This window comes from Cyclobacterium sp. 10D3-21 (genome assembly GCF_055809755.1).
In genome coordinates this window covers 7,015,411-7,073,081 of sequence record NZ_CM147924.1, presented here as the reverse complement: position 1 = coordinate 7,073,081, position 57,671 = coordinate 7,015,411, and the positions used below count along the sequence as shown (strand labels likewise).

Annotated in this window: 49 protein-coding genes and 1 pseudogene; 36 read left to right on the top strand and 14 right to left on the bottom strand. The window is 39.5% G+C overall.

What is annotated here, in order from left to right; all coding sequences use genetic code 11:
• Window positions 1–8: 8 nt before the first annotated feature.
• The 3 genes from AC0L7T_RS27675 to AC0L7T_RS27665 all read left to right on the top strand — a co-directional run bounded on the left by AC0L7T_RS27675 (window position 9) and on the right by AC0L7T_RS27665 (window position 4,111).
• A complete protein-coding gene (locus AC0L7T_RS27675) occupies window positions 9–173 on the top strand; it encodes a hypothetical protein (protein WP_473340043.1) in 165 nt (54 codons plus the stop codon).
• Window positions 174–462: 289 nt separating this feature from the next.
• Window positions 463–1,395 (top strand): sugar phosphate isomerase/epimerase family protein, encoded by a 933-nt coding sequence (locus AC0L7T_RS27670; protein WP_473340041.1) that lies wholly within the window; start codon window positions 463–465, stop codon window positions 1,393–1,395.
• A 49-nt stretch (window positions 1,396–1,444) separates the two neighbouring features.
• Window positions 1,445–4,111 carry a PVC-type heme-binding CxxCH protein gene (locus AC0L7T_RS27665; RefSeq protein ID WP_473340040.1) on the top strand — a complete coding sequence of 889 codons (2,667 nt, stop codon included), beginning with the start codon at window positions 1,445–1,447 and terminating at the stop codon, window positions 4,109–4,111.
• Window positions 4,112–4,227: 116 nt separating this feature from the next.
• Here AC0L7T_RS27665 and AC0L7T_RS27660 read toward each other — a convergent pair whose 3' ends face one another.
• The 10 genes from AC0L7T_RS27660 to AC0L7T_RS27615 form a co-directional block, all read right to left on the bottom strand.
• Window positions 4,228–4,809 carry a hypothetical protein gene (locus AC0L7T_RS27660; protein WP_473340038.1) on the bottom strand — a complete coding sequence of 194 codons (582 nt, stop codon included), beginning with the start codon at window positions 4,807–4,809 and terminating at the stop codon, window positions 4,228–4,230.
• Window positions 4,810–5,038: 229 nt separating this feature from the next.
• Window positions 5,039–5,611, bottom strand: coding sequence for a VapC50 family PIN domain-containing toxin (locus AC0L7T_RS27655; RefSeq protein WP_473340037.1), 573 nt, complete (start codon window positions 5,609–5,611; stop codon window positions 5,039–5,041).
• Window positions 5,608–6,066, bottom strand: a complete 459-nt coding sequence (locus AC0L7T_RS27650; protein ID WP_473340036.1) for a helix-turn-helix domain-containing protein — start codon at window positions 6,064–6,066, stop codon at window positions 5,608–5,610. The genes AC0L7T_RS27655 and AC0L7T_RS27650 overlap by 4 nt, the downstream gene beginning before the upstream one ends.
• A 620-nt stretch (window positions 6,067–6,686) precedes the next feature.
• Complete coding sequence (locus tag AC0L7T_RS27645) at window positions 6,687–6,875, bottom strand: hypothetical protein (protein ID WP_473340035.1); 189 nt, start codon at window positions 6,873–6,875, stop codon at window positions 6,687–6,689.
• Between the two features lie 58 nt (window positions 6,876–6,933).
• Window positions 6,934–8,253, bottom strand: a complete 1,320-nt coding sequence (locus AC0L7T_RS27640; RefSeq protein ID WP_473340033.1) for a Gfo/Idh/MocA family protein — start codon at window positions 8,251–8,253, stop codon at window positions 6,934–6,936.
• Window positions 8,254–8,282: 29 nt separating this feature from the next.
• Window positions 8,283–9,437 (bottom strand): amidohydrolase family protein, encoded by a 1,155-nt coding sequence (locus AC0L7T_RS27635; protein ID WP_473340031.1) that lies wholly within the window; start codon window positions 9,435–9,437, stop codon window positions 8,283–8,285.
• Between the two features lie 807 nt (window positions 9,438–10,244).
• The gene (locus tag AC0L7T_RS27630; protein WP_048641640.1) at window positions 10,245–11,519 is read right to left on the bottom strand and encodes a TRAP transporter large permease; all 1,275 of its coding nucleotides are present in this window, start codon (window positions 11,517–11,519) and stop codon (window positions 10,245–10,247) included.
• Entirely contained in the window at window positions 11,516–11,977 is a 462-nt protein-coding gene (locus AC0L7T_RS27625; protein WP_473340029.1) for a TRAP transporter small permease, read from the bottom strand. The genes AC0L7T_RS27630 and AC0L7T_RS27625 overlap by 4 nt, the downstream gene beginning before the upstream one ends.
• Window positions 11,974–12,963 carry a TRAP transporter substrate-binding protein gene (locus AC0L7T_RS27620; protein WP_053086666.1) on the bottom strand — a complete coding sequence of 330 codons (990 nt, stop codon included), beginning with the start codon at window positions 12,961–12,963 and terminating at the stop codon, window positions 11,974–11,976. The genes AC0L7T_RS27625 and AC0L7T_RS27620 overlap by 4 nt, the downstream gene beginning before the upstream one ends.
• An 86-nt stretch (window positions 12,964–13,049) precedes the next feature.
• Complete coding sequence (locus AC0L7T_RS27615; protein WP_473340027.1) at window positions 13,050–18,281, bottom strand: lamin tail domain-containing protein; 5,232 nt, start codon at window positions 18,279–18,281, stop codon at window positions 13,050–13,052.
• A gap of 131 nt (window positions 18,282–18,412) precedes the next feature.
• On the opposite strand from AC0L7T_RS27615, the gene AC0L7T_RS27610 reads away from it, so the two are divergent.
• The 11 genes from AC0L7T_RS27610 to AC0L7T_RS27560 all read left to right on the top strand — a co-directional run bounded on the left by AC0L7T_RS27610 (window position 18,413) and on the right by AC0L7T_RS27560 (window position 31,711).
• On the top strand, window positions 18,413–19,402 hold the full coding sequence (locus AC0L7T_RS27610; RefSeq protein ID WP_473340026.1) for an aspartate-semialdehyde dehydrogenase: 990 nt from the start codon (window positions 18,413–18,415) through the stop codon (window positions 19,400–19,402).
• The gene (locus AC0L7T_RS27605; RefSeq protein ID WP_473340024.1) at window positions 19,403–20,608 is read left to right on the top strand and encodes a THUMP-like domain-containing protein; all 1,206 of its coding nucleotides are present in this window, start codon (window positions 19,403–19,405) and stop codon (window positions 20,606–20,608) included.
• Between the two features lie 1,206 nt (window positions 20,609–21,814).
• The gene (locus AC0L7T_RS27600; RefSeq protein ID WP_473340023.1) at window positions 21,815–23,701 is read left to right on the top strand and encodes an IS1634 family transposase; all 1,887 of its coding nucleotides are present in this window, start codon (window positions 21,815–21,817) and stop codon (window positions 23,699–23,701) included.
• An 836-nt stretch (window positions 23,702–24,537) separates the two neighbouring features.
• Window positions 24,538–25,155: a TetR/AcrR family transcriptional regulator gene (locus AC0L7T_RS27595; RefSeq protein ID WP_473340022.1), complete on the top strand. Its 618-nt coding sequence runs from the start codon at window positions 24,538–24,540 to the stop codon at window positions 25,153–25,155.
• Entirely contained in the window at window positions 25,152–26,411 is a 1,260-nt protein-coding gene (locus AC0L7T_RS27590) for a TolC family protein (RefSeq protein WP_473340020.1), read from the top strand. The genes AC0L7T_RS27595 and AC0L7T_RS27590 overlap by 4 nt, the downstream gene beginning before the upstream one ends.
• A gap of 13 nt (window positions 26,412–26,424) precedes the next feature.
• Window positions 26,425–27,321, top strand: a complete 897-nt coding sequence (locus tag AC0L7T_RS27585; RefSeq protein WP_473340019.1) for an HlyD family secretion protein — start codon at window positions 26,425–26,427, stop codon at window positions 27,319–27,321.
• A 31-nt stretch (window positions 27,322–27,352) separates the two neighbouring features.
• Complete coding sequence (locus tag AC0L7T_RS27580) at window positions 27,353–27,811, top strand: OsmC family protein (protein WP_473340018.1); 459 nt, start codon at window positions 27,353–27,355, stop codon at window positions 27,809–27,811.
• A gap of 2 nt (window positions 27,812–27,813) precedes the next feature.
• Complete coding sequence (locus AC0L7T_RS27575; RefSeq protein WP_473340016.1) at window positions 27,814–28,719, top strand: ABC transporter ATP-binding protein; 906 nt, start codon at window positions 27,814–27,816, stop codon at window positions 28,717–28,719.
• Window positions 28,716–29,456 carry an ABC transporter ATP-binding protein gene (locus tag AC0L7T_RS27570; RefSeq protein WP_473340015.1) on the top strand — a complete coding sequence of 247 codons (741 nt, stop codon included), beginning with the start codon at window positions 28,716–28,718 and terminating at the stop codon, window positions 29,454–29,456. Before AC0L7T_RS27575 ends, AC0L7T_RS27570 begins: the two co-directional genes overlap by 4 nt.
• 27 nt (window positions 29,457–29,483) lie before the next feature.
• Window positions 29,484–30,590 carry an ABC transporter permease gene (locus tag AC0L7T_RS27565; RefSeq protein ID WP_473340013.1) on the top strand — a complete coding sequence of 369 codons (1,107 nt, stop codon included), beginning with the start codon at window positions 29,484–29,486 and terminating at the stop codon, window positions 30,588–30,590.
• On the top strand, window positions 30,590–31,711 hold the full coding sequence (locus AC0L7T_RS27560; protein WP_473340011.1) for an ABC transporter permease: 1,122 nt from the start codon (window positions 30,590–30,592) through the stop codon (window positions 31,709–31,711). Before AC0L7T_RS27565 ends, AC0L7T_RS27560 begins: the two co-directional genes overlap by 1 nt.
• Before the next feature lie 373 nt (window positions 31,712–32,084).
• Here AC0L7T_RS27560 and AC0L7T_RS27555 read toward each other — a convergent pair whose 3' ends face one another.
• The 4 genes from AC0L7T_RS27555 to AC0L7T_RS27540 all read right to left on the bottom strand — a co-directional run bounded on the left by AC0L7T_RS27555 (window position 32,085) and on the right by AC0L7T_RS27540 (window position 37,146).
• The gene (locus AC0L7T_RS27555) at window positions 32,085–32,276 is read right to left on the bottom strand and encodes a hypothetical protein (RefSeq protein ID WP_473340010.1); all 192 of its coding nucleotides are present in this window, start codon (window positions 32,274–32,276) and stop codon (window positions 32,085–32,087) included.
• A gap of 64 nt (window positions 32,277–32,340) precedes the next feature.
• The gene (infB, locus tag AC0L7T_RS27550) at window positions 32,341–35,355 is read right to left on the bottom strand and encodes a translation initiation factor IF-2 (protein ID WP_473340008.1); all 3,015 of its coding nucleotides are present in this window, start codon (window positions 35,353–35,355) and stop codon (window positions 32,341–32,343) included.
• A gap of 70 nt (window positions 35,356–35,425) precedes the next feature.
• Entirely contained in the window at window positions 35,426–36,670 is a 1,245-nt protein-coding gene (gene nusA / locus AC0L7T_RS27545; protein ID WP_473340006.1) for a transcription termination factor NusA, read from the bottom strand.
• A gap of 5 nt (window positions 36,671–36,675) precedes the next feature.
• Window positions 36,676–37,146, bottom strand: coding sequence for a ribosome maturation factor RimP (locus AC0L7T_RS27540; protein ID WP_473343402.1), 471 nt, complete (start codon window positions 37,144–37,146; stop codon window positions 36,676–36,678).
• A 158-nt stretch (window positions 37,147–37,304) separates the two neighbouring features.
• Here AC0L7T_RS27540 and cysS point away from each other — a divergent pair, with 158 nt between their 5' ends.
• The 22 genes and pseudogenes from cysS (at window position 37,305) to AC0L7T_RS27430 (ending at window position 57,531) form a co-directional block, all read left to right on the top strand.
• The gene (gene cysS, locus AC0L7T_RS27535) at window positions 37,305–38,801 is read left to right on the top strand and encodes a cysteine--tRNA ligase (RefSeq protein WP_473340004.1); all 1,497 of its coding nucleotides are present in this window, start codon (window positions 37,305–37,307) and stop codon (window positions 38,799–38,801) included.
• Entirely contained in the window at window positions 38,791–39,783 is a 993-nt protein-coding gene (locus AC0L7T_RS27530; RefSeq protein WP_473340002.1) for a M28 family peptidase, read from the top strand. The genes cysS and AC0L7T_RS27530 overlap by 11 nt, the downstream gene beginning before the upstream one ends.
• A gap of 27 nt (window positions 39,784–39,810) precedes the next feature.
• Window positions 39,811–40,965: a galactokinase gene (gene galK / locus AC0L7T_RS27525; RefSeq protein WP_473340001.1), complete on the top strand. Its 1,155-nt coding sequence runs from the start codon at window positions 39,811–39,813 to the stop codon at window positions 40,963–40,965.
• 851 nt (window positions 40,966–41,816) lie between these two features.
• Window positions 41,817–42,335, top strand: coding sequence for a hypothetical protein (locus AC0L7T_RS27520; protein WP_473339999.1), 519 nt, complete (start codon window positions 41,817–41,819; stop codon window positions 42,333–42,335).
• Window positions 42,329–42,787 carry a hypothetical protein gene (locus AC0L7T_RS27515; protein ID WP_473339997.1) on the top strand — a complete coding sequence of 153 codons (459 nt, stop codon included), beginning with the start codon at window positions 42,329–42,331 and terminating at the stop codon, window positions 42,785–42,787. The genes AC0L7T_RS27520 and AC0L7T_RS27515 overlap by 7 nt, the downstream gene beginning before the upstream one ends.
• A gap of 110 nt (window positions 42,788–42,897) precedes the next feature.
• Window positions 42,898–43,236, top strand: coding sequence for a hypothetical protein (locus AC0L7T_RS27510; RefSeq protein WP_473339996.1), 339 nt, complete (start codon window positions 42,898–42,900; stop codon window positions 43,234–43,236).
• 88 nt (window positions 43,237–43,324) lie between these two features.
• Window positions 43,325–43,873 (top strand): hypothetical protein, encoded by a 549-nt coding sequence (locus AC0L7T_RS27505; protein WP_473339994.1) that lies wholly within the window; start codon window positions 43,325–43,327, stop codon window positions 43,871–43,873.
• Between the two features lie 149 nt (window positions 43,874–44,022).
• Complete coding sequence (locus AC0L7T_RS27500) at window positions 44,023–44,442, top strand: hypothetical protein (protein ID WP_473339993.1); 420 nt, start codon at window positions 44,023–44,025, stop codon at window positions 44,440–44,442.
• Between the two features lie 79 nt (window positions 44,443–44,521).
• Window positions 44,522–45,940 (top strand): serine hydrolase, encoded by a 1,419-nt coding sequence (locus tag AC0L7T_RS27495; RefSeq protein WP_473339992.1) that lies wholly within the window; start codon window positions 44,522–44,524, stop codon window positions 45,938–45,940.
• 195 nt (window positions 45,941–46,135) lie between these two features.
• Window positions 46,136–46,522 carry a hypothetical protein gene (locus tag AC0L7T_RS27490; protein ID WP_473337341.1) on the top strand — a complete coding sequence of 129 codons (387 nt, stop codon included), beginning with the start codon at window positions 46,136–46,138 and terminating at the stop codon, window positions 46,520–46,522.
• A 1-nt stretch (window position 46,523) separates the two neighbouring features.
• On the top strand, window positions 46,524–46,904 hold the full coding sequence (locus AC0L7T_RS27485) for a hypothetical protein (protein WP_473337338.1): 381 nt from the start codon (window positions 46,524–46,526) through the stop codon (window positions 46,902–46,904).
• A gap of 78 nt (window positions 46,905–46,982) precedes the next feature.
• On the top strand, window positions 46,983–47,534 hold the full coding sequence (locus AC0L7T_RS27480; protein ID WP_473339990.1) for a WapI family immunity protein: 552 nt from the start codon (window positions 46,983–46,985) through the stop codon (window positions 47,532–47,534).
• Window positions 47,535–47,580: 46 nt separating this feature from the next.
• The gene (locus AC0L7T_RS27475; RefSeq protein WP_473339988.1) at window positions 47,581–48,051 is read left to right on the top strand and encodes a hypothetical protein; all 471 of its coding nucleotides are present in this window, start codon (window positions 47,581–47,583) and stop codon (window positions 48,049–48,051) included.
• 646 nt (window positions 48,052–48,697) lie between these two features.
• Window positions 48,698–49,417 (top strand): hypothetical protein, encoded by a 720-nt coding sequence (locus AC0L7T_RS27470; protein WP_473339987.1) that lies wholly within the window; start codon window positions 48,698–48,700, stop codon window positions 49,415–49,417.
• A 506-nt stretch (window positions 49,418–49,923) separates the two neighbouring features.
• A complete protein-coding gene (locus AC0L7T_RS27465; protein ID WP_473339985.1) occupies window positions 49,924–51,177 on the top strand; it encodes a glycosyltransferase in 1,254 nt (417 codons plus the stop codon).
• 208 nt (window positions 51,178–51,385) lie between these two features.
• Window positions 51,386–51,667, top strand: a complete 282-nt coding sequence (locus AC0L7T_RS27460) for a type II toxin-antitoxin system TacA family antitoxin (RefSeq protein ID WP_473339984.1) — start codon at window positions 51,386–51,388, stop codon at window positions 51,665–51,667.
• A gap of 2 nt (window positions 51,668–51,669) precedes the next feature.
• Window positions 51,670–52,161 carry a GNAT family N-acetyltransferase gene (locus AC0L7T_RS27455; protein ID WP_473339982.1) on the top strand — a complete coding sequence of 164 codons (492 nt, stop codon included), beginning with the start codon at window positions 51,670–51,672 and terminating at the stop codon, window positions 52,159–52,161.
• Window positions 52,162–52,783: 622 nt separating this feature from the next.
• Window positions 52,784–53,911, top strand: coding sequence for an ImmA/IrrE family metallo-endopeptidase (locus AC0L7T_RS27450; RefSeq protein ID WP_473339981.1), 1,128 nt, complete (start codon window positions 52,784–52,786; stop codon window positions 53,909–53,911).
• Between the two features lie 17 nt (window positions 53,912–53,928).
• Window positions 53,929–54,416: pseudogene (locus AC0L7T_RS27445) on the top strand (DUF4411 family protein).
• A gap of 931 nt (window positions 54,417–55,347) precedes the next feature.
• Window positions 55,348–55,818, top strand: coding sequence for an N-acetyltransferase (locus AC0L7T_RS27440; protein ID WP_473339979.1), 471 nt, complete (start codon window positions 55,348–55,350; stop codon window positions 55,816–55,818).
• On the top strand, window positions 55,808–56,341 hold the full coding sequence (locus tag AC0L7T_RS27435) for a hypothetical protein (RefSeq protein ID WP_473339978.1): 534 nt from the start codon (window positions 55,808–55,810) through the stop codon (window positions 56,339–56,341). The genes AC0L7T_RS27440 and AC0L7T_RS27435 overlap by 11 nt, the downstream gene beginning before the upstream one ends.
• Window positions 56,342–57,120: 779 nt before the next feature.
• Complete coding sequence (locus AC0L7T_RS27430) at window positions 57,121–57,531, top strand: helix-turn-helix domain-containing protein (protein WP_473339977.1); 411 nt, start codon at window positions 57,121–57,123, stop codon at window positions 57,529–57,531.
• Window positions 57,532–57,671: the final 140 nt, after the last annotated feature.

The window sequence follows — 57,671 nt, the reverse complement described above, 5'->3', positions numbered from 1 at the left end:
TTAGATAAGTGACATTATGGCTGGATGTGTTGGGCAATGGTGACGATATGGCAGGGTTGGGAAAAGAGAGACTAAAATCTGGACTTACTTACAATTTTCCAAGAGATTGGGCTTTTATTAATTTCACAAGCTTTGGGAAAATGCCTGTCGATTTGAGTGATATTAATCCCTAATTTTGGTACAGCTATATTACCTTCTAGCTAGAGTAAAATCGTAGTTTTTCAGACAGTTCCTGGCAATGTTTATTGCTACACCAATGCTCAAACAAAAAGTATCACATTGACATTCTAATCACTTCTGTGGAAAGTATCGTATTGAACAGTTATTAGGAGTAAAAGCCATAAAGGGTTATATTTCAAGGTAAAGCCATTAGGAAAGGCCAATTACAGTGCGTCAGATGGCTTATAAAAAATGTTTTTTAGTAATAGAAAGGGAATTTATTAGGCAAGGATTATGAAAACAATGGACAATACAAACCCAGAAAATGAAGGAATGAATAATGACAGCTCACGAAGGGAGTTTTTAAAAACTGCCGGCTTAGGTATGGCAGGTATGGGCTTGATTCGTCCATCCCTATCTCAAGGGGCTGAATATTCTGAAAACCTCAAAAAGAAAAAGGTGGAAATGGCCATTGCAACCATTACAATGGATGGTTTTGGAGACATGAACTTTGAGAAAGCTTTTCATTACCTTCCACAGCTTCCCTATAAGAATGTGGAGTTCAATTGCTGGTATGGGCGTAACCTTACACCCAATGGCCTTCGCAGTATCAAAGACCGCTGTAAGGAACATAAGCTTCAACCTATCTGTGTGCAAGGCACCTCTTTTGGAGCAGACCGTACCATTATCAAGGATGTAACCCACAAACTCTGGAACATGCAGGCCGCCAAACAGTTGGGCTGCAGAAGGGTCAAATTTACAGGGGGCGGGAGAGGAAAAGTAGGAGGCATAGAGGCCGTTATTAAGGTGCTAAAGGAAATAACTCCTGCGGCTGAAGAAATGGACATGCTGATACTGGTTGAAAATCATACGAATAACAACCTGGAAAACATTGAAGATTATGACAGAATATTTCAGGCCATTGTTTCTCCCAATGTAGGCATGTGCATGGACAATGCGCATTTTGATGGGGCCAATGTAGACTTGATGGAAGTGGTGGACAGATTCCACTCCAAGATTTTGCATATTGATCTTAAGGAAACCGTAGAAATGGGCGTTCACAAGGTGGTTAATTTTGGTGAAGGGGTGACTAAAAATGATGCGGTTATTCAAAAAATGTTAGAACATGGTTATGAAGGCTATTTGGTCATTGAAATGGTGCGGACTGATCATGAAGCAGATTTTGTAAAGGATCTTACCAGGGCTTACAAGCTATTTGAGAAGTATGAAAGGTAATTAGACGAGTACCTGATTTTTAAAATGGCCCATTAAATACATCCATAAAATGCCTCATTTCACTTCACTAAAACAATTAAAAAGTTCATCATTCTTCCTCTTAGTTTTAATCAGTATAGGGGTATTTTTTTCCTGCGCTCAAAATAAAGAACCGGAAATCCCAGTACCTGAAGGTTTCCAGCTCTTTGATGATAGATTGAATTTAACCCTTGTAATGGAAGATCCGGACATCGTCACACCAATTGGCATTGCGGTAGACCCTCAGGACAGGGTTTATGTATTGGAATCGCATACCCATTTGCCACCCAAGAATTATAAGGGGCCGAAAGGTGACTTAATTAAAGTATTGTCTGACAGTAACGGGGACGGAAACCTCTATTCCATGGCAATTTTTGCGGAGGATATTCATGAAGGTTTGAACATTTCTTTTTCGCCGGAAGGACATTTATATGTGGTCACATCCAAAGAGGTATGGGTGTATTTGGACGAAGATGGGGATGGCGTGAGCGAGAACCGTAAAAAGTTATTGGGATTGACTGAACCAGCCAGGGTTTATGCGCATTCAGCTATTCTAAGCATAGCTTTCTCGCCGGATGGTTGGATGTACATAGGCAGGGGAAATACCGGAGGGATGGCCTGGTCTTTTCAAGGCTCGGATGGCGCTACCGTTTCTGGTTTTGGGGATGGGGGAAATGTCATGAGGGCCAGGTTGGATGGCTCTGGCCTGGAAGAATTTGCTACTGGTCTTTGGAACCCTTTTGACCTAAAATTCGACAATTATGGAAGACTGATGGTGGCCGACAATGACCCGGATAGTCGTGGCCCCAACCGTTTGGTTCATGCCGTTCAAGGGGGAGATTATGGCTACAAGTCCATGTTTGGAGGAAGTGGCATTCATCCCTATTCCGCCTGGGACGGTGAGTTGCCGGGTACTTTGCCTTACGCCGTGGCATTAGGGGAGGCGCCTACTGGTTTGTTAAATGCCAGTTTGGCTAAACTTCCAAAGGACTACCAGGACCAGATGCTGTGTTCTATCTGGGAAGAAAGTACTATTGTACGCACCAAGATGAAGGGGGACGGATTGTCCGTATCAGGAACGGCAGAAGTTATTTTATCAGGGGGAGAGGATTTTAGGCCAGTTGCTTTCGCTACGGATAGCAAAGGGACTATTTATTTTACCGATTGGGTATTGCGGAACTATCCTAACCATGGTAGAGGGAAAATATGGAAACTGTCGACCAAAGAAAATATTGAAACCCTAGATGCTAGGGGCATTTATGATGAAAATTTACCTTGGGAGCCACAAGAAAAGGCCAATGCCGATATCAACTCCGATCCAAAGTTTGAAAACCTGATACAAAACCTGAAATCAGAAGATCCTTTTCTGGTCCATGCAACTGTAATGGCTTTAAGTAAGGAAGAATTTAAAGAAGAATTGTTGGGTAAAATTGCTGATGAAGATCCTATTATTCGGTTGGGTACTTTATTGGCGCTCCAAAAATCTGGGGACGAGCAAGTGGAATATGTAACGAAACAGTTTTTGGCGGACCCTGATCCAAAGATAAGGAATAGCGCTCTGATTTGGATTGGTAGCAGTCAAATCGCAGACAGGAGAAATGACCTGGAATTGGCGCTGAATTCAGGGGAAGTGACAAAAGCACTATTTGAAACTTACCTCGAAACGGTTAAACTCCTTCAGCCGGAATTTATAGCCGCTTACAAATCAAGAGAAATAAAGAATTCCAAATCCCTAAAAAGGCCTTTGCCTGATCATTTTCTATCCTCCCTGGTTGCTGACCCAAGCAAATCAGGTAAAATTCGGGTTTTTGCACTTGGATTCATGGATGACAATTCCAATCAGAAGGATCTTTTTCTGAACTTTCTTAAGAAAGAAAATGATCCGGAAATACGGGTAGAGATTGTCCAGATGCTGAAAAATCATCCGGACAAGGAATTGTCAATCCAATTATTGGAGATTGCCCTGGACAATAGCAACCCTGAGTTGCTTAGGGCCGAGGCCATTCTATCCCTTTCGGGCCAGCCTTTGCCGGATTGGGAGCAGCTAATTGGGCTCCTTGAGGATGAAAAGGAAAATGTACAAATTGAAGCCGCCAGGTACCTTCGTTCCAAAATCAATACTGTCTCTGTGAAGAAAGCCTTTGAAGAAAAGCTATCAGCCATGGGAGAGGACAACAATTCCCCATTAAAGCAGCAATTGGAAATGGGCTTGAATCGGGGAGTATTGGCAGGAAGGCCGGATAACACCGATAAAAATGAATGGCAAGCTTTGTTAGCATCCAAAGGAGATGGGGAACGTGGGCGTAGGGTCTTTTATTCCAATACCGCCTTATGTTCCACCTGCCATGCTATAGATGGCAAAGGAGGAGACCTGGGACCGGACCTAAGTAATGTGGGTCAGTCCAAAGACAGAAACCTGCTGATTTCGTCCATTTTGCTACCTTCCCATGAAATCAGTCCTGAATGGCAAGGCTGGTTTATTAAATTGAAAGATGGCACCATGCATCAAGGCAGGCAAATCGATGTGGGAGAAAGCAGCATCGTGATATATACCTTAGTAAAGGGCTTTGTTACGTTTTCTAAGGAGGACATAGCCGATTATGGCTTGATCAAAAATTCATTGATGCCCGAAGGTTTAGAAAGGAACCTTACAGAAAGCGACCTCAAAGATTTGCTGTCTTTTTTACTGGAGCGATAGGAAAGTTTGGTTGCTGACCTGAGGTAGTATTTTGTCAGCTTTGTTGCAAATAATAATGAAAGGGTACCACCAAAATCTGTTTATTTCTATTAAGCTATCAGGTGCCTAATCTATGATTAGTACCTTTTCTCTTCGAATCCATGGGTTAAGAAAGGAAGATAGAGTTCAACCGCAAGAATGCGTTGAAGAACCGGATTGTTAAAATCGTTATCGCTAAAGCTTTGAGATACTCCAGGTGCAAGCAGGGCTGGAGAAATGTCTCCTGTTTCTTGAATTGTTAGCACATATTCACCAATTAGGTTGCTACAGTCTTTTGCCGCTGTTAATGCTGAAATGCAGTCGCTATCAATATGCGTCTGAATGAATCTTCTCTGTTCTCCCCCTTCAATTTTACAGAAGTCATACTTAAAAATCATGGTATCCAGTTGGATTACCTTTTTTCCAAAGTCAAGATCTCTTGGGACATTTTCATAGACTTTATCACTTTCAGTCAACTGAGTTAAGAAGTTTCTGTAATTGTTCGCAAAGGTGTCGTCATCAAAGCCTGTGATGAAATGGCCAAATTTCTGTGTTAAATCGGCCAATAGTTGACTGTGCGCTACTGTTAGTTGGTTTTCAAAAGTTGTTATGCAATCCTCTTGTTTAGGTGAGCAGGAAAATGTAAAAAGTAGTAATAGTATAAAAGTGTAAGAATTCATCTAATAGGGCAGCGGTGAAGTATAAGAATAGTATGGGATTTAAAGTGATTCGCTTTAAACCTAAATTAATTCAATATGCAATCTATTACGTGTTGAAATCGCTTCAAAATTAGCACGGTTTTCAACCATTAGGTAATAAAGAGAAAAACCTACACAAGGAATTGCCAGTATTTGATAAAGTCCTAGTAGTGCTTTCAGATCAGGCTGTACCAACCGTTATATAGCTTTATTATTCTATGCTGGGTTTTAATTTTTCAATTGTTTTTTTAAGGTCAGATTTTGAAAGTGTATGAAGTACCTCAGTGTGAGATTTTGGAGGGTTTTTTAATCTTTCAACCATTTTCCTGAAAGCCTCTTTCACTTTTTCTGGATGTAAATCATAAAGATTAGATAAAAAGACATCAGGGTGCTGTATTTTAATATCGTATTCGGACTCAATTGATTTAGGGAAGTCTTTTAAATTATAAGTTACTATCACCTCTGCCTTTGAATAAATTGCCGCCGCAACAACATGACGGTCATTGGGATCTGGAAGTGTGATGCCTGATACAAATGAACTGTAATTATCAACATTGGAATCTGGAAATGCAAAATTCATGGACTCAATTGTCAATTCTAATTGACTCTTTTTTAAATCAGGTCGATTCAACAATAAGTTTCGAGACCATTCGTCTTGAATTTCTGCTGTCCACTTTGGTTTATAGAGTCCGATGTCAGCTACTGATAAAAGCAAGTCCCTAACTGGAGCGGGATAAAGCACACAAGCGTCGAGAACCACTATGATATTCGACGAATAGATCATTCGTATCCAAGGTTCAAATCTTGAGCTTGCTCGGAAAGGAATTTCAATTTTTCCTCTCTGGTTCTTAGAAGGCTTTTCTCATAGGTGATTAAATCTTTTTGTAAGATTCTTCGATGGCTACCTACTTTCCTGAATGGAATGGTATTGTTTTCCAGTAATTTTATTAAATGAGGGCGAGAAACATTTAGCATTTCTGCTGCTTGTTGAGTACTCACTTCGGAATCTGTTGGAACAATTGTAATTGACTTCCCTTCTGACATATTTGATAAAATCGTAATGAGCAGAGAAAAAGCCTTTGTAGGAATGGTAACTAACTCACCAGTTTCTTTAATCTTTATTTCAACACCAAAAGTATCCTCAGAATGCACTTTAATTGAAACTCCTTTAAGTATGGTCAATGCTTCCTGAGCAATTCTCTGGTCTTCTCCAGTTGTACTTTTCAATATGGTTTCCATTGGTTTCGTGTTTGTTAAGTTAAATGTATGTAAACGAAATAAGCGAAACAAGTGAAATAAACGAAAAATTTGTTTAAACGCCCATATCAGCGTGTACCTATATAGATCATCAAATTTAGATTTTGGTTAAGGAATCAAGTAGAGATGGGACACTTAAATCTAGATTGGAAGAAATTACTAATTAAGGTGGATATTTTGGCGGTATTGTTACTTTTCTTTTGCAACAATACCTCCAGAATCAGGCTATACTCATTATTTTACTAAAGGCAGGCACCTTTGGCTAAATAAGTTCTTTGCCGCGTTTATCTTGTATCACAGGTATTAAAATAACCTTCATTCACTGACCGAATGCCTATTTCAATATTGGAAGAGTTAAACCTTTCTTCTTTTTTGCTGGATTTGAAGTATAAGAATCTGGCTAATGAGGTGTTCTTTATAGCTAGGAGTACACGTTGTAGTGTAAAGAAAAGTGATGTTTTCTTTACATGTTGCTCTCCTCATGTGTAGATTTTGATTGTTTCCTTTACATGATAATTTTGTCATGAGTAAAAAATCAAATAAACTATCTATGATAGCCTTGTCGTGGGTAAGTTCTTCTTTTATATGCCGGTCATGAAAATTTACCAATATTTTGTAAAAGCATAAAAACATCTGTTTTTATAGTAATTGTCTTTCCAAAATTTTTGATTGCTTATAATCCCAATTTTATCTAACTGGTTGAGATACTTCGCCGCTGTCTTGCGACTTACCTTAGTATCATCTATTACGAAGTCAATTTTGGTGTAGGGGCTTCGAAGTAGGTTATTCAATAAATCTTTGGTAATTCAGTTCTCATTCGCTGTTTGTGGGCTTTCATCATCTCCTTAATTAAGAATAAAGCTTTGCTCTGGTTTCCCATTTTCCTCTGGTGAAATCAGGGAAATCTACTGGCCTGCTTTTGTCGGCTACTGAAGCGCCGGTAAGGGGGATAATGGCGGCGCTGGTTACTGAATCGTACACATCCCAGTCTGGCTGTTTGTTTTCTTGAAGGGCAAGGATCAATCGGTGCCAGTTGATAGGGGTTTGGGTTATGCCACCACTGCCATGTCCACGAATGGCACCTCCCTTTCTTTCCGGTGGAGCATAGTTTTTCATGATATCATGCGCATATTTTTCTAAATACGGTGCTGCAGGTTCCCACTGATGTGCTTCGGGGCTTCTTCCTTCAATGTAAATGCGCTGGGCATCTCTTTCTCTCAAATAAATCCCTTTGGTACCCTGAAGTCGGAAACTTTCCCTGGGGTGAGGGGTATGGGTATCATGGTTAAGGGTGATCATTTTTCCTTTTACGGTACGGATAAGTGAAGCGTTATAATCGCCCAGGGCCATCTTTTTAGTGGCATAAGGGTGCTTTTCTCCGTATTGGGCTTTGGCGTATTCATTGAGCATGCCCGATTTGGTACTCATGGAGACCAGGTAATCAAATCGGTCCCCATGGTTGATGTCCAATAAAGGCATCATGTTTCTCATGGGGTGGTCAGGGTAGAGGTTGCCGTTCTTGTCTATGGCGGGTTGCAACCTCCAGGGTTCTTCTTCGGGATTGAATTTTACCATTCTCAGGTCATGGATATAACCACTTTCAGCATGGAGAATGTCTCCTAAAAGTCCTTTTCGCACCATGTTCAGCATGGTCAGGTCTCCAAAACCGCCCAAAACAATGCTGGCCCACTTCCCGGTTTTTTCAAAGGTTTCTACCAGTTCCCATGCTTCTTCTAAGGTCTGGGCTAGCGGTACTTCGCAGGCCGCATGTTTGCCATTATTCATGGCCGCCAGGCAAACAGGCGCATGGGTATCCCAGGGCGTCGCACAGATTACGGCATCCAGTTCTTCTTCTTCACACATCCTGATAAAATCTGTAGGGCCTTTGTCATAAAGCTTGGGGCTCGCTTGACCGGATTCCTCAATCCATCGCTTGGCCCGGTAAAGGTTTTCGGGATCAATGTCACAAATGGCGGGGATTTCTACCCCGGCAATTCCCAGTGCGGTGTCAAGATGGTAAGAGCCTCGACCTCCTATACCGACAAAGCCGAGTCTTAGGTTTTTTTTGAAGCCCCTTGCCAAGGAAGGGTTGGATAGCAAACCTGCTGATAGGCCTCCGAGGGCCAGGGTGGATAGTTTTAGAAAATTTCTGCGGTCCAGATAATTCATAGTATTTTTAATTTTTTAAAGTTTAAAAACTAACGGAGGAGTCCGGGATACCATTTTTCAGCATTGTACCTGTAAATCTTATCTACAACTGCTTTAGGCAGCTTCAGGCCTTTGAAGGTACCATCGACTTTTGGCACATTCATTTCATCGTCTCCAGTGAAAAATTGCCAGTGCCTCAACCAAACCTCGTGGGCATGGGTTGCAATTTCATCGGCTTCGGTCAATCCTTTGGCCTGTATATCGGATGCTCCGGTTCTCAAATCCGTGCCATAAATTAGTCTGTCCTGGTATTTGATAAAGAAGTCATGTACTTCTTGCCAATTGGTGATGGCCTGGTATTGCAGGTGGGAGATTCTCTCGGCCATGTCCACCGCCATATTAGGGAATTGGTCCAGCCTTTTTGCCAGCTCTTTGACATCGTATTCCAAACTTCCCAAATGCGCCCCAACGAATCTCAAGTCAGGGTTATTGGCCAACATCTCATCTCGTGCTCCAACCTGGTCCTCGTAGGAAGGGAAGTCCGGGAAATTGTACATGTGGTACTTTGGATTTTCACTAAAATAATCCTTATCTCCCTGTACGGTCATTTCCTCCAATGGCAACCAAGTGTTTTTGGGTTCACCAAGATGACCCAATAAGGTGATGTCTTTCTCCTTTAAGAGCTTAAAGATGGGCTCAAATTTCTTGTCATTTATGGTCACCAATTCACCACTTTCATTTTCCAATTCCATGCCTATGTTTTTCCAGACTTTTACCGCAATGGACCCATGGGCAATGGATTTTTCTAAATAGGCCAGGGTCTTGCTTTCCCAATCTTTATCATTGAATCCTTCCAGGGAAAAGGTTGTGGCATAGGAGACGATATCAGGATAATCGCGGACCATTTTTAAGGAGAAATTCTCCTGGTCTTCCGGCGTCCTGTTCGGTGAGGTATATACACTTACGGTCAGCATACCGAAGTTATCTTTGGCTGCCTGCTTTATGAAAAGGGTGTCGAATTGGCTGCGAAAGTGTACATGGGTATCAAACTTCTTTACCTTCCCAAAATCTTCCATGGTATAGTAAGTGTCTGGTGTTTGCTCAGCCATTTTTTCTTGGTTTTGTGGAGATCCACAGTAAGTGAAAAGTGCCATCATTGATAAGGAAAAAATAAATGTCTTGGCTCCTAGGGTAATTTTTCTCATGTTTTTGGCTGTGTGGTTTTTGGTATAAAATGAATGTTTTGAAGCAAGGCTAAGAAGCATAAGTTTTGATCATAGATAATTCTAATATCTGTGCATTGGATTCATAGCTTATTTTTCAATGCTTTAATTTAGCCAAAGGAATTATTAATAGTAGAATTTTTTTAATGTTTTTATCTATTGAGGACAAATCAAACAGTAGATTAGATATATCATTTTGAAGAATAAGGGTTTTCAAGCGTGAATTTAATTTACCAGGGACAGCGAGCTTATTTGCCATAAAGATTAATCATGGATAGGAGGAGCTGGGGGATGGGGTTTTAGGTAGCTAGTATTGGTTGTGATTTTGTCAGCATTGTTGCGAAAAAAAAGCAACAATACCGCCAAAATCTGTTGGTGTTCAATTAGCTATCCACGGGTTATCACCCGTGTCTACAAAAATGTCACCCCTGCTGGGGTTCTCCATTATGATAATATTTAGCAGCCAATTATATCGATAAGATGACGTTTATTTGGCCAGGCGTTTCAATCCTACCAAAAAAGCTTCAAATTTATTTTGCCACAAATCCTTCTTGGTAAGGGAGGGAGGGATTATAAGGTGAATTTCAAATTATATCAACCTTATATTTCAGCATGTTTGCGTTAGAAATCCCCCTTTTTCCCCCTTAGAAGGGGGATTTTGCTATTTCTCAAATTGACGAGTGCGTCACTGGCTTTAAATTAAGTCAGCCGGTTTCATTGTCATCAATTCAGCAATAAGTTCTCATTTCCGCAAACCTCCTTGATTGGAAGTAAAAAACTGTTCGAGACTTAATCGTAAAACAAGCCAGGCAACCACAGGCTTATTTCAGGAATATAGGTGATCAAAAGGAGTACAAAAATACTTACCATCAAATACGGCAAACCTGCTACCGCGATTTTTTCAAGGGAAATGCCACCTATACTGGAAGCCACAAACAAACAAACCCCTACCGGAGGTGTGGTCAGTCCTATGACCAGGTTGAAAACCATGATGATGGCAAACTGCACAGGATCTACTCCCACATTTACTGCTACTCCTAATAAAACGGGGAACAGTATAAGCAAGGCGGCAATGGTTTCCATAAAGGCACCTACAAACAGCAAGAGAAGATTGATCAATAAAAGCAACATGATCTTGTTGTTGGTCAACTCCAGCAAGCTATTGGCTATCAACTGGGGCAATTCTTCTACGGTCATGATCCAGGCAAAGAGGTTGGCGAAGCCTACCAGCACCATCAAAGCAGCTGTTGTTTTTGCCGACTGAAGCAATATGGCAGGGATCATTTTAATCTTTAACTCTTTGTAAACCCAAAGACCAATAGCGATGGCATAAATCACCGCCACAATAGATGCTTCAGTTGGCGTAAATACACCGCCGATGATGCCAAAGAGGATAAGCACCGTCATCATAATGGCCCAAAAGGCCTGAAAAAAGCTTTTGAAGATAAAGCCAAGTGATTTCCGTTCTCTTTTGGGGTACTTTCTTTTTACGGAGATAAGGTAAGTGATTAGCATAAAACCTACCCCCAATAGCAAACCAGGGACAATTCCAGCCACAAATAACTTCCCAACGGAAAGCCCGGTAAGCGTGGCAGCGATGATCATGGGCAAACTCGGAGGAATAACCGGACCTATGGTGGAGGAAGAAGCCGTGACGGCACAGGCAAAAGGAACATCATAGCCCTCTTTTTTCATGGCGGGGATCATTACGGAACCTATACTGGCAGTATCGGCAATGGCCGTACCAGATATGCCTCCAAATAACATGGATGCGCCTACATTGGCCAATCCCAGCCCTCCCCGAATATGTCCCAATAGGGCATTGCAAAAATTGATAATCCTGCTGGTAATGCCACTGGCATTCATCAGGTTTCCAGCTAAAATGAACCCAGGAATGGACAGCAATACAAATACATCAATGCCCGCATACATTTTTTGCGGAATCACCATTAGGGGGATATCACTGAACAGCAAATAGGTAAATGCAGAAATGCCCAGGGCAAAGGCGATCGGAAAGCCTATGGCCAAAAGAACCAAAAAGACAATGAATAAAAGTGCAGTCATCTATTTTTTTCAATTAATTTCAAGGTACTGTAAAAGGCTACGGATAGTCCCATAATGGCCATGGCGCCATACATAAAAGCCATGTTAAGGTTCATGGAAGGGGATCTTTGTATACTCACGATTTCCATTAATGGCAGGCTTACTACAAATTGGGTAAACATCAAGCCAATGATGCAGACCAAAATAATGTTTTCCAAAAGGGATTTGTACTTGGGCGAAAGACGGTCCAGTAAAAAATTTACACTTACATATCCGTTGTCTTTTACCGCAAGGGCTGCTCCCATACTGACAAGGTAAATGAAGCAGAAACGGGCCAATTCCTCTGTCCAGTTGGGGGACCAGGGCAAGGCATACCTGGCAATGATCTGCAATAAAACCACTGCAATCATTAATATAAAACTCAGGTTAACCAGAAAACCCAGTACTTTATCAAGGGTAGGGAAGGGAGATTTTGTCATTTCACTTGCAGGATTCTGTTTAAAAGATCTGTTTGCTCTGCATCAAAGGATTGCAAAACGGCCTCCTTTGCAGCAGTTTGAAAAGCTTCATTGTCCACTTCTATGAACTCCATTCCTTTTTCTACAAGGAAATCGTAGTCTTTCTTTTCCTGGACTAAAAACAACTCATGTTCGTATTCCTGCATTATTTCAGCGGATTCATCGATTACTTTTTGCAGGTCTTTTGGAAGACTGTCGTATTTTTTACCACTCATGACCACATAGGCCCAGCTTTTCACATGGGAGGTCAGCATGCAATATTTTTGAACCTCATACAGTCCAGCATCTTTGATCAAGGCAAAAGGGTTTTCCTGCCCGTGGATGGTGGATTGTTGCAAGGCGGTAAAAACTTCTGAAAACGCCATGGGGGTAGGTTTGGCTCCCAGTGCACTCCAGGTATCCACATAAAGGGATACAGGAGGAACCCGCAAAATCATTCCCTGAAGATCGTCTGGATGCCGAATAATTCGGTTGGAGGTAAGGTTTCTGGCACCTCTTTCAAACCAGGCGATGGGTCTGAATCCGGCCCCATCCAAAATATGCTGTTCGATTTCCTTTCCTAATGGGCCACCGGCGACTTTTTTTAAGTGATCAGAATCCCGGATGGCAAAGGGGGTAGCGCAAAGGATGGCCTTTGGCAGACTCCAACTCTGTAAGGATTCCCCGGTAATCATAATGTCCGCACTTCCCACCAAAAGCCCCGTCAAAACGTCCATTTCCTTGCCCAGTTGTTCGTTGGGGTAGACCTTTACTTCTATTCTGCCATTGGAACGCTTTTTTACTTCCTCTGCAAATTTCAAACTGGCCAGGTGCCAGCCGTGTTGGTTGTTGGCCAAATGTCCAAAGCGAAGGACGTATTCGGGTTTCTTTTCATCAGAAGGCGCACAGCTCCAAAAACTGGCTACCAAAAAAAGCAGCAGAAAGGGAATTGATCGATTTGGGTTCATTATAAAACTGTTCTTATTAAATTTTCCATTCAATTCTGGAAAATCAATCCAAAGTACAAAAAATTATAACCGATGGCATTCAATTTTTAAAATTTAGCCCCAACCACCACGGTTTTTTTGATGTGCTGCACATGACCATTGGGATGAAAGAGTTCTGCGGAAATCACATAATAGCCCGCGCCTACCTTTTCTCCCTTTTCGTTTGTACCATCCCAGGTATAAAATCCATTGGCCGCCCAGAGTTCATTTTGACACAAAAGCTTTACCTGAATGCCAGTAGGAGTGAATATCCTAAGTGTTGCCTGATAATTGGGCTGGTCCATTTTGTAGGAAATGGTCGTAAAGGGTTGCTCTCCTGCTGCATCGGGAACAAATATTTTCGGTGAGATCGTCAATCCTACCCCTGCAGCATTGCCATCATACACCTGTGAGTTTTTATAACCAGGAGTTGCAAAATTTTCAGAACCCGCGGCAGAATGCCAATTGTTAGGGTCATTTGCCGATTTGTCCAGCGCATACCTTTCCAGAGAAATACCTTTTGCATCCCTCAGAAATCCATGGTGATGGTCTTCATCATAATCGAACCTTTCTGGCCATTTTTCTTCCGGATCCAATAAAACTACTGTTCCTGAGCGGATGGGATAACTAGGAAGACTCATTTCCAAAACTGGACGATTTACCGCTTTTGGAAAATAGGTGATCAGGCTTTGTTGATCTGTAGTAAGTGCCAGGTAGGCGAAGGGGTCGAGGATAAGGTCTTCGGCGGTTATTATTTTTCTATTGTCTATTGCTCCTCCTGAGACTTTGGCCAATTTCCAATTTTTAAGGTTGATCAGCTTACTTGAATTGTTGTAGATTTCCACAAACTTAGGCGCTCCACTTGGGGGATTGAAAAGAATTTCATTCAACACGATGTCTCCTTCAGCGGGTAAACCCGGTATTTTTATAAAGGCAGTATTGTTTTCCTCGTCCAAAGCATTTCCCGAGCAACCCCTCCAATTTTCAACCGTAATTTCATAAGACTGATTTTCTTTTAAGGAATCCTCAAGACTTAGGATCCACTGAAAAGGATCATTGGGATCTTTAATAGCACTTTTGATTTTGGTCGATGGAACAACTTCAAAATCGGCGACATCGCCAGTATTTTCCGCAGAAGGTTTAGAAAATTGCAATACGATTTGGTATTTGTCCCTGACAAATGCTTTGATCAGTTGGGGAGCAATGCGATCCGGGCTGTTGTCAAAAACGGAATTGGTACTTCCCGGGGTACCTTTGGTCTCACTTCTTGAGGGTGCATAATTGCTTAGCCCTACACAAGTGGCCCATGGATTGACCAATTCCAGACTGTAGCCATTGGTCAGCACATCGCTGGCTAGTGGGATTTCTGGCCCATAGGTCATTCTATCCACAAGCTCCTCTTTGTGATTCGATAACGACAATTCGTCTCCTCCATTAAGTAAGGCAGGCCAGGGGTTTAGGCCAATGACCTGCCCATAGTTTGTGAAAGCTGCCACCGAAGCTATTGGGCATAGGATAACATGCTCTCCTGGTTTTATTTCTTCCCGGGGAAGCAGGCTTTGGTTTCTTGAGTTGGCCAGCTTCATGCCTCCAAGATTAAATGTGTTGTCGGTGGAATTGAATATTTCAATGTATTCAGAAGCAGGCAATGCACTTCCCTCTCTGGGAGCCGGCATGAGCTCATTGATCAGCAAATCCTTATATCCTGGTACAGCTACTTGTTGGTAGACAAAGTCAAAAATAATTGGATCGATTTCATTACCATCCAGGTCTTCGAGTTGACGGATTTCCAGGGAAAGTGCGGTACTATCTAACCATGTATTTTCGAATTCCAAAATCACTTCTTTTCCATTGTCTTCCAAATGCACGGTTTGAGGAGCCTCATTGCTTATGCTATAGAATTGCGGGACTATGGCCAGAATAGGATCCAGTTTTTTGTCAAAATACAAGGCCAGTTGTTTGTCTGGTAGCACCACTACATCCAATAATTTTGGAGGAAGCGGGTTCCAGGAAATCTCCCTTAAACTTCCAGGCAAAATCCGATTGCTGTTTAATATTCGTGGAGGGATTTTCAAGGTCAATTGAAGGCCTGTAGGAAGTGGAGGAGAAATCAGCACCTGAATTTGATTGGCATAGGTCTGACTTAAAAACGGTTCCAATTGGTATCCTTCTTCTATGAATTGAAAAGCATTGAGCCAGGGCTGGTTTTTTTGAAGCCCTGCTTCATGGTTGATTATGAGTAGTTGCTCGTTTTCCAGCCAAATATCCGTCACTCCATCTTCGTAGCGCAATTCCTCTTGGAATAAATTTCCCGACAGATCTGGCTCATCTTGAATGGGAGCTATTTCAAGGGAAATGGTTTTTCCCAATGTTAAGTTTTCGGACAAATGTAGTTTGACCTGATAGGCGTTTTCCTGGCTAAGCTCCTTTGGGAACTCCCCATCGATTTTATATTGTTCCCGGAATAAAACCGTAGCTGGATCATAAAATTTCGTGAATGTAATTAAGATGGATTCCTCATCCCAAATCATGGCCTCTGCTACTGACAATAGACTGTTGTCGATGGAGAATATAAGGTTTTCCGCAGCCTCTCCACTTTTGCTGGTAACGAGAGGAAATTTTATTTCTAATGAGGTTCCAAGCCAGCCCTCCTCATTGTTGACCGTTATTTTTTTTCCAGACTCCTTAAGCTCAAATTGGGTATACAATTGATTGTTGATCAACAATGAATCCGGTGGATCAATGCTTTTGCTCCAAATGATTTCCAAAGCATAAGGGTTGATCACAAAGGCTGTATCAATCACCGGTGGAAGCGTATCCCAGATAAAGGTTCGTTTTATCGGCTGCTTCATTTTTTCTCCATAGCCGTCTTCAAGTCCATTGATGGTCAATTGGTATTCCGCACCGGTAATCCATTTAAAAGGGAACTGCAGTAAAACCTGTAGTTCATTTATCATTTCTACTTCATGGGGATGTTCATTCTTGTCTTCTATCCTGTAAACCTGAGGCAATAAAGCCCATTTTGGGTCTAGTGCTTTGTTGAAAGTCAACAGGAGGCTTTGGTCGGAAGGGATTTCCAGTTGATCCAATGTAATTGGCCTGGTATCCCGTATATAGGCTTTTTTTAAGGTGATTCTGTCTTTACCTTCTCTGTCCTTTATACCGCGTACCAGCAAATGTTGGATTTCATTTTCCGGAATTTCCACATCAAAGACCAGAATAAAGCTGTTTTTTTCTTCCTGATCTAGCAGGACTTTGACAGGATGGGTAAGGGCTGATCCTGCCTGATAATTATCCGGGTTTGTGGCCGTCTCCAGATTTAGGGTTTCTGAGAATATTACCTTCACCGTATTGGGAGAATGAACCATGGCCGTATCTAAAACATCTTCCCAATTAAAGGAAATGGTATCTGAAAGAATCTGGTTTCCTGATTTATCGGCGATATTTGTAAGGCTTAATTGGTAAGTTTTACCCATGGTCAGCGCTTCTGAAAGGTCAAGCTGAACTTCCTTTGGCGCTTCTTCTGTAACACTGGCTTGGAAACTTATTTCTTCACTTTGCACAAGCAGATAGTTAGCTGACTTCAGGGCTTCAACTGGATCAATGGCCTCATCAAAAACCAAAACCAAGGTTTTTTCATCTATCCCCCAAAGATCCATTACTTTCGGTGGGCTTCCATCATAGGTAAAGGTAAGGGTGCTTTCTTCCATTGGCACAGCATTGCAATCCTGTAAATTGTTGATGTTCAATTGGTAGCTGTCTCCGGAGATCAATGGGGCTGGAGTTGAAAGTAGCAGGGTATAAGGAGTGAGTTCGAGCAGTTCCAATTCCTGTCCATTGAGTGAGAAAGTTGTTTCGGGCGACAGTTTTTGGGGCAGTGTTTTAGAAAAAGTGAGCTGAATCCGGTCGGTAGCTACAGGCAGAATTTCCAGCACTTCAAAAAGCCTTTGGTCTGTGGCTTCGCTAAACCTATCGTTTATCTTACCAGGAGTTCCCCCTTCTATGGCCTGAGAAGCTTTCCAATTGTAAGGATCGCTACAGTTGAGAAATGGGTTGACCTGTTCAATGGACCAACCGCCGTTTTCTTTTTCCTTGTCGGCATAAAGTGAACGGTCATATTGCAGACTATCTATCATGTTTCCAAAGCCATCTTTCAAGATGATCTCTCCCCCACTATTTACCAGTGTCTTGAATGCCTCCATGCCAGCAACCTGACCAAAAGGCTCAAACCTTTCCTGATTTGTGCTGGAACAAAGGATCAGGTAAACCTGTGGACCGAGGCTTAGCTGAGGAATTACGGCTTCGTTATAAGTGAAGTTATTTAACCTAATGGGTTTGTCTGTTCGGTTAAAAAGCTCAATGAATTCTGCATTGGGCAAGATGAGGTTGGGAGGTTCCAATCCTTTCGGGTTTGGGTCAGGCATGATCTCATTGATAACAATCGCTGCTGTTGGTGTTGGTTGATCAAGGTCAAAAGTAAAAGTCCAGTCTGTGTATATTTTGTCTGAAACCAAGCCTTTTATTTGTTCAAAAACAAGCTGGTAAGTGTTGTTATAGAGGTAATCGTCAAATTTCAGGAGTACTTGATTGTCTTTTATCTGGGAGACTTCTGTGGGTTGACCGTAAGTATTGTCTAACCTTGCAATTTTTGAAATCAGGGATACAGGTTGGTTGAATTCCAATAAAAGGGAACTGTCTTTTTCCGTGTTCAGTAGCTTTGCCGTTAAGGAGTCAGTTTGTTCTTCTAAATCCGATATGCTAAAGTCATCCAAAAATAACCTGGCCGCACTACCAGTGCCTTCGCCGTAAATTGCCTCCAACCTAAGCATTATTGCTTCCCTGTTTCTGAGTGAATCAGGCAAAGGAAGGCTGTAAAGCTGATAGGCGGTGTCCTCATTTGGAAAGCTATTTTGGGTACCAATTTGCAGGGGATCGCTAAAAGAATTTCCCTGATCTGTAGAAAAAGCGAGGGTCAAAGTAACCGGTCTGTTGCCTGATCCGTTGTTTTTAGTCTTGGCCCAAAAGGAAATTGTAGGGCGTTGTAACCCAACAGTCAATGTTTTTATGTAAATTTGCGCATTGAAACTACCGGTAGTTTGGATACCCAGTGCTTTGGATTGATTTACGCCATCGCCTGCAGCCTGAAAGACTCTGGAATTTCCGGACTGGATCAGGTTTGCTGACCAGCCGGGTAAAAATTCATCAGGGTAGGAGGCAATGGTAAATTCGGCTTCAAAGTCTTGTTTGGCTAAAATTTCGATTGTTTGAGAAATTATAAAACCAAATAAGGGAAATGCCATGAAACTCCAAATTAAAGCGATGGTTTTCATCACATTAATATAACTAAAACTGTACTAATTAAGTACTTACATAAAGAATTTTTTCCCGGGACAGAACCGGGAAAGTTTAATCGGTCAAAATTATAATCAAAATGAAGTTAGCCGTAGTTGGAGCCACCGGACTGGTAGGCTCAGAAATCCTGGAAGTGCTTGGAGAGCACAATTTCCCTTTCGATGAATTATTGTTGGTTGCCTCTGAGCGTTCTGCAGGTAAGAAGATTACTTATAAGGGTAAGGAGTATACGGTAATTGGCCTAAAACAGGCAGTTGCAGAAAAGCCTGATGTGGCGATTTTCTCAGCCGGAGGAGGTACTTCTCAGGAATGGGCACCGCAGTTTGCTGAAGTGGGTACAATAGTGATTGACAATTCTTCTGCATGGAGAATGGATCCTTCAAAAAAATTGGTGGTACCAGAAATTAATGGTAAAAGCCTTAGAATTGATGACCGTATCATCGCTAATCCTAATTGCTCTACCATTCAAATGGTACTGGCATTGGCACCTTTGCATGAAAAATATGGCATCAAAAGAATTGTAGTCTCTACTTATCAGTCTGTAACAGGTACAGGTAAAGATGCTGTGGATCAAATGATGGCAGAGAGAAAAGGTGAAACTGCAAAGATGGTTTATCCTTATAAAATTGATTTGAATGTATTGCCTCATATTGATGTGTTCCAGGAAAATGGATACACTAAAGAGGAGATGAAGATGATCAATGAAACCAAAAAGATTTTTGGTGATGATTCCATCCAAGTTACTGCTACAGCCGTAAGAATTCCTGTAATGGGAGGTCACTCTGAAGCTGTAAATGTGGAATTCAATAATGATTATGATCTTTCTGAGGTTAAGGAACTCTTGGCCAACACTTCAGGGATAATCGTAGAAGATGATCCTGCAAACAATATCTATCCTATGCCTTTGAATGCGCATAAAAAAGATGAGGTATTTGTTGGAAGATTGAGGAGAGATGAGACGCAAGCCAATACATTGAATATGTGGATTGTCGCTGATAACCTTAGAAAAGGGGCAGCAACAAATGCGGTTCAGATTGCCGAGTATTTATTGGAACACAGCATGGTTTAAGTGAACCTTGAAAATATATATCATCAGGAATTGATGCAGTTTGTGCAGGATCATCTTACGGAAGATCCTGCACATTTGCTTTTAAGACATAAATCTGTGGCCGGATTAGACTTAAAAGTAGCTGCCCAACAAATCGCTATGCGACAAAAGGCGGCTAAAAAACTTCCATTTTGGGCCAGCCATCCTTCCCTAATTTTTCCGCCGACCTTGTCAATGGAACAATGTTCCTCTGAGCTAACAGCGGAATACAAAGCCAAGCTGGTGTCAGGCAAAACCTTTATTGACCTTACGGGAGGCTTTGCTGTAGACACTTTTTTTATAGGCAGGAATTTCAAAGAAATTACCTATCTCGAAAGACAGCAAGAACTAGTGGATCTAGCGCAACACAATCTTTCCAAGCTTTTGAAGGACCAGGACATTAAACTAAATGTATTGCATGGGGAATCTGTTCATTTTATTGAGGAGACCCAGGCAAAGTACGATGTACTTTATGCTGATCCTGCCAGAAGGGGGACAGTGAATCAAAAAATGTATCAGCTTAAAGACCTTGAACCGGATGTAACCCAAAACTGGAACTTGTTCCGTCAAAAAGCCAAGGTGATTTTGATAAAAGCTTCGCCCATGCTTGACATTCAAGCGGCGCTCACCGACTTACCAGAAGTGAATGAGGTGCATGTAGTGGCCGTAAAAAATGAGGTTAAAGAATTGTTGTTTCTCTACACTGGCACAAATGAAAAAGCCAAAGTCATTGCCACTGAATTAGGGAACAATGGTGAACAACAGTTTTCCTTTACTTTGGAAGAAGAAATGACTGCTTCAGTTAATTATTCTATGCCACAGAAATTCCTGGTGTTGCCCTATTCTTGCATTTTGAAAGCCGGAGCATTTAAAAGCTTCGCTGTTCGTTTTGGATTAAGCAAACTGCATCCACATACCCATCTATATACGGCAAATGAATTACCCGAGCAGGTCAATGGTAGGGTTTTTGAAGTTTTGGAGGAATTGAAGTTGGATAAAAAAACCCTTAAAGCACGTTTTCCGGATGGGAAGGTGAATGTATTGACACGTAATTTCCCAATAAAGCCGGACCTTATCAAAAAACGGTACAAGCTTAAAGATGGTGGGAATGAATATTTAATTGCCTGTACCTTAAAGGATGGCCAGACATTTGTTTTAAGGTGTAGACTTTCTCAAGTTAGTAGTTAGCGTTCAAATTGGTATATCTTTTTATTCCCCGTTAAAAGCCAAGGAACGCAGAGACTGCCACACCCTTTGCCCCCACTGAATCTCCCCAGAAAGGATTCGCAGTGACGGTTAGTTTGGTTTTTGAGATGATTTTATCTCGAATTAAGGTTGGTAGGCGTACCCCAATCTCCAATTTGTATTTCTACCGGGAAGCTTATGTTTACTAGGTATGGACACCTGCTTCTTGAAAAAGAAATTGGATAGGTTGATGAATCGAAATCCCCCTTTGTTTTAAAGGGGCCAGGGAGATTTTTTTTGTATCTAAACTGTTACATCCATTCCTGTCTAAGTAGTCCCAAAAAAATAAAAAGTGGCGGTTAAATCTGTTTTTATAATTTGATTTTATGATGAGCTCTGTTCAACCCATTTCAGGGTTGTAAGGAGATTGAATAGGCTTAATGACCCTGGGTTGACACCGCAGGGTTATTATTATTGAAGCCCTTCAGGCTTCTTCAGTTGCCGAGTATTTTTTATTTTATATCAGATTATTAAACCTGAAATAGGCAATTGACCTTCTATTACGAAATGGAATCATTCTATGAGAAAAGACAAGACTGGGAACCCATATGCATAATATGGCTTAAAGCTCAGGTTTGAAAATTAATTATAGCATTTTAAATACTCCATTAACCACCTGCCTAAAATAAACTGAACACGAAAAAATACTGATTTTAAAACCTGATAAAATAAACGAGTCCACAGGCCTACAGTATAGGGCCTAAACAAGGGTAACCGGGGGTTTCAAACTTCTACTACAAATTTGGAGGGGTTGAACTTTAACAGAAATGACAAAACTTGGTTAAAGTAAAGAGGAATATAGTATCCATTAGGTGATCTTGAAACATAGAATGACTATTTGAGAAGAAGGCTCATTGGAATCTCCAGCAGACCAAGACAGCCGCACCCTTTCCCTCCACCGTAGCCCCCCAAAAAAAGGGTTCGCAGTGACGGTTAGGTTGGTTTTTTAGATGATTTTATCTCGAATTAACCCACATTGCAGCTTTTGGTCGTTAAATTAGAAATTTCAGTTTATTTTCTGTTTTTAATCTGCAAATTATTCGTACCCCCCTACGATCAAATTTTTTTACGCTCTCCACGGGACCTTCATTTGGTTTGTAGTACACAGAGGGTATTGGATTTGGGATCTAAAGATCAGTACTTTACGGGATGTATTTCAAGTTCTCTTTACGAAAACACCCCCAATCAGGAAAGCTATGCGGTTACTACCGTCTGGTGGAGAGTTACCGTAATGCGGACAACAGGATATGCCACCGTACCATTCTGAATGTAGGATTCATTGAGGACACCACCCCAGAGCAGCTCAATAAGATCCAGAAGCACCTTACCGATAAATATGAGCAAAAGACATCTCTATTTGATCAGGAAGAAGATCCTGAGGTCAAACGATATGTTGAAGATTTTTGGCAGCGTATCCTATTATCAAAAAAGCTGGACATCAAGTCAGCAGAGAAACTGTCGCGCATGGTCAACATGGACACACTTCAGCACAGCAATGCAAGGGAGATCGGAGCGGAGAACATAGCTTATCAGACATGGGAGAAGCTGAACCTAACGCCGTTGCTGCTTTCGGTCGGCTTCAGCCCCGAACAGGCCAAGCTTGCGGCCACACAGGTTGTAAGCCGTGCGGTATACCCGGCCTCAGAGCTGAAAACCGTGCGCTGGATAAAGGAAAACTCTGCGGTGTGCGAACTTACCGGGTACGAGGCAGACAAAGTGACAAAAGACAGGCTTTACAAAAGTGCCCTTGACTTGTACAAGGCCAAGGATTCAATCGAAAAGCACCTGTCCAGACGTACCAACGAGCTGTTTGACCTGGAGGATAAGATCATTCTTTACGACCTGACCAACACCTATTTTGAGGGAGAAAAGCGGAACAGCCAACTCGCAAAATTCGGAAGGAGCAAGGAAAAGAGAAACGACGCAAAGCTCATTGTGCTCGCCCTGGTGGTCAACGTGGAAGGCTTCATAAAATATTCCTCCATTCTGGAAGGAAACATTGCCGACTGCAATACCCTATCGGCAATGATCGAGAAACTCGCGTCCCATACCTGCCGTGGTCCTGCAGTAGTGGTACTTGATGCCGGCATCGCCACAGAGGAAAACCTCAGACTTATCGAAAGTAAAGGGTACCGATATCTCTGTGTAAGCCGTACCCGGCTGAAAGATTACAGCTATGTTCCCGGAAGGCTTACCACCTTGCTGGATACAAAATCAAAGCAGACCATCAGACTCAGATCAGTCAATACAGAAAAAAACACCGATTATTACCTTGAGGTCAAAAGCCCTTCCAAGGAAAAAAAAGAGGAAGGGATGAAGCTCCAGTTTGAAAATAGGTTTGAGCAGGAACTCCAAAAGATACACAACGCACTGCACAGCAAGGGAGGAACCAAGAAAGCTGACAAAGTCCACCAGCGTATAGGCAGGGCCAAAGAAAAATACCCGTCTGTCCAGCGTTATTATGACATTACCGTAAGCAGTGATGCGAAAACAGGTCTGGCCACAGAAATCACATGGAAAAAAGACCCGGACAGGCATCAGGAAAAAAATGAAAGCCTGGGCGTCTATTTTCTCCGGACCAACCTGAATGTACAGGAAGAGTATGTGGTCTGGAATATTTATAATACCATCAGAGAGATAGAAAACGCATTCCGTACCCTGAAAACCGACCTGGACCTAAGGCCTATCTACCACAAAAACGACGACGCCACCATGGCACACCTCCATCTGGGGATATTGGCTTACTGGCTGGTCAATACGGTAAGGCATCAGTTAAAACACAATGGCATAAAAAACTGCTGGGGAGAAATTGTCAGAATAGGCAATACCCAGAAGGTAATCACTACTTCGGGGACCAACACATACAACAAAACCATCACCACCCGAAAATGCACAGCACCCAACAAAAATCTAAAGCAGATCTACGATATCCTCCAAACCAAATACCAGCCATTTACCAAACGAAAATCCGTAGTACACAAAACGGAAATCGAAAAAATTGAAAGACCTGAAAAACAGATACTTCTGAGCGGTTAGCTGCAATGTGGGTTAAGGTTGGTAGGCGTACCCCAATCTCCAATTTGTATTTCTACCGGAAAGCTTATGTTTACTAAGTGTGGACACCCGCCTCTTGAAAAAAAATTGAATAGGTTGATAAATCATAATCCCCCTTTTCTTCAAAGGGGGACAAAGGGGGATTTTTTCGTAAACATTCTAAAATATAAGCTTGAGATAGTATGAAATTCCTGACTCGTCCTAAAATTAGTTTACCGATTATTTTTTAAATACTGGTATAGGGTTACAATCCCGTATAAATGCCCCTAGCCCCCTTGAAGGGGGAATTGCGGCGAAATGACAATTCAAGTTCTTTTGGTATCATTGTTACGGGCTGAGGAAATATAAGGTCAGGTATGCACTCGTAAGTCTTGAAAGCACAAAATCCCCCTTTTCTTCAAAGGGGGACAAAGGGGGATTTTTTCGTAAACATTCTAAAATATAAGCTTGAACCCGGATTATGTAATAGAATTCGTGATGAGTGTTGCAATCGCAAGAAAATCAGGCTGTTTGGAGATTTTAGCATAGCACCGCTATGGTGAAATTGAAAACAGCAACGAAGTGGCTGATTTTAAAGCGATTTCAGCACGTATAGAATGTCTATTGCATATTTCGGGTTGAAATAGTATGACATTAAGCCGAGACTGCCACGCCCTTTTCTGCCACAGAATTCCTCCCCCAAGGCAGTGCGATTAACCTTTTATTAGCCTTCTGACCTTGAGTATTTTAGCTTAATAATAAACTTTCTCGCTAATCAATTTTCTTTTGTTGGAAAAAATTTTACATTTGTTAACCATATGGTTAAACCATACAGTTAAATGACAGAGAAAAAGTTTAATCAAGACACAGAGGCGAAAATTTTGGAGGCAGCCAAGGAGGTTTTCCACCAGAAAGGAATGGATGGAGCCCGAATGCAGGAGATCGCAAATGCAGCGGGCATCAATAAAGCCATGTTGCATTATTATTTCAGAAGCAAACAATTGCTTTTTGAAGCGGTGTTTAAAAATGCATTTTCCTTATTGGCTCCACAACTCAATAAGGTCTTAAATGATGATTCTTCGGTTGAGGAAAAGGTTAAAAGCTTTACCCATAATTATATTTCCTTTATGAAGAAGCACCCTTACCTACCCAATTTTATCATTCAAGAATCTAACCGCAATCCCGGATTTTTTGAAATGATCAAGAACAGTAATGGCTTTCCATCACTTGATAAATTCAAAAAACAAGTAGCACTTGAGGTCGAACAAGGGATTTTGAGACCTACAGATGGTGAGCAATTATTTGTAACCATTGTCTCGATGAATATATTTCCCTTTGTTGCGAAGCCACTTATTAAAGGGTTTTTGAAAATGGGAGAGGGTGACTTTGAGCAGCTAATGGAACAACGTAAAAGGGTTGTTTCAGAATTTATTATCAACTCAATTAAAAAAACATGAAAGGGATTTTAATATTTATCCTGGCGATGGTTCCCCTTCTTGTACCTGCACAGCAGGTACTCACCTTGGAAGAGTGCCTTAACCTTGCTGAAACGAATTATCCGCTTGCACGTCAAAAGGTTTTGTTGGAGCAACAATTTCAATCTGAGGTCAATGTGCTCGAATTGCAGAAGCTTCCAAAGCTAGACCTGAATGCGCAATCTACCTATCAATCTGAAGTAACCAGGATTCCTATAGAATTACCGAATGCTGATATCCAACCGCCTAACAAGGATCAATATAGAGCAACACTAGATGTCAACCAGTTGATTTATAATGGAGGTAGCATTGCGGCCAACGCCAGGTTAAAACAAGCAGAATTAAAAACCCGGCAACAGGAGGTGGAGGTTACCATTTATCAGGTTAAGGAACGTGTTAATGGTACTTTCTTCAATGTTTTACTCCTTCAGGAGCAAGAAAAGCTTCTGAATTCAAAAATGGAATTATTGCAGGAACGCTTTAACGAAGGGTTGTCTGCTGTTAAAAATGGAATGGCGCTACCATCCTCCAATCAGCTCTTACAAGCTGAAATGTTACTATTGGAGCAGCAAAAAGTTCACCTCAAATATGAACGCAAAAAAGCTTTGGAAAGCCTTTCCTCTCTAATTTTTAAGGAAATAAACCCAGAAGATACACTGGTAAAGCCTGAGATTTTATTTTCTTCAAATAACCCTTTAAATCGTCCGGAATTAAAACTATTTGAGTACAAGGAATATCAGTTGGAACTTTCTAAGGATTTAATTGATAAAGAAAAATCCCCCAGTGTAATGGGATTTGCTCAGGCAGGTTATGGAAATCCTGGGTTAAATATGCTGGACAATTCCTTCCAGGAATTTTATATGGTAGGCTTAAAGTTTAACTGGAGGTTATTTGACTGGGGCAAGGCCCAGGAAAAAAAGCACAGCGTAGAAGCATTGAAGCAAGTAGTGGCTACAGAAAGAGAAACTTTTGTGCTCAACAATGAAATCCAATTGCAGGAAGCTTGGGAGGATATTAGCAAGTACAAAGAAATTCTTCAGCATGATGCATCCATAGTAAATTTGAGGGAAGCAGTAATTGCATCAAAAACCTCCCAATTTCAAAACGGAACCATTACTTCTTCTGATTATATCATCGATCTCAATAAGCTCTATGATGCAAAAATCAATCAAAAGTTGACCGAATTACAATGGGTAATGAGTCAAGCCAGGTATCAATTAATTAAGGGTGACTTTTAAAATGCGAATAAAAATGAAAACCTTCAAACTATTTTTATCAAGTATTCTTCTAATGGGTGTTCTATCCTGTAACAATGAAGAGAAAGCGGATGGTTATGGCAATTTTGAGGCAACTGAGATTACCGTTTCAGCCGAATCTGCTGGAAAGCTATTGTTCTTAGCCGTTGAGGAGGGGCAAGTGATCGAAGAGGGGGCAATAGTAGGGTTGGTAGATACCTTGTCTTTGTTTTTGAACAAGCAACAATTGTTGGCCTCAAAGGAAACAGTATTCTCAAAATCAGGAAGTGTTTCTTCGCAGATTAATGTGCTTAAAGAACAATTAAAAAATGCAGTTTTAGAGTTTGATCGTGTCTCAAAAATGATGGCCGATGGAGCCGCAACACAGCAGCAATTGGACCGAGGGAGCAATCAGGTAGAAGTACTTAAAAGACAGATCAAAAACGTTCAAACCCAGCAGTTGCCTATTGAGAAAGAGGCATTGTCCTTTGATGCCCGAATAGCTCAGATCGATCACCAAATTGCTCAAAGTACTCTTAGGAACCCAATTAGTGGAACTGTTTTGGGAAAATTCGCTGAGGCAGGTGAAGTCGTTGCTTTCGGAAAACCGCTCTATAAAATTGCTGACCTGAACGAGATGCTTTTAAGGGTTTACATCAGCGAGACTCAGTTGCCAAATATCACCATTGGGCAAGAGGTAATCGTGAAAATAGATTCAAATGACGGGATGAAAGAATACAGTGGTACGGTTAGCTGGGTTTCATCAACCGCAGAGTTTACCCCTAAGATTATCCAAACAAAAGAAGAAAGAGTAAACCTGGTCTATGCAGTAAAAATTAAAGTGAAAAACGACGGAGCTCTTAAAATAGGCATGCCAGCAGAAATGTGGATAGACAATTTTGAGACAAAATAATTAACAAACCAAAGGTTAAACCTATTTCATTATGGAAAAACATCAGTACAATGTCGATCTCAATTGGCAAGTAGATAGAAAAGGACTAATGTGTTCTCCAGAATTTGAAGAGCGTGATTCTGCCACATCTAACTGTATAGAAGTGGCAACGCCTCCTGAATTTCCTAAGGGGATGCCCAATATCTGGTCACCTGAACATTTATTTACTGCCTCTGTTTGTAGTTGTTTGATGACCACTTTTTTGGCAATTGCGGAGAACAGTAAGCTGGCGTTTTCAGCATTTAGCTGTAGTGCAAAAGGGATATTGGACAAAGAAGACGGCAAATATGCCATGACAGAAATTATTTTAGCCCCTACAGTGACCATTGATGATGAAAAAGACAGAGAACGTGCAGAACGTATTGTCCAGAAGTCGGAGGCTGCCTGTTTAATATCCAATTCAATAAAAACGAAGATTTCCCTGAATATTACCATTAAAATAAAGCCATAACAATGGGTATATCCCTTGACCAAATCAGCAAATCCTATAAGGGATTTAAAGCCATTCAAAATATATCATTTGAGGTAAAACCGGGTGAATTATTTGGAATTATCGGCCCTGATGGAGCTGGGAAAACCACTTTGTTTAGGATTCTAACCACTTTGCTCGTGGCGGATTCAGGAACTGCCAGCGTAGCCGGTATGGATGTAGTAAAGGATTATATTGCTATTCGCAAATCAGTAGGCTATATGCCTGGGAAATTTTCATTGTACCAGGACCTGACTGTGGAAGAAAACCTGCAATTTTTTGCGACAATTTTCGGTACTACGCTGGAAGAAAACTATGATTTAATCAAGGACATTTATGAACAGATAGAACCCTTTAAAACCCGGCGTGCAGGGAAATTATCTGGAGGAATGAAGCAAAAGCTTGCACTTTGTTGTGCATTGATTCATAAACCTAAGGTGCTTTTTCTGGATGAACCCACTACTGGAGTGGATCCGGTTTCAAGAAAGGAATTTTGGGACATGCTGAAGCGTCTTCAGGAAAAAGAAATCACTATTTTGGTTTCCACTCCTTATATGGACGAGGCGGCTTTGTGCGATAGAGTGGCCCTAATGCAAGATGGGCATATCCTGGAAATTGACAGTCCGCAGCATATTGTGCAAAAGTATCCTAAAGCGGTGTATGAAGTTGGGGCAAAGGAAAAGCATAAATTGATACAAGTGCTCCGGGATTTCCCAAACTTCTATAGTGTATATCCTTTTGGGGAGTTCGTCCATTATACAGATAACCGGACCGATTTAGAAATACCTGAATTGGAAAATTACCTGAAATCAAAGGGGCTTTCAGAGATTTATATTGGGCTTACTGAACCTACCATTGAGGATGTATTTATGGAATTGGCAAGAAAATGAGCGAAGAAAATGTTATAAAGGTCGTAGAATTAACGAAAAAGTTTGGTGATTTTCTAGCTGTTGATGCCATAAGTTTCGAGGTAAAAGCTGGTGAAATTTTCGGTTTTTTGGGGGCCAATGGGGCGGGGAAAACCACGGCCATGAAAATGCTTATTGGCATTTCGAAACCAAGTTCAGGGGAAGCAAATGTTGCAGGATTTGACGTCTATACTCAAACAGAGCTTATCAAGAAAAATATTGGCTATATGAGCCAGAAGTTTGCGCTCTATGATGATTTAACGGTAAGGGAAAACATCACCTTTTTTGGTGGGATTTACGGTTTGTCCCGATCCACCATAAAGGAAAAAATAAAGGTATTGGTGGCTGACCTGAAATTAGAAAATATTATTGATCAATTGGTTGGTGCTTTGCCGCTGGGTTGGAAGCAAAAGTTATCCTTTTCAGTTTCCCTATTGCACGACCCAAAAATTGTTTTTCTGGATGAACCTACGGGTGGTGTGGACCCGATTACCAGGCGGCAGTTTTGGGAGATGATCTACAATGCTGCTGATCAGGGAACGACCATATTTGTAACGACGCACTATATGGATGAGGCAGAATATTGTGACAGGGTATCTATAATGGTCAATGGTAAAATTGAAGCGATGGATCGTCCAAAACGTTTAAAAGAGCAATATGAGGCAAGTAACCTTAATGAGGTTTTCTTGAAGTTGGCACGCAACAGTAACTCGGAATAAAATGCAGGGCATTATAATTTTTGAAAAATGAAACGTTTTATTGGGTTTGTAAGGAAAGAATTTTACCATATTTATAGGGATAAAAGGTCGCTGTTTATCCTTTTTGGGATGCCTATTGCCCAAATTTTATTATTTGGTTTTGCCATTACCAATGAAATCAATAAGGTGGAAATTGCTATCCTTGATCATGCTAAGGATGCGACAACCATTGAAATTATTCATAAAATGGCCTCTTCCAAATACTTTTCTATCAATCGATACTTAGATGCTGAATCCCAGGTAGAAGGTGTTTTCAAACAGGGGGAAATTAAGGCGGTAATAAATTTTGAAAAGGACTTTGGTGAGAAACTTATAAAAAATGGACAATCCACCATACAAGTAATCGCAGATGCTACTGATCCAAATACGGCCAATTCCATTACCAATTACATACAATCCATCATTCAGCAATACAATCAGTCCATCATCATCAATCAAGCAGGGAGCTCTCAGGTTTTTATGCAAACCCATATGGCATTCAACCCTGAGATAAAGAGTGTTTTTATGTTTGTACCTGGGGTGATGACGATTATCCTAATGTTGGTTTCTGCCATGATGACTTCCATATCCATCACAAAAGAAAAGGAGCTAGGGACCATGGAAATTTTGTTGGTATCTCCTCTTAAGCCTTTTCAAGTAGTTTTAGGTAAAGTTGTACCTTATATTCTGCTTTCAATCATTAATGCAACAATTATCGTATTACTAAGTATTTTCATTTTCAAAATGCCAGTTCAGGGTAGCTTGATTTTGTTGGGTTTAGAAAGTGTTTTATTCATTATTACCTCATTGTCTTTGGGGATTTTAATATCAACCATAGCTGAGACCCAGCAAACAGCCATGATGATCTCATTGATGGGACTGATGCTCCCTGTAATCCTCTTGTCAGGGTTTATTTTTCCTGTCTCCAGTATGCCACTTCCCTTACAGCTTATTAGCAATATCATTCCGGCCAAATGGTTTATCATTATTATCAAAGGAATCATGTTAAAGGGAGTAGGGATAGCCTTTGTATGGAAAGAGACTGCGATCCTTATTGGGATGACGCTATTTTTTATGGGAGTAAGTATCCACAAATATAAAATCAGACTGGAATAATGAAAACCATCGGATATTTGATTCAAAAAGAGTTCAAGCAGATCTTTAGAAATAAAGGAATGCTTCCTATTATTTTTATTCTACCTATCATCCAACTCCTTATTCTGTCCAATGCTGCTACCTATGAAGTAAAGGACATTCGTTTCGGATACATCGATTCGGATCATAGTACTTCTTCTAGGACATTGATTGAGAAGTTCAGTTCATCGTCTTATTTCGATCTACTGCCACCTTTTTCCTCTTTTGAAGAGGCGAATTCAGCGATGCTTGAAGGAAAAGTAAATGTCATTTTGGAAATCCCTAATGATTTTGAACGGGACCTGATCAATAATAATAAGACTGGATTAGGGCTTACTATTGACGCCATAGATGGTGCGGCTGCAGGAGTGGAGAGTGCTTACGTTAATCAAATTGTGCAGGGCTTTAACCAAAGTATTTCACTACATTCTGCCAATAGGAATAATGTCAATGGACATTCTGGGCTCATCACCATTATCCCATCCTATTGGTACAATATTACCTTGGATTATAAAACCTTTATGGTGCCGGGTATTTTAGTGCTTCTGGTCACCATGATCACATTGTTTCTTTCGGGAATGAATATCGTGCGGGAAAAAGAAGTAGGGACACTGGAACAAATTAATGTTACGCCGATCAAAAAAAGTCAATTTATTATCGGCAAGCTTTTTCCATTTTGGCTGATTGGTTTAGGATTGCTGACCATTGGGCTGGTGCTTGCAAAAATTATTTTTGATATTCCCATACTTGGGAGTTTGGGTATCCTTTATTTTTATACTGCGATCTATTTGTTGGTGATTCTAGGTATTGGTCTTTTTATTTCCAATTTCACAGACACCCAACAACAAGCCATGTTTATTGCCTGGTTTTTTATCGTGATTTTCATTCTTATGAGTGGCTTGTTCACTCCCATAGAGAGCATGCCAAAATGGGCGCAAATGATTACGACCTTTAATCCCATTAGGTATTTTGTAGAGGTGGTGAGAATGGTAATGCTAAAGGGCGCGGGATTTACGGAGATTCTTCCTCAGTTATGGAAGACCCTGGCTTATGCCATCTTGGTGAATGGGTTGGCTGTGTACAGTTATAAAAAAGTAAATTAAGTTCGATTTGAAGAGGTGTAAAAATGTAAGGTAATGAAAACGACTTGATAGATTTTGAGTTTTCAGGGCTTGCGAGTTCCTACCTGATTTTACATTTCTTCAGCCCAATTCAATGATACCAAAAAAGGTTAAAATTGCATTCTGCAGCAAATCCCCCTTGACAAGGGGGCGTAGGGGGATTATTACGGGAAAGTCCTGCTATCTCAAGTTGAATTTTCAGAATGCTTACGTAAAAATCCCCCTTTGTCCCCCTTAGAGAAGGGGGATTTTGAGTTTTCAGGACTTACGAGTGCGTTACTTGCTTTAAATTAAGTCAGGCAATTTCAGTGTCACCAATTCCGAGATAAAATACCTTTTGTGTTTTCCGCTTATTTCAGGCCCAATGGACCAAGGCAAGTTTTATGAAAAACATGAATACTGCAGGTAGACCGTAAAATATAAGTACCGTAAGCCTATTGAAACGGTGCATAAACCAAAGGACAATTACTGGTCTAATAAGTCCAAGTATCGTCCCTAAAAGGGCAATAAAAAACAGGATGTTTATGCCAGTGGCTACTGTTTCCATGTTTATAAAGATAAAAAAAAGGGACAACTTTACGCTGTCCCTTTAATGGTAATAAACTTGTTATTTATTTTTTACGCTTGATCTCTTCCATTTTGTACCCTTCGAAGGTATCACCTTCCTGGATATCGTTGAATCCTTTAATGGATACACCACATTCGTAGCCGTATTTCACTTCGCTAACATCATCCTTGAATCGTTTCAAGGCACTGATTTCACCTTCATGAATTACGATACCATCCCTGATAATTCTGATTTTGTTTTTACGGTTGATAAATCCATCCGTAACATAAGAACCAGCGACTGTTCCGATCTTAGAGATTTTGAATACTTCTCTTACTTCAATATTACCTGTGATCACCTCTTCAAATTCAGGTTCAAGCATACCTTCGATGGCATCTTTTATCTGGTTGATGGCATCATAAATAATGGAGTAATGTCTGATTTCAATTTCCTCTTGCTCGGCAAGACGTTTTGCATTGACAGAAGGTCTTACCTGGAAGCCTAAGATGATCGCATCAGAAGCGGAGGCAAGCAATACATCAGATTCGGAGATTTGACCTACGCCATGGTGAATGATATTTACATTTACTTCCTCTTTAGAAAGTTTCAGTAAGGAATCAGACAATGCTTCTACTGAACCATCCACATCACCTTTGATAATGATGTTAAGTTCTTTAAAGCTACCAATGGCCAATCGTCTACCGATTTCATCCAATGTGATATGTTTCTTGGTACGTAAGCTTTGCTCTCTTTGTATTTGTTCTCTGGAGTTGGCAATTTCTCTTGCTTCTCTTTCAGAGTCATATACTTTGAATACATCACCCGCCTGAGGAGCACCACCTAAACCAAGTACCTGTACTGGAGTGGAAGGTCCTGCCGCATCGAGTTTTTTACCCAAGTGATCAAACATCGCTTTAACCCTACCGTGATGTTGGCCAGCCAATATGATATCACCAACATGTAATGTTCCTGCCTGTACCATTACTGTAGATACATAACCCCTACCTTTATCAAGGGAGGCTTCTACTACTGTACCGACAGCATTTTTATTTGGATTTGCTTTGAGCTCTAGTATTTCAGATTCAAGCAATACCTTTTCCAATAATTCGTCTATACCTGCACCTGTTTTGGCAGATATGTCCTGAGATTGGTATTTACCACCCCAATCTTCTACCAGAAGGTTCATATTGGCCAGTTCTTCCTTAATCTTTTCTGGATTGGAGTTAGGCCTATCTATTTTATTAATGGCGAATATCATTGGAACACCAGCTACCTGAGCATGGTTTATAGCTTCTTTTGTTTGAGGCATGACATTGTCATCCGCTGCAATTACAATGATGGCTACATCCGTGATTTTAGCACCTCTGGCACGCATGGCTGTAAAGGCTTCGTGTCCCGGTGTATCTAGAAACGCAATTTTGTGTCCACCTGTTGTTTGTACATCATAGGCACCAATATGCTGGGTGATCCCACCTGCTTCACCATGGGTAACTTTTGCCCTTCGGATATAATCCAATAGGGAAGTCTTACCATGATCAACGTGTCCCATAATGGTGACAATCGGAGCCCTTTCTATTAGTGTATCTTCATTTTCCTCTTCGATTACTTCAGTCTCTTCTTCGTCGGTTTTCGTAAACTCAACATCATAATTGAATTCATCTGCAATTATAGTAATTGCTTCAGCATCCAATCTTTGGTTGATGGAAACGAACATTCCAAGACCCATGCAAACAGAGATGACCTCATTTACTGTCACATCCATTAAGGAGGCCAGGTCATTTGCTGAAATAAATTCCGTTACACGTAATATTTTGCTTTCCTCAGGAGTCTCGCTAACTTCCTTCGTTCTGTCAGAGCGCTTGTCTCTTCTGTTTTTGTTTTTTCCACCGGATCGTCCTCCACCTTGCAGTCTTGCAAGTGTTTGTTTGATTTGATCCTGAATTTCTTTCTGAGTTGGCTCTTCTTTTTGGAAGCGTGGGTTTTGCCCTCTTCCTCCTGGTCTTCCGACACCACCTCGGTTGTTGCCTTTTCTGGCTCCACCACCTTGTCCTGGTCCACCTGGCCCTCTATTGGCAGGTGTTGTAGGTCTCGCTCCTTCTGCGGGTTTGATAGGTCGATTATCAATCCGTTTTCTTGGACGTTTTTTCTTCTCCTTGTTGCGTTCATCAGAAGAGGCAACAGGTTTTGATTTTTTCTTTGGTTTGTCTTTAGGAAGTTCTATTTTTCCCAATACAGTCAAACCCCTAAGGGATTCTGCTTTAGCAGAAATCACCTTGTCTTCAGTCTTTTCGATAGGTTTCTCCGGTTCTTTAGTTGCTTTTTCTTCAGTAATAGGCTTCGATTGGGCAGTAGTCTCCTTTGGAGCAGCAGGTTTTGCTTCTGGTGCTTTCGCTGGAGGGGTGCTTTTTTCTTCTGCTTTTGGAGCAGGCGTTTTTGCCACAGGTTTTTCGGGTATTACTGGAGCAGGAGTAGGTTTAGGAGTAGTCGTTTCCGGTTTTGACTCGGCTTTTTGAGGCGCTGCTTTTTCTTCTTTGGCTTCAGGTTCCTTTTTAGGCTCTGGCTTAGGCTCAGGCTTTATTGGTTCTTGTGCTACAGGTTTTGGAGTAGGAGGAGCAGGTTTTTCCACTTCCTTTTCTGCCTCAGGTTTTGGCTTGGATTTATTGGCATCCAGGTCAATTTTCCCAACTACTTTAATTCCTTGTAGTTTAGGCGCTTCATTGGATATTTTGTCAGCAGGTTTTTCCGCAGGTTTCGTAGCCTCTACTGGAGGAGCTGGAGCAACCGGCTTTTTTGGCTCTGGTTTTTTGATTTCTTTTTCAATCTCAGATTCAGACTCTGCCTTAATGGTAAAGTTTTCATTGTGCCTTTTGCCTATAGATAGATGGGAGGCCTCTTCCTTTTCTTGGGCAGAAGACTTGAACTCTTTGGCAAGCATACTATAATGCTCCGAACTTATTTTAGAGTTCGGATTGCTTTCTACCTCAAAGCCCTTCTTGGCCATAGACTCAACGATGGTGGAAACACCCACGTTAAGTTTTCTGGCTACTTGGCCTAATCGCATCATTTTTTCTTCTGACATACTAATACCTATTCCTGTATTTATAATAATGCAAATATAAAGGGGATAACGAATTATCTGTCGTTATTTGCTATTCAAATTCTTGTTTTAATATTTTAAATATATCGGCAATTGTTTCTTCTTCCAGTTCGGTTCTTCTAAGAAGGTCCTCTTTGGTCAAAGCCAATACACTTTTTGCGGTATCTAAACCTGTCTTTTTCAATTCCCCTATTACCCAACTTTCAATTTCGTCAGAAAATTCAGATAGATCAACATCTTCTTCATCCTCATAACCTGATAGTTCTCGGAATACGTCAATTTCGTATCCCACCAATCGGCTAGCAAGTCTAATATTAAACCCACCTTTACCTATGGCTAAGGAAACCTGATCTGGCTTCAAATATACCGAAATCCTTTTGGCTTCTTCATTTACTTGGAGTGAAGTTACCTTTGCAGGACTTAACGCTCTGGAAACATACAAGTCAAGATTGTCTGTGTAATTGATAACATCAATGTTTTCATTTTGTAGTTCTCTAACTACAGCATGAATCCTGCTACCTTTCATACCCACACAAGCTCCAACTGGGTCAATACGGTCATCATAAGATTCTACCGCCACTTTTGCCCTGTCACCTGGTTCCCTTACTATTTTTTTAATGGTAATTAGACCATCATATACTTCAGGAACTTCATTTTCAAATAACCTTTCCAGGAATATTGGTGAAGTTCTCGAAAGAATAATTCGTGGATTACCATTGATCATTTCCACTTTATGAACAATTGCCCGGACAGTATCTCCCTTTCTAAACCTGTCCTTTGGTATTTGCTCTGATTTTGGCATGATCAATTCATTGCCTTCAGCATCCATAAGTAGAATTTCTCTACCCAGTATCTGATATACTTCTGCAGTTATAATTTCACTTACCAGCTCCTCATACTGTTGGAAAAGTAAATCCTTTTCCAAATCTTTGATTCTCTGGATGAGTGTCTGTCTGGCCATCATCACTGCTCTGCGACCAAAATCTTCTAATTCTATTTTTTCATAAGTCTCTTCACCGATTTCAAAATCTGGTTCGATTTTTTTGGCTTCAGCCAAACTAATCTTATCATGATCCCAGATGTCCTCAGAGTTGTCGTCAACAATCTGTCTAATCCTTACGATTTCTAAATCACCTTTGTCCGCATTGATGATAACATCAAAATTTTCATCAGTTTCATACTTTTTACGAATCATCGCCCTAAATACATCTTCGAGAATGCGGATCATTGTTGGTCTATCCACATTTTTTGATCTTGCAAACTCTGCAAATGATTCAATCAGAATTTTAGCATCCATTGTTTTTATTTGAAAGAGACTAATACAATTGATTTCTTTATTTGGTCAAAAGGTATGTTGAGAGGTTCTTCAACAATCTTTTTTCCTTTTTCTTTTTTCTTCACCATTAACTGAATCGCTCTCTGGTCTACTTCAGTGAGTTTTCCTTCCGTTACCTGACCCTCTTCAAGGGTTACTTTCAAATTTCGGCCGATATTCTTTTCGTACTGCCTTCTAGAACTTAACGGAAAATCTACTCCTGGAGATGAAACTTCCATCACATAAGCAGTGTCCATCAGCTCTTTAGCTTCTATTTCTTCACCTACAGCTCTACTAACCACAGCACAAGCATCAATATTTATGCCGTTATCCGCATCAATTAAAATGTGCAAAGATTTCTTATTGCCCTTTTCTACAATTTGTACATCAACGACAAAATGGCTGCTGTCAGGCAGGTGTTTTTCCACTATTTCTTCTATCGTTTGCTTCAAATTCATATCTTTTTGCTTACTTGCTTCTGGTTTTTGTTCCACAAATGATCAATAAATGAAAGAGGGGACTGTGTGTCCCCTCTGTTGTCATGAATTAACTCAGGCACAAATGTAATAAAATTATTTTCCTAAAAAAAGTATTGAAAGTTTGATAAATTTGCCTCATGCAATCAAAAAAGTTAAAAATATACAATACCCTTTCCAGAACTAAGGAAATATTCGAACCTATTAGCCCCCCAAATGTAGGCATGTATGTCTGTGGACCCACGGTTTACGGTGATGCACACCTTGGGCATGCAAGGGCAGCAGTGTCCTTTGATATCGTTTTTAGGTACCTTAGATTTCTGGATTATAAAGTTCGTTATGTCCGAAATATTACTGATGTTGGTCATTTGGAAGCAGATGCCGATGAAGGAGAGGATAAAATAGCGAAGAAAGCTAAGCTTGAACAACTCGAACCTATGGAGGTGGCACAACAATATGCCTCTTCCTACCATAGAGACATGGAATTGCTAAATACCCTCAGGCCAAGTATTGAGCCTCGTGCTACCGGGCATATTCCAGAACAGATCAAATTGATTGATGAAATAATTGACAATGGTTTGGCCTATGTGGTGAATGGTAGCGTGTATTTCGACGTTTTGAAATACAATAAGGAGGAAAAGCAATATGGCATATTGTCTGGAAGGGTAGTCGATGAATTAATGAGTGGTAGCCGTGAACTTGACGGTCAATCTGAGAAAAAAAATCCCGTGGATTTTGCCCTCTGGAAAAAAGCTTCTCCGGAACACCTGATGCGATGGGATTCTAAATGGAGTGTAGGTTTTCCTGGATGGCACCTGGAGTGTACTGCCATGAGTTCTAAATACCTGGGAGACAAATTTGACATCCATGGAGGTGGAATGGACCTAATGTTTCCGCATCATGAATGTGAAATTGCCCAAAGCAATGCAAGCCATCATACCGATCCGGCCAAGTATTGGATGCACAACAATATGATTACGATTAATGGGCAGAAGATGGGCAAATCTCTCGGAAATTTCATTACCCTTCAGCAACTGTTCAATGGTGATCATGAGAAGTTGGAGCAAGCCTATAGTCCCATGACCGTTAGGTATTTTATATTGACGGCACATTACCGTTCCACACTGGATTTCTCTAACCAAGCCTTGCAAGCTGCCCAAAAAGGGTATAAAAAATTGATCAATGGGCTTAGAATTACCTCTCAATTGCGCTATAGAGCAGATCCTGATGTGCTTGTTGACGAAAACAATGTGGCTCAAATTGAGAAGAGTATCGCTGCTGCGTTTGATTCTATGAATGATGATTTCAATACAGCTCAAGCCATTGGCCATCTCTTTAACCTGCTGAAAAAGATCAACAGTCTTTATACCGGACAATTGCATCCAGCTCAGTTGGGTAAAGAGGTTTATGATAAATTGATTCAGACCTTTAATGTCTTTATTAAAGAGATTCTTGGTTTGATAGAAGAAAAAGGGGATAACCAGGAGGAGTTATTAAAAGTGATCATTGACCTGTATAGCAATGCCAAATCAGCCCGAGATTATCAAAAAGTAGATGAAATCAGAGCGGCATTGAAAGGAGTTGGTGTGATAATTAAAGACATGAAGAATAGTGTAGATTGGGCATATGAAGAATAATAAAAGGATAGGTGTTTTATTTATTGGGTTTCTGCTGTTGTTTGGGGCCTGTGGTGAAAACACCAGCAACGAAAATGCTTCCACAGAAGTAATAACCTACAAGGCTGCACCTGAGTTTAATGCAGATTCCGCGTATGCATATATACAGCAGCAGGTAGATTTTGGCCCTCGGGTACCCAACACTGAGCCACATAGACTCACAGGCGACTGGATAATTGAAAAACTTGAAGGTTTTGAGCTAACAGTAACTGAGCAGGCTTTTGAGGACAAAGCCTATGACGGCAAAGTACTCCAATTGAGAAATATAATTGGAAGTTCTAAACCCGAAGCGTCTAAACGCATCTTATTAGGGGCGCACTGGGATACGAGAAGGATAGCGGATAAGGACACTCAGGATCTTGATGATCCAATAGACGGAGCCAATGATGGCGGCAGTGGTGTTGCTCTTTTGTTGGAAATTGCCCGTGTGTTGCATACAGATACTTTGCAGCCTAATGTAGGAATAGATTTTATCTTCTTCGATGGGGAAGATGATGGGGAGCCAGATCACAGAAATTTCCGGGACAACAGCCAAATTTGGTGGTGTCTGGGTTCTCAGTATTGGTCCAAAACGCCTCATGTAAAGGGTTATTCCGCATACTATGGCATTTTGGTAGATATGGTCGGGGGAAAAAATGCCAGATTTTATAAGGAGGGCTATTCGGTGCAATATGCCAAAAACATAGTAGACAAGGTTTGGAGTCAGGCCCATCATTTGGGTTTTGGAGATTTTTTCCAAATGCGAACCGCTGAGGCCATCACAGATGACCACCTTTTTGTCAATCAGAATGCCAATATTCCTATGATAAACATAATAGAGTATAGCCCTGATTTTGGCTTTGGACTTTACCACCATACCCATAAGGACAATATGGAGATCATAGACAAGAAGACCCTTTCCGTGGTTGGGCAAACTGTTTTGTTTACGCTTTTTCAAGAATAATACTATTAATATAACGCTTCATTCCAGATGACCATTCCAGAACTTATCTCAAAAACCTTCGAGGAAAAGTACCAGGAAAGCCCCTTGATTGTCCGTTCTCCGGGAAGGATCAACCTTATAGGTGAGCATACCGATTACAATGAGGGTTTTGTGTTGCCTGCGGCCATTGACAAGTCCATCTACCTTGGCTTTGCCAAAAATAGCAGCAGAAATTGTTGTGTTTTCTCCCTTGATTTTCAAGAAGAAATGACTTTTTCACTGGATGACCTGAAACCTGCCAAAGGTTGGGTAAATTTTGTGATGGGCGTGGCCAATGCCATTCAAAACAATGGAAACCGGTTGGAGGGATTTGACTGTGTTTTTGGCGGTGACATTCCCATAGGGGCAGGCCTTTCTTCTTCTGCCGCCTTGGAAAATGGTGTGGGCTTTGGCCTGAATCAGCTGTTTGATTTACAGTTGGAAAGGCTGGAATTACTAAAATTTTCCCAACAGGCCGAACATGAATTTGTAGGCGTAAAATGTGGGATCATGGACATGTTTGCTTCCATGATGGGCAAAAAAGACCAGGTCATCCGTCTGGATTGCCGTTCTTTGGAGCATTCTTATTTCCCTTTGGAATTGGGGGACTACCAATTGATCCTATGCAATACCAAAGTGGCCCATTCCCTGGCTGAATCTGCCTATAACCAAAGGAGGGAGGAATGTCAGGAAGGCGTAAGTCAGGTCAAGAAACATTTTCCAGAGGTGAAATGCCTTCGAGACATAAGCCTATCAATGCTGGATAAAGCCAAGGGCGAAATGTCTGCGGTGGTTTACAAGCGTTGTGCCTATGTGATTCAGGAGAATGAACGCCTGATAAAAACCTGTGAGGCATTGGCCAAGCAGGACCTGGAGGCGGTAGGACAATTTCTCTATGGCTCTCATGATGGGCTTTCCCTTGATTATGAAGTGAGTTGTCCCGAGCTTGATTTTTTAGTGGATTATACCCGGGAATTGCCCTATGTATTGGGTGCCAGAATGATGGGTGGGGGATTCGGAGGATGTACCCTAAACCTAATCAAGAAAACCGATAAAAAAGCATTTATCGCCGCCATTTCAGCCGCCTATGCCGACAAGTTCAATAGGCAAATGGAAAGCTATGAGGTGAACGTTGCGGATGGTACGGGGCTTATCAATTTATAGGTATTAGGAAAGCCAATGGGGTACTTCGGAACTGGGGTGGGGTACTTCAGAAACTACCCATTGGGGTTTATAATCTCAATTATTCCCTTAAAACAGGGAGGGGGTACTTAAAACTGACAAGCTTGGACCTTTTAACTCGAATTTTCCAGTTCAGAACTCATATTTTTCACCTAAAACCTGAAAAATTCGACCAAAAACTGACAGAAAACAGGGTAAAAACCGGAATATATGACAAAATTTCAGGAAAAGTCATTGGATAAGGTCAAATTTTCCAGGTTCAGAAGTGGGGAGGGGTACTTCGGAACCTACCCATTGCAGTTATTTACTTCAAAATTCCAGTTCAGAAGTGGGTAATTGAAACTTTTAACCGAAAATTTCCGCCTTTTTGGCAGTATTTTTTAAGTTTTAACCAAAGCATTTGACCAAAAACTGACAAGGGAGAAGGTTAAAAGTAAAGCATTTCGGTAAAATGCTGGTTTATATAGGGTTTTTGAATTAAACTCGGATCAAGAAAAAGGATTTCCTGTGCTTTCTTATGCAGGGTTGAAATCACTATAAAATCAGCAGTTAAGAGATTACAAGAGGCAACTGACTATTTGGGGGTAAATCTTGGGTATAGGAGAACATATAGGTTTCCGGCATTTTCCGTTTGTTAAATGTTTGTAAACGGTTTCCAAACGGTTAGAGCGAAATATACATTAAACCTATCATTTTTCTAAAAACCCCTTTTTAAAGGCCATAAAGGGTTTTTTATTTAGAAGTATTTAGTTAGTTTAGGGGTGTATAATAGATATATACGCAACTCCCCAGCAAAACATAGCTTTATACAATTGTTGGCGTGCATTAAAAGAATGAAACTCAAATCACTTCATATAGTTCTCCTGTTGATGCTCTCAAAGTTCAATTTTGGACAAGCGCCAGACATTCTGAATTATAAGGAGATTTCAATCAATGAAATAACATGGAAGTCCACAAAGGCAGACTTGATTCGACAATTCGGACAACCTGACACGACCTATGACCCGAAGTTTGAATGCGGACCCTACTCGACAGAACAACAGGACATTCAAAGTGTAGACTTATTTCACTACCAAGAGATTGACTTTTTAGTAGTAGATGAGAATGTTGTTTTCCAAGAAATCTACTTCAATGAAAAGAACAACCTACAACTGAAGACTGACAAGGTAACTCTTGACTTTTCGACCACGACTGAAGAACTGAAAGAGTACTTCCCAGTTTCGTATAAGACTTGGCTTACAGATGAATATGGAATATTGAGACTTTGGCCTTGTGAGAATTGCGACAGTGAAATTTGGTTGCATATTAAAGACGGTCATATAGGTCGGATTCAATTTTGGGATCCATGCTGAAAATAACAACTAAAACAGCGATTTTATTCTCATTCAATATCATTTTGATAAATCTGATAAACGGGCACTTCTTTGCTCCCAATGGCATTACCTATACGCCAATCGTATTATCTGCTATGACTATTGTCATGACTTTAGGAGCTAAGACTTTGAAACCTATAAGTTTAAGTGGAATTGTAACGGGATTTATTATTCTGCATGACGTTGGAATTAAACTTTATTCAGGCGGAACACATGACAGAGAAGGACTCGGGTGGATTCATGCATTATTATTTATTGGATTGGTTCTTTCCTATGCGATACTTCTGTTCGGAATCTTTAAAAGAAAAGAAGCTGAATTGAAAGAGAAAATAATTGCAGCTTTGATTTTACCCGTAGCAATTTCAATCCACTTATACTTCTTCACTGACCTAGGACTAGGACGACATTATTGGTATGAATGGAATAATTAAAATAAAAAACGACACGCCAACAATCGCTATAAAACATGCCCTTCGGGACACGTTTCATAGCGGAACCGTTAGGGCACATTTAAAGAAACAGACCTACAAGCATATAGGAAATGAATACGACACAAACAAAAGAATTTCTATTTAAGAATTCATGGATTTTTTGGCTAATTATTTTTTTAGCAATTGTGAGTTTTTCGTATAGTATCAGAACAGGATTGTTGGCAACTGGATTAATAGCAAATGGACTTTTAATTGGACATGTAGTTCTAATTGGAGTTCTTATTTTAAAAAAAAGAACCTCTCCAAAATATTTGCTATTTCCCATTTTAGGAATTTTAATAATAACAATATCCATTTACTTGATACTGGATAATAAATTGATTTTATATTATTCAATCCCTCTTTGTATTCCAAGTTTGGTCGCAGGACTGTATAGCATTAAAAAATGAAAATTTTAAAGAAATTCACAAACTAAACCCCTCTAAATCAGGTACCACGTATTTACAACTACTCTTACCTAATTATTCAGGAAGAATTATGAAATTAACACCAAACCATATATATATAATTTTCAGAGTAGTGTTTTCAATAATACTTACTTATATGGTAATCCGCTATTTTGGCTCTGAAATCGGATTTAAAAATATTGGACTTCTATGGATTATTACCTACCCTATAATTCTCATGGTTATCATTGGAAATCTTTTCTTGAACTTTAAAAAAATTCCAAAACCTCTCAATTACTACAACTCATTCCTTCTACTGGGTTTCTTAACCATTCCATTTCTTCCTGAAAAAATAGAAAAGGGCGTAATTCTAGAAGCTCATTTAAAGGAAGAGAGGTCTTCTTGGAACATTAAAATTTTTGAAAATAACAATTATCGATTGAGAAGGTCAGGACTTGGGGGATTTAAAGACTTTGAAGGGAGATATGTATTAAAAAATGACACCCTAAAAATTCAAAAATTTGATTGCGATCAATGTCATTTTACAAATGAATGGATTTTAGCAGATAAAAATTTAATACCATTGAACTCTGATTCTGAAGATTGCTATGGTTGTTTTGAAATAGTGTATAGGAAATAAAACATGCCCTAACATCACCTTGGATCCAGCGGGCGGTTCCGAGTAAATTTAAAGTTTAGTACCTTGAAGAAGTTTGGAGTAGGCTGGAAGAGAACGTCTCCGAATACCCGCCGTCTCCAAGCTGAACCCCGTTGTGCTCAATTAAAAAAATGAAGACATATAAATTCATTCTACTTTTCTTCCTCTGCATCTTGTTAAAGAGTTGCACGCCAAAATTAAGTTCGACGTTTATTCAGGAGAACGAGAGAATCTATGCCGAACAGTGGGGAAGTTATTTTCCATCAGGATTTAAAGGGTTATCATCACCAAATTATCCAGGTATTCTCGCCCTTGGTGATAACGAGTTCTTCTTTGATGCACAGGGGCCCGGCTCCCGACCTTGGATGGATCCTATTTCTCCTTTTAGATTTCAAAAATCAGAAATCCTGAACATAAATTTATCAGAAGAAAAGGCTTTTAAGAAGAAAGTGCTGACAATTAATACCAGCGGTGGAAACACTTACGAATTTCTGATTAGTGACGCTGATATTTTTTCAGAAAAGCTTAGGAGATGGAAAAATGAAAACTGAGCACAACATTCTGTATAGTGCATACCCTTCGGGATACGCACCATACAGTAGTCGTTGTGTGTCATTTTAAAACAAGCCGATGAAACTAATTGGAAAAGATATTTGCCTAAAAAATTTTCAATTGAAATTGATATTCTTCTTATTAATGATATTGACTTTTCAACAATCAGTTGCACAGAAGTTAGCAAAAAAAGAAAGAAAAGCAATTGGTAGAATTGAATCATACCTGCAAAATGAATTCCCTTCGGATGAACCAGGAGGTGCAGTTCTAATTTCTCGGAGAGGAGAAATTATTTACAATAAGGCATTTGGCGTTTCAAATATAGAAACTAATGAATTTCTTGCTGTGAAGGATATATTTCCAATCGCATCAATGACAAAGCAATTCACAGCTGTTTCAATTTTAAAATTAGTTGAAGAAAATAGGATTGAATTAACAGATTCAATCCAAAAGTACATTCCTGAATTTCCTAATAAAGAATTTAAAATAACTATTGAAAATTTATTAGCTCAAACCTCAGGAATAAGAGAGTATTTTGATGTTGATGAAAGTGAGTATCATTTATTGACTAAAGAACATCATCCATTAGAAGTTATTGAATACTTTAAGAATGACCCTTTAGAATTCGAGCCAAATACCCAGTATCAATACAGTAACTCCAATTATTTTTTATTAGGTTTTATCATTGAACGAGTTTCGGGAAAGAATTATGGACAGTATCTTGAAGAGGTTATTTTTAGTCCTCTTAAAATGGAGAGTTCATCATATTGGTATAGCGGCAATCACCAGAATGCAAAACAACCATTAGGATACCAATTTTCAAGTGGAAATTTTAAACCCTCAATATTAGTAGATGGCTCAATATGGTATTCAAGTGGAGGCATCACTTCTACAATTGAAGATTTGAACATTTGGAATTCTACACTTTTTAAGGATATGATATTAAATTCAAATGAATTATTAAAAAAGAGCTCATTACTTAAAAACGGTGAGCCCACTGGCTATTCATTTGGATTTTTTATTAGAAACTTACAAGGGTCGGTTAGTTTGCAACATGGAGGAAACCTTTACGGCTTTTCAAGTAGCGGGATATATTTACCTAAGGAAGATATATATGTAGTAATTCTTTCAAATAGAGGATTTAAGCCAACAGAAGACATCGCCAATTATCTAGGAAGTGAAATATTAGGTAAGCCAATTAAACCCACTAAAGGATTATTTATTGATAGTGAAAAGCTAGAGAAATATACGGGGACTTATCAACTTTCTTCTGACAAAAATCGAATTATGAAAGTTTTAATAGTTGCTGATAGGCTTGTCTTATCATTTCCAGAACAGAAAGGTGCAGAAGTAGATGTATTACCTTTAGGAAATCATAAATTTGAATCAAAAAAAGTGAATGCTGTATTAGAATTTTTAATAGATGATGGTGGCAACATTAAAAGTTTGATAGCTGAACAAAAAGGAAAAACGCAATGGATTAAAATATCTGAATAAAAAACGAACACACAACAGCACCTACAAAAAATTGGCGGTTCAGTGGTTAAATGAAGCTTTTTGCTTCGTATCAAGTTTTGTGGTGGCAGACAGTTTTGTGCTCCGAAATCCGCCACCTTCTTGTAGCTGCAAACCGTTGTGCCTCATGCAGAAAAACATGAAGAAGAAAAAAGGAATACACCAAAAAGAAAGACAATGAGTAGGCCGAGTAGACTGGCATCAGGGAAAAAATGGTTAGAAAGCTATACCGGAAAGTATGTCGTAAAAGCATATAGCAAAAGATATGCAGTTGACAAGCTTTGCGCTGTCAAAGAACTGCGAATGCTAGGAATCCCAATTACGGAGGAATATGAGAATCAGATAAAGAGATCGATGGAGAATCTGGCGAAAGCCCTGAAACGCAGAAAAGAACTGAAAGAAAAAGAATTATCTTCTGAAAAAGAACCTTCCATTGATGAGACATTTGCCTTTATTGCTGGCTATACTTCCTGTGGATTTCCATATGGAATAACGCATGAGGAAATGGAATCCTTGTACTCAGACTTTAAGGAGCTAGACCTTAACGAATCAGCAATGGAATGATATGCCAAGTGGACAATCACATACAACCTGGTTTCCAGAATTAATTACAAGGTTAAAACAGTCATGGAAGAATGACTTGAATATTCCCGAACAATTTGGACTGGTGAAAGACCTAAATGAAAAGCTGTCCCAAATAAGAATGGAACACAATGTCAAACCACCTATGATTTGGTGTCCGAATTGCGAGGCAAGGCATGAAGGAAGATTGACCGGGGTGACCATTACAGCAATGTACCATTCACTGAAAAGATTTGACATTTGCTCGGACCAGGAATTTAAGGACTTAATGAAAACATGGAAGGTGTATTCCCAGGAAAATGGCGTTGACATCAACGGCAATCAAAAAGAAAATAAAAGCACGAAAGCACAACACTGTATATGAAAACATTTTCGCCCTTCGGGACTCAAACGTTTCATATACTTAACGTTGTGTGCAAGCTAAAAGAACGAACGTGCATAAGTGAACTTTAAAGGAATAAGTAACCAATTTGTTGAACTTGGAATTGTAAACTATCAATTTCCAGATTCTCGGGACAAGGACTGGGACGGAAACTGGCTGAATATTTTTTTAAAGGTAAAAAGCGATTTTGGCGACTGGCAGACAATTGACCCAGCTTTGACAACTTGGGAAGTTCAAGAAATTATTGACTGGTTGACAGATCTTTCAAATAATACAAAACCGCAATGGACTGAACTGGAATTTGCAGAACCCAATTTATCGTTTGTATTAGAAAATGAATTTACAGACGACCTAAAAGAAATTAGAATCTGTTTTGACCTTGAATTTAGACCAAAATCAGCTGATGATGAAAAAGATTATTTTGTGGACATAAAGACAACAAATGACCAATTAAGGAAATATGCTAAAGACTTAGAGATTGAACTAAAAAAATATCCCGAGAGAAAAATAAAAAGCCTGCACACAACAAAAACTATAAGCAAGCGGGGCGATAGTGAAAAAGGAAATAATAATATTTTTAACCAACTATGGGCACGGCTGACAGGAAAGTGATTCTAAAGCCCGCCTGCTCATAGTCAAACCGTTGTGCGCAATTAAAATGAAACGAACTTACTTCACACTATTAGGAATCATTGTAATATTCGTTTTCAACCTATTATTGACTTATGGCTTGATGTGGAATCCCTATTCCTTATTTTTTGACCAACCAAAATATTCAGAAACGAATTTTGAGACAAGAGAAAACTACGCTCTGATTGCTGCAATTATCAATTTCATTATTTTATGGGGAACTTTAATTTGGGCAGTAGTTGATTGGAAAAAGAAAAGCAGATTCAATTTTGCAGCACCAATAATAAGCCTATTAACCTTATGGCTTGTGATGGAAGTTCAAGACTATCATGCCGACATGAATTCAGAATGGACTGAAGATGGATATCAGTACAAAGTTCAAAAATGGTACTTGGACGGAGACCATGATTACAAGCGTTGGAAAAGTCGCGATTCACTTAGTAATTATGACAATTACAGAGAAATTGTTTGGGAATTAGACAGCATGAAAAAAGAATAAAAACTGTGCACAACAAAACCTAAGAAAACATGGGGAGAAACGTACTGAAAACTAGCATAGAACTTCGTAGTTTAGTTCGTCACAGGCGGACAGATAAGTTCTTCGAAATCCCCCACGTTTCTTAGCTAAAACGTTGTATTGAATTTGACAAACTTTTAGGTTAATCTACAGGGTTTTTAGCGGGAGAGGAATTGTAATTGTTTTGAAGGCGGTAAGCCGGCTTTCAAGTCTTGCGGTGAGACCGTGCAAGTGGTGATCACTTGTAGACGTGTCGAGAACGTCTTAAAGACTTGATTGAAGTTAGCCCTTATCCTTCAGAAAGTCAAGGAATAAGGGGTAAAAATCAAAAACAATTACAATGGAGTAGTTGGCTTGTTTGCTAACTTTCCAGCAACGGTTCTTATCCAAGCATAAAAAGCCATAACTGGAAATAAAACCCTGATAGATAACAGGTAAATAGGTAAAGTTTGTCCAACTCCGTTTTTCTTTAGATTGACCCGCAGGAGCGGGAGGAGAAGCGTCTGTTTTTACAAAGGCAAAGAAAAAGGCATTACAACAGTAGGTATCTATCAATTTGAATAAGCGTAACTAGTCCTTATATTGTCTTCTTCAAACAGTAGATACCCTATTGTTACCTACCATTTAAATGAAGCTAGAAGAAGCCATAGAAAATTTGTATAAAGTATTTTCAAAATACACGACCTCTGATATGCATTATTGTGACTGTGGCTGTATAGACGAAAATGATGTAAAAAAATTGGCTTCAAAGAAACTGCCGGAACTTGAAGAAGACGACTTTAGTTCATATCACGGAAGTGCACTTTATACTTGGGGAGATATTGAACATTATAAACACTTCTTACCAAGAATTTTAGAAGTTCATAACGAAAAGAACGGAAAAGGACTTATTGGACTTTTTGAAATTACTTCAAAACTAGAATACGCAGAATGGGAAAATTGGGAAAGCAATGAAATTAAAGCGATTAAAGATTTCATTTTTGCTGATTGGAATAGCTTTAGTAACAAACAGAACTCTGAAATTGGGACAGATGACATTGAATATTATTCCTTCTTTTTTAAGCCAGAAGACCTTTTGAGTATTTGGGACTTGACTAGGAATGAAAATCGCTTGAAAAATTTCGTAACATTCTTCTATTATAATGGAACCGAAATAATAAATAAAGGACTGAAAATCAAAGACAAGATTTACCATAAGGAGTTTTTGAATTTACTAAATCAGCCTGAGCTATTGGATAAATTAGAAATTGAATTCTTTAAGGCAGACGAAATAGATAAAGACTACGCAGAAAAAATTTCGATTGTAACACAAATGATTGAACAAGAAAAAACGGTAGGTAACAATTAAGCTACAATGATGCGATTAAGACTTCGGTTCATTGTAGTCCCGATCGATCGGGATTGGACTCAGCCTCCGGTAGCTTTCTTCTATGGGGATTGGATTGGTTTTGTTGGGTAATTCAGGAAATTAGGTGGTGTTAAAATTATTAAAAAGTGGACGAATTGATTGTTTAGTAGTGCTCGTAAATCAGCCACATTGTTTTTTGATTTATTTTTAGTGGAACATCGTATGGATTAACAGCAATGTGAAGTGCAATGAGCTAAGCTACCGAAGCCATAAGGGGTGGCGTAGTAATATATGAATTTAACAATTGCTGGGTAGAATCCTATGAAAAGCAAATAAAGAAGGCTATCGGTAAGCCGTATGAGGGAAAAGTACCCTGTATTTAACAGGGTACGGTTTGATGAAGGGTTACTGATTCTTTACTTGTTATTAGTATCTTTAGAGGTACTGACAAAGTAGGCTATCAGGCTCTACTCTACTAGCCAATGCAAGAAACCGCAATCCCAAAGATGAAAGCAATTTTATTCTCTATAGGAACAAGGGGAGATATTGAACCATTCCTAGCAATCGCACAAGTGCTAAAAGGAAAGAATTGGGATGTAATCTGTGTTTTCCCCGAACAATTCCGTGAAATAGTAGAAAACATGGAACTTCCATTTAGCGGGTTCAATAAGGAATTTCTTGAACTTATGGACGGTAAAGAGGCTAAAATGTTTATGAGCGGCCAAGGTTCAATTTTTAAAAGAATTGGTTATCTCATTAAATTGGTGAAAGACGGAAAGAAGCTATCCAAAGACATTCTTACTCAGCAGCATGATATCCAGGAAGGAGAGAAGCCCGATAGAATTTTATATCACCCGAAATGTAACTATAGCCTTCTTTGGGGCATGGCTAATCCAGGAAAATCCATAATGGTTAGTCCAATACCTGGGGTTGCTCATCCCATAAAGCATCTCACTGTCTTGGGCAATTATGGAAAAACACTGAATCTTTTAAGTATGTGGTTAGGAAATGTAATGAAAGCCATAATGCTCAAAAAGTATTCAAAACGGTATCGTCAGGATTATCCGGGACTAAAAATCACTGTTTCGTCAATAAAAAGGGCAATACTTGAAAAGGAAAAGACTTTTTATGCAATTTCTCCTTCACTATTTCCAAGACCTGATTATTGGCCTTACCCTGCTCAAGTTGTTGGATATTACGAAAGGGATAAAACGGCAAATTGGAAACCAGATGAGGGATTGATAGAATTTTTAGAGACGCACAAAAAAATCGTATTCATCACTTTTGGAAGTATGTCTAATTCAAATCCTAAAGAAAAAACCCGTATTATAGTGGATGTACTTGAAAAGCATAACATTTCCGCAATCATAAATACTTCATGGGGAGGCCTGGAGGCAACGGATGAATGTGCGGACAATATTCGTTTTGTGAGTAATATTCCCTATGGCTGGATATTTTCAAAAATAGATGCCGTCATCCATCATGGCGGGTCAGGAACCATTCACACAGCTTTAAAATATTCATGCCCAAACCTGATCATTCCTCATATCCTGGATCAATTTTTTTGGAACAAGGTCATTTCAAAGTTACATCTGGGTCCAGAGGGCATATCTATTAAAAACCTAAATGAAAAGAACTTTGAAAATAAATTGTTAGACCTCATGAATAATGAATCTTATAAGAGGAACACTAAACTAATAAGCGAAAAAATGAAAGTTGAAAGTGATAAAGATAAGCTTTACGATATGATAATAAATTAAGATAGCACTGGCTACAACACATGGTATAGTGCATGCGGGTTTCAGCGGTTTTTGAGCGTTCGTGGCTCGTCGTAAAATAGGTCGGTGTAAACTGATAGGGAATCGCTTCGTAATCCCGCACGACACGATACCATCAACCGTTGTAGGGTATTGAAAAAATTTGTTTTGTACGGTAATTTGCCGTACATTTGAAAAAATTAAATACGTCATGGAAGCAGAGATAAGTAAAGACGAACGGATCGAGTTAAGAGTGACCTCTATGGACAAAAGAATATTCCGAAGAGCACAAAAACTAAGCGGAGACAAATCATTCAGCAGCTTTATTGTTAGAGTAGTTAAGCAAAAAGCTGAAGAAATCGTGGCAAAAAATGACAGAATTATTGCTACAGAAAAAGATCGTAAAGTATTCTTTGATGCCGTATTCGGAAATTCAAAACCTAATCAAAACTTGGTTGAGGCCGCGAAAAGATACAAATCAAAAAAAGGCTGAAGTTGGACATATCTATATTAGACAAGACCCATAACCGAAAGGCATTTGAATGTGAAGAGCAACAACTAACCAATTATATCCAAAAACAAGTTAGTCAGGATGTAAAGAAAAAGCTTGCAATTTGCTTCGTTGCAATAGCCAATGACAATAATGTAATTGGCTATTACACCTTATCGAGCGAAAGTCTTGGGAGAGAGCAGATTCCTGATAAGTATATCAATAAAGTTCCCCAAAGTTACAATGCTCCAGTCATTTTACTCGGACGACTAGCTAGAGACATAACTGCAAAAGGAACAGGATTAGGAGAGCATTTACTTTTAGATGCATTATTTAGAACATTTACATTATCCGAAGAAAGTATCGGGGCTATGGCTGTTGTCGTAGACCCAATTAATAAATTTGCGGTCAAGTTTTATAAAAAATATGGTTTTGAACAACTGCCAGATAGTGAGAAAATGTTCCTTCCAATGAGCACTATAAAACAAATTATATAAAATACTGTCGCCAATAACTAAGCATTCTGACGATTGGAACAGTCTAGTCTGAATGTAGTGTGTGCGCCTTGAATGGTGAATATAGGCCAAAAGGTTATCCGATACTATGGGTGAAAGTCCCTTAAGCGTAAGAAAGCTTCCCTTTGGCAAAGTTCGATTCAATATTAAACCTTTTGTTAACTAATTTTTGGCTAAAGCCTGATGCTGTGTAACCATCTTTAAAAATGGGCTAAAGCCCATTCCTATTGAGTATTTATTTTTATAAATATGGCTTATTTGATATTCAAGAAGACTGAGGGGCTTCAACAATAATAACCACGGGTGGCACCCGTGGATAGGAAAGCATTTTATCAAATCTGCAACCCTGGAAGGGTTGAACAGGAGCCTTGGAGCTGGAATAGCCTTTATGATAGAAAGCTACTTTTTGTCTTGAATTAGGTCCTAAAGTTTTTATTCATTACCTGTCAGTGGCTGCAAGTTTACTTCTTATTATCTTTATAGGTATTAATGTACCCTATTAGGCTTTACTCTAAGACTTCACAGCTGAAAAGAATCAAATTCATATAAATCATGTTGTATCTTGGATTCTATTAATGTATTTTTAAATTAATACTTTTGTGATATGAGAAATACGGTAGATATTAATGCTAATATCCTTACTTGGGCCATTGACCGAGCTGGGTATGATTTGCTTGAATTTGCCGAAAAGATGCCAAAAGTTACTGAGTGGCTTAGTGGTGAAAAAAAACCAACGGTAAAGCAACTTGAGCGATTTTCTAAAAAAGTACACATACCTTTTGGATATTTATTTTTACCGGAACCTCCTAAAGAAAAGCTACCTATCCCATTCTTTAGAACAAATGGAAAGCAAGCGGAGAAGGTTAGCGTAAATGTATATGACACCATTTTGCTATTACAGCAACGACAAAACTGGTTAAAAGAATATTTGGATGATAATGGTTTTGAACCGTTAGATTTTGTTGGCAAATTCAAAGGGAGTAATGATATTCCAGCTATAGTTAATAGTATTCGAACTACTTTAGGGTTAACAGAAGAATGGGCTAGACATTTTAAGACTTGGCAGGAATCTCTTAGTCACTTAGTTAAAATTATTGAGGACAAAGGAATTATCACCGTATTTAATGGTGTTGTTGAGAATAATACATCCAGAACACTTGAAGTAGATGAATGTAGAGGTTTTGTTCTTGTTGATGATCTAGCACCTTTCATGTTTATTAATAACTCCGATGGTAAAGCAGCACAGCTATTTACAATTGTTCATGAACTTGCACATATTTGGACTGGACATAGCGCTGGTTTTGACTTTCGTAAGCTTCAACCTGCAGATGAACCTATAGAAATTCTTTGTGACAAAGTCGCTGCTGAATTTTTAGTTCCGGAAAAAACCTTTGAAGAACAATGGACTATAAATCCTAGCATAAAATTTTGTTCTCGTTTTTTTAAAGTTAGCGAAATTGTTATTGCCAGGAGAGCGCTCGATACAAGAAAAATTTCTAAGAAACAGTTTTTTTCCTTTTATGAAGAGTATAAGAATAGAGAGTTCAGTAAAAAACAAAATCAAGGGGCTGGGGGTGATTTCTACGCTACTGCTAGAAAACGTATAAGTTTGACATTTGCTTCCCATGTAAACAATGCTGTAAAAACTGGTCAACTACTTTATCGTGATGCTTACAAATTAACGAGCATGAAAGGAGACACTTTCGATAAGTTTTTTGCCAAAACCATATAATACGAATGAAATAATATGTGGTAGATAGCAATTTTTTCATCCAAGCGCACAGAGCTACTTATCCCCTTGATGTTGCGAAAAGTTTTTGGTTGAAGGTTAATGAATTAGCTCAATCTGGCACAATTATAAGTATTGACAAAGTTAAACAGGAGCTTTTCAACAAGAATGATAACTTGGAAGATTGGTGTAAAGGTAATTTACCTGATGGCTTTTTTAAAGATTCTTCGACTGCGTTGAGTGAGTATAGTAAAATATCTGCTTGGGCGATATCAAAAAGTGACCATTATCTCCCAAACGCTATTACGAATTTCTGGATGTAGATGAAGCAGATGCATTTTTAGTAGCTTACGTTCTTGAAGATGTTCAGAGCCGGGTCTTGGTTACTCATGAAGTGAGTGACCCGAATCGTAAAAACAAAATCAAAATGCCAGAGCCCTGTAAGCATTTTGGTGTGTTATATAGGAACACAATTGAAATGTTTAGAGAATTGGGTATAACATTCTAAAATACAGAAATACTACAAATGCTTAAAAGGAATATGTAAACAAACCGTTTAGAAAGGTCAATTCACAACAGAAACTTAATCATTTCGTTGGCGTCACCAAAATGATAGAGATTGGCAAAGGTGGACAAAGAGAAGTTCAAGATGTGGCCTTGACAAGATACACCTGCTACCTTGTTGGTCAAAATGGTGTTGCTTCTAAGTTTCAATATTAGTTCTCTATAATAATAACCAAGCATCCTAGCCTCTAAAACATCCTAGTCCCATCGACACCCTTCGACCCTTCGACTCCTCTCAGGGACCACAGGCTTAGGGGCCAGTTCGTTGCCTTGGGGATTAGGGTTAGAATGGGGAATGGTTTTCTTTTTTAGTAAAACGGACCATATTGACCCCCTAAAATAAAATAATTTGCAGCCATCTTTCCTTTGGCAAAGTTCAATTTCCTATTAATCCTTTTGTTTTCTAAATTTTGGCTAAAGCCGGATGCTGTATTACCCTTTTTAAAAATGGGCTAAAGCCCATTCCAATTGAGTAGCTATTTTTAGAAATACGGTTTATTTGATATTCAAGAAGCCTGAGGGGCTTCAACAATAATAACCACGGGTGGCACCCGTGGATAGGAAAGCATTTTATCAAATCTGCAACCCTGGAAGGGTTGAACAGGAGCCTTTATAATTTGGAAAGCCACTTTTTATCCTTAATCAGGACCTAAAGGTATTATTCATTATCTGTCAGTCGCTGGTAGTTTACACCTTTTAGTTAATAATTAGGTATGCTGTCACGGGCTGGTCTACTATTTCATTTCCAAACAAGAATGAATACGCAATTCGATAATTGCGTAACTGCAGTTTGACGACCCATTAATATTTCCAAAAAATGGATACTTATTCCTTATTGTTTCCGTTTTTGGTAAACAATTTCGTATATTGATCGTATGAATGTAATAGAAACCTCTTCAGGGAACAGTCATATCGTTGAGATAAATCCCGTAGAAGATGGTGACTATAAAACGCTTAGCAAGAGTCGTTTTTTCTTTGACTGGAAAAAAGAAAAAGCTTATGAAGTATATAAGTTACAACTATCAGGAACAAGTGAAATTATAGGGATTATATCATTAGAAAAAATCCCAGAAGAGTGGCGAGTACACATTAGATTTTTAACCGTTTCAAAAGATAACAGAGGAAAAGAAAAACAGTATGACGGAATTGCGGGGAATTTAATAGCGTACGCAGCTAGAATCGCGGTTAAGGAATATGCTGAATATGCCTGTGTATCCTTAAGGCCAAAAAGTCAAATTGCCCAACATTACATTGACAAATACAATATGAAATTAACGGGTATGACTTTGAGTATAGAGGTGCCTGAAATTTTGGATTTAATTAATCAGTATGACCATGAAAAGTAAAACTAATAAGGATCTTATTGCAGATGCTGAATATGGATTAGATTCAAGGTATAATTCAAAGAAAGAACGAGAATCAGAAGCTGCATCATTAATGGAAGCACGATTAATGAGAATGAAGAATTTGTCTAAAGAGCATATTATTCGAGCAAAACTCATGCAGCTAAAGTTAAAAATGGAAGCATATATCGAGCAACCAATGTATGATGATCAAAATCACTTTGCTGATTTCCTAAAAATATATGTAGACACCATTTATTCAACAAGAAATCACTTTGCTCAGGATATTAATATTACACCAATCAGGCTTAGTCAAGTAATTAACAATCACCGAGATCCCAAAGATGAATTTATTATGAAATTGATGATTCATTCTGAAAAGGTATTTGAAAACATTTGTGAGTTTCAAAAGGAAATTTGGTACCAAGTATATTTTCATGAGAAATTATGTGAGACCATGTCAAGCCAGGAGGTGTGGAGACCAAAGCTTGAAAAGGAGGTTAAGCTTAGTGAATCAATTGATTAAAAACTGTAATCAAGAATCTGAATGAACATTGTAGGGCTTGAAAGTTTAAAAGAACAGTTAAAAGAATTCATCTAAGGCTTTAATCCCTATGGCAGATGAAATGGACAAAGATTTTCGCGTTAACTTTTTTATTCATTATTGGCCTATGCTCGTTGTATCTGTATTTTTATCTTCATAATTCCCAGGAGGTTAAGGATTACCTAAATGAAGTAAACAATAGCAACACTACAGCGGGTCTTAGATTATTTGTGATTTATGGAATAGCTAAATTGTGTCAATTATTCTAGGACTTACAATACCAATTTCAGTTATCTCCAAAGTGGTTCAAAGAACTAAAAACGACTTTCAGTATCTAAGCATTCGAAGGAATGGAACAGCCTAGTCTCCTTCGACACCCTTCGACTCCGCTCAGGGACCACAGGCTCAGGGGCCAGTTCGTTGCCTTGGGGTTTAGGGTTAGAATGGGGAATTGATTTTTACGACCTGACCGATCTGACTGTTGATATTGACTTTGTGTGTGACCTTAAAAGCGCTGGCTAGAACGCAATATTGCATGATTCGGGAAAAAAGGTTTGGAGGAAGAAGAAGTTGATTCTTAACTAAAATAATTACTCTTAAAAGTATTGGTAGGGGTCGCTATTAGGAACTAGACTAAGATAAAACTGCCTTGGGCCAATAATTTTTATCTTTCCAAATTGAATATGTTTCCCTTAATGAAACTTTATTTACATATTACCGATTAAGTATATGAAAGTACATTTGATAAAGAAATCATTGAAATGGGAACTTTAAAATATAAAATTATAAAAAGTGTTGAGCAATATAATGATTACTGTGATATTCTTGAGAATTTGATAGCTCAAGAGGATTCTAACACATTAGATGAAATTGAGCTACTCACCTTAATAATTGAAAAATGGGACAAGGAGAATAATACACTTAATGACGCTGACCCTATTGTCCTATTGAAGACATTAATGTCTGATCATAATTTAAAAGCACAAGATCTAGTCAATATCCTGGAACTTTCAAAAGGAACTATTTCTAAAATTTTAAATTATCAAAAGGGTTTATCTAAAGATACGATTCGAAAATTGTCTAGCTACTTTAAGGTATCTCAGGAAGCTTTTAATCGACCATACAAATTGATTAGTGAAAAAAACAAAACTTTAGAAATTCCAGTCTTATGAGGAATAGAAAAAATACGACCCGCCAATAACTAAACATTCTGACGGCTGGATCCCTTCGACACCCTTCGGCAGGCTCAGGGACCGTGCTCAGGGACCAGTTTATTAAGTGAAAATTAGGATTATTTTGAAAGGAGGGGAGT

Excerpts from the sequence above, each read along its gene's own strand:
- AC0L7T_RS27475 (WP_473339988.1), top strand. The coding sequence starts at position 47,581 with ATGAAACGAACTTACTTCACACTATTAGGAATCATTGTAATATTCGTT.
- nusA (WP_473340006.1), bottom strand. The coding sequence starts at position 36,670 with ATGGATGCTAAAATTCTGATTGAATCATTTGCAGAGTTTGCAAGATCA.
- AC0L7T_RS27570 (WP_473340015.1), top strand. The coding sequence starts at position 28,716 with ATGAGCGAAGAAAATGTTATAAAGGTCGTAGAATTAACGAAAAAGTTT.
- AC0L7T_RS27620 (WP_053086666.1), bottom strand. The coding sequence starts at position 12,963 with ATGAACCCAAATCGATCAATTCCCTTTCTGCTGCTTTTTTTGGTAGCC.
- AC0L7T_RS27520 (WP_473339999.1), top strand. The coding sequence starts at position 41,817 with ATGAAACTCAAATCACTTCATATAGTTCTCCTGTTGATGCTCTCAAAG.
- AC0L7T_RS27615 (WP_473340027.1), bottom strand. The coding sequence starts at position 18,281 with ATGGCATTTCCCTTATTTGGTTTTATAATTTCTCAAACAATCGAAATT.
- AC0L7T_RS27495 (WP_473339992.1), top strand. The coding sequence starts at position 44,522 with ATGAAACTAATTGGAAAAGATATTTGCCTAAAAAATTTTCAATTGAAA.
- AC0L7T_RS27575 (WP_473340016.1), top strand. The coding sequence starts at position 27,814 with ATGGGTATATCCCTTGACCAAATCAGCAAATCCTATAAGGGATTTAAA.
- AC0L7T_RS27610 (WP_473340026.1), top strand. The coding sequence starts at position 18,413 with ATGAAGTTAGCCGTAGTTGGAGCCACCGGACTGGTAGGCTCAGAAATC.
- AC0L7T_RS27600 (WP_473340023.1), top strand. The coding sequence starts at position 21,815 with ATGTATTTCAAGTTCTCTTTACGAAAACACCCCCAATCAGGAAAGCTA.
- AC0L7T_RS27515 (WP_473339997.1), top strand. The coding sequence starts at position 42,329 with ATGCTGAAAATAACAACTAAAACAGCGATTTTATTCTCATTCAATATC.
- AC0L7T_RS27430 (WP_473339977.1), top strand. The coding sequence starts at position 57,121 with ATGGGAACTTTAAAATATAAAATTATAAAAAGTGTTGAGCAATATAAT.
- AC0L7T_RS27640 (WP_473340033.1), bottom strand. The coding sequence starts at position 8,253 with ATGAATTATCTGGACCGCAGAAATTTTCTAAAACTATCCACCCTGGCC.
- AC0L7T_RS27670 (WP_473340041.1), top strand. The coding sequence starts at position 463 with ATGGACAATACAAACCCAGAAAATGAAGGAATGAATAATGACAGCTCA.
- AC0L7T_RS27500 (WP_473339993.1), top strand. The coding sequence starts at position 44,023 with ATGAAGACATATAAATTCATTCTACTTTTCTTCCTCTGCATCTTGTTA.
- AC0L7T_RS27650 (WP_473340036.1), bottom strand. The coding sequence starts at position 6,066 with ATGGAAACCATATTGAAAAGTACAACTGGAGAAGACCAGAGAATTGCT.
- AC0L7T_RS27485 (WP_473337338.1), top strand. The coding sequence starts at position 46,524 with ATGCCAAGTGGACAATCACATACAACCTGGTTTCCAGAATTAATTACA.
- AC0L7T_RS27490 (WP_473337341.1), top strand. The coding sequence starts at position 46,136 with ATGAGTAGGCCGAGTAGACTGGCATCAGGGAAAAAATGGTTAGAAAGC.
- AC0L7T_RS27655 (WP_473340037.1), bottom strand. The coding sequence starts at position 5,611 with ATGATCTATTCGTCGAATATCATAGTGGTTCTCGACGCTTGTGTGCTT.
- AC0L7T_RS27555 (WP_473340010.1), bottom strand. The coding sequence starts at position 32,276 with ATGGAAACAGTAGCCACTGGCATAAACATCCTGTTTTTTATTGCCCTT.
- AC0L7T_RS27560 (WP_473340011.1), top strand. The coding sequence starts at position 30,590 with ATGAAAACCATCGGATATTTGATTCAAAAAGAGTTCAAGCAGATCTTT.
- cysS (WP_473340004.1), top strand. The coding sequence starts at position 37,305 with ATGCAATCAAAAAAGTTAAAAATATACAATACCCTTTCCAGAACTAAG.
- AC0L7T_RS27440 (WP_473339979.1), top strand. The coding sequence starts at position 55,348 with ATGAATGTAATAGAAACCTCTTCAGGGAACAGTCATATCGTTGAGATA.
- AC0L7T_RS27460 (WP_473339984.1), top strand. The coding sequence starts at position 51,386 with ATGGAAGCAGAGATAAGTAAAGACGAACGGATCGAGTTAAGAGTGACC.
- AC0L7T_RS27665 (WP_473340040.1), top strand. The coding sequence starts at position 1,445 with ATGCCTCATTTCACTTCACTAAAACAATTAAAAAGTTCATCATTCTTC.
- AC0L7T_RS27470 (WP_473339987.1), top strand. The coding sequence starts at position 48,698 with ATGAAGCTAGAAGAAGCCATAGAAAATTTGTATAAAGTATTTTCAAAA.
- AC0L7T_RS27590 (WP_473340020.1), top strand. The coding sequence starts at position 25,152 with ATGAAAGGGATTTTAATATTTATCCTGGCGATGGTTCCCCTTCTTGTA.
- galK (WP_473340001.1), top strand. The coding sequence starts at position 39,811 with ATGACCATTCCAGAACTTATCTCAAAAACCTTCGAGGAAAAGTACCAG.
- AC0L7T_RS27585 (WP_473340019.1), top strand. The coding sequence starts at position 26,425 with ATGAAAACCTTCAAACTATTTTTATCAAGTATTCTTCTAATGGGTGTT.
- AC0L7T_RS27625 (WP_473340029.1), bottom strand. The coding sequence starts at position 11,977 with ATGACAAAATCTCCCTTCCCTACCCTTGATAAAGTACTGGGTTTTCTG.
- infB (WP_473340008.1), bottom strand. The coding sequence starts at position 35,355 with ATGTCAGAAGAAAAAATGATGCGATTAGGCCAAGTAGCCAGAAAACTT.
- AC0L7T_RS27630 (WP_048641640.1), bottom strand. The coding sequence starts at position 11,519 with ATGACTGCACTTTTATTCATTGTCTTTTTGGTTCTTTTGGCCATAGGC.
- AC0L7T_RS27465 (WP_473339985.1), top strand. The coding sequence starts at position 49,924 with ATGAAAGCAATTTTATTCTCTATAGGAACAAGGGGAGATATTGAACCA.
- AC0L7T_RS27450 (WP_473339981.1), top strand. The coding sequence starts at position 52,784 with ATGAGAAATACGGTAGATATTAATGCTAATATCCTTACTTGGGCCATT.
- AC0L7T_RS27635 (WP_473340031.1), bottom strand. The coding sequence starts at position 9,437 with ATGAGAAAAATTACCCTAGGAGCCAAGACATTTATTTTTTCCTTATCA.
- AC0L7T_RS27595 (WP_473340022.1), top strand. The coding sequence starts at position 24,538 with ATGACAGAGAAAAAGTTTAATCAAGACACAGAGGCGAAAATTTTGGAG.
- AC0L7T_RS27435 (WP_473339978.1), top strand. The coding sequence starts at position 55,808 with ATGAAAAGTAAAACTAATAAGGATCTTATTGCAGATGCTGAATATGGA.
- AC0L7T_RS27540 (WP_473343402.1), bottom strand. The coding sequence starts at position 37,146 with ATGAATTTGAAGCAAACGATAGAAGAAATAGTGGAAAAACACCTGCCT.
- AC0L7T_RS27510 (WP_473339996.1), top strand. The coding sequence starts at position 42,898 with ATGAATACGACACAAACAAAAGAATTTCTATTTAAGAATTCATGGATT.
- AC0L7T_RS27530 (WP_473340002.1), top strand. The coding sequence starts at position 38,791 with ATGAAGAATAATAAAAGGATAGGTGTTTTATTTATTGGGTTTCTGCTG.
- AC0L7T_RS27565 (WP_473340013.1), top strand. The coding sequence starts at position 29,484 with ATGAAACGTTTTATTGGGTTTGTAAGGAAAGAATTTTACCATATTTAT.
- AC0L7T_RS27660 (WP_473340038.1), bottom strand. The coding sequence starts at position 4,809 with ATGAATTCTTACACTTTTATACTATTACTACTTTTTACATTTTCCTGC.
- AC0L7T_RS27580 (WP_473340018.1), top strand. The coding sequence starts at position 27,353 with ATGGAAAAACATCAGTACAATGTCGATCTCAATTGGCAAGTAGATAGA.
- AC0L7T_RS27505 (WP_473339994.1), top strand. The coding sequence starts at position 43,325 with ATGAAATTAACACCAAACCATATATATATAATTTTCAGAGTAGTGTTT.